The sequence below is a fragment of the Tepidisphaeraceae bacterium genome, from assembly GCA_035998445.1.
Taxonomy (GTDB): Bacteria; Planctomycetota; Phycisphaerae; order Tepidisphaerales; family Tepidisphaeraceae; genus DASYHQ01.
Map to the genome: position 1 here is coordinate 115,344 of DASYHQ010000045.1, position 57,671 is coordinate 173,014.

Here is a 57,671-nt window from a genome sequence, read left to right on the forward strand (position 1 = left end):
CCGGAGATCGCGCCAATCTTCGACTCGATGGTCGTGTTATCGACGGCCTGCACGTTCACGTGCTGGCTGGCAGCCTTGTACGAGGGCGTCTGATTGACGGCAGTGGTGCCGGTGAGCTCTTCAATCTTGGCGGTCGTCGTGTTCGACACCGAGTTCACGCTGGTCGTGCCGGCAATGCCCACGTAAAGGCCGCCCGCCGCGGCGGCGCCGTAGCTGACGACGTCGGTGAACTGGTCGGCCTTCACGGTGGTGGTGCCGCTGGCGTCGGTGCTGCTGTCGGTAATGCGGGCAATCGTGGTATTGTCGATAAGGTTAACGAGGACGGTACCGCCCACGCCGCCGCCGACTTTACCGATGCCGATCGAGCCGGCCAGGATGCCGGTGACCGTGCCATCGGCCTGCTTACCGAAGACGACCTCGTCGTCGGCCATCACGGTGAGGTTCCCGCCAGCCTTAACCGTCGACCTGTCGATGGCCGCTTCGTTGGTGGTGTCGACCTTCACGACCGACACGCTGCCGGCCAAGCCGACGGTGAGCGAGCCACCGCCGCTGACGACGATGTTGTTCAGGCGTTCGCGGGTGTTGCTGATTGCCTCGACCGTGCCGAAGGCGGTGACGGTGCTGCTGGTGATCTTGGCCGCGGTGTCGCTGGTGTCGATCACGGTGCCGGCGGTCGCGCCGATGCCCGCAATGCCACCCAAAGCCAAGCCACCGGCCTTGGAATCGAGATCGGCCTTGCTGAGGGCGCGAACGCGGGTGCCCGTGGCGGCGTTACCACCGTCGCGATTGGCGTTGACGGTCGAGCCGCTGATCTCGGCCAGGGTCGTATCATCCCGCAGCGTGACGGCCGCGGTGCCGGCGATGCCGACCTTGATGCCGCCCGAGACGTTGCCGAGCCAGACGTCCACCTCGGCGGTGTCGGTGGCGACCACGCTCAGGCCGCGCACGTTATCCGTCAGGCCGCTGCCGTCGGCACGAGGGATGGCGGTTTCGGCCAGGCCCTTGCTGTTGATGGTGCTGTCCTGAACGAGCGCCTTGGTGGTGTTGCCGATCGTGTTGATCGCCGCCGTCGCGCCGACGCCAGCCACGCCGCCACCGGCGAGCACGCCACCGTAGAAGGTGATGTCGCTGTCGGTGTTGGCCAGTACGTTGACGTTGTCCTGGGCGGTGACGGTGGTGTTCTTAATCGTCGCTTGTGTGTCGTTGGCGATCAGGTTGACCGCGACCGAGCCGGCGACGCCGACCGTACCGAAGGAGACCGAGCCGCTGACGGCGATGGTCTTGATTTCGCCGGTGGTGCCCGCCGAGACGGTGACGGAACTCGTATCGCTGGTGACGGTGCCACCATCGATGGTGGCGTAGGCCTTATCGGCGATGTCGTTGTACGCCGCTGCCGCGCCGACGGCGACGGTGCCGGCGCTGAACGCGACCTGGCCGGCGAGGGATTCGATCGTCGAATCGTCCGTGGCGGTGACGCTGATCGCGTTGCCGGCGACCAGCTTGGAACCGCCATTGACGTGGGCGTCGGCCGTCGTGCGAATCCTGTTCAGCGAGAGCGAACCGCCGTACGCCGAATTGGCGGCGGCGCTGACGCCGGCCGAGATGGACTGGATCGTCGCGTCGTTCTTCGCGGTGATGCTCGTCGCGCCCGTTGCGTTGACGTCGGCGGCCGACTCGAGGCCGGCGGTGGTCGCGCCGCTGATATCGTTCCACGCGCCCGAACCACCGACGCCGGCGTTGCCAAAGTTGACGGCAAGGTTGCCGGCGAGGCTCTTGATGACGCCGGTGTTGGTGGCGTTCAACGTCACGTCACCCGTCGCATCGACGCCGGCGGCGGTTTTCTTGCCGCTGATGACGGCGACGGTCCCCTGGCGGATTTCGTTCAGGGTAAGGGCGGCCGCGCCGGCCATGTTGCCAAGGCTGGCACCGATGGCGGCGGCGATGGCCTGGATCTCGCTATCGCTTGTCGACGTCACGTCGAGCTTGCCGGCAGAGTTCAGATCGCTGCCCTCGATCGACGCCTTCGTGTCGGTGCCGATCTCGTTATATGCGATCGACGCGCCGATGCCCGCCATGCCGCCGAACGCGATCGCGCCGGCGACGGCGACGATCTGCGAATCGTCCTTGGCGGTGATGACCGTCGCGCCGCTGGCGGTCGTGGAGACCGACGAGCTGCCGCTCACGCTGGCGGTGGTGTCGTTGTCGATCAGGTTGACCGACACCGAGCCCGCAAGCCCGACGCCGTTGCCGGCGACCGAGCCACCGACGCCGGCGCTGATGGCGAGGATATCGCTCAACTGTTCCGCGTTGACCGTCAGCGCACCGGCCGCCGATAGCCCGGAATTGTTGATGGCTGCGGTGGTGACGGAGGTCACGTCGTTCATCGAGTACGCGCCGGCGATGCCCGCCGAGTTCGCGCCCGAGGCCGCGATGGCGACGCCACCGGTGACGGTCCGCATCGTGACGTTGTCACGGGCGATGATGCGCGTTGCGCCACCGGCGGTGACTGCGGCGTCCTGAACCAGGGCCTTGGTGGTGTCGTCGATCAGGTTAACCGCAGCGGCGCCGGAGACGCCGATGCCGTACTTGCCGCCGCCCTTCTTGCCTTCCTTCTTCTCGGACTCGGTGGCGTCTTTGTTCACGAACGTGGCGGCAATCGCATGCGTATCGAACGTGCCGGTGTTGGCCGCCAGCACGCCCAGACGGCCACCGGTGGTGAGCGAGCCGGTCGCCTCGTTCGTTTCGCCGATGTTGTTGCCAACGATGGCCTTGGTCTGGCGGTCCACATCGGTGATGACGGCGGTGAAGCCGACGCCGACGCTTTCACCCTTGGCGATGCCGCCGCCAATGTTGAAGACGCTCGACGCATCCTCGGCCGCCACGATCACGTTCAAGTCCGTCTCGTATTCGGTCGCGGTGACGGCCGTAATCGACTCGTCGGCCGTGGTAACCTGCCCGTCGCCGTTGGAATCGAACGAGAGCGGGACGCGGTCTCCGTCGCGGTGCAGCTTGAGGAGCGTCGTGCCCGTGGTGACGACCGCGCCGTCGTCGATCTTTGCGATCGATTCGTTATTGATATCGACGAGCCCGAACGACCCGTAGACGGCGTAATCGCCACCTTTACCGCCGCTCTCGGCGATCGAGATATTCCGCGAGGTGGAGTACGACCGCACCAACAGTCCGCTGGCGTACAAGGTTGCGCCCGACTTAATGACGGCGGCGGCGTGGTTGTCCTGCGTCACCTGAAGGTACGACCCGCCGACGCCCGCTTTACTGCCACCGGCGTTCAAAATCTTCACGCCGAACACGCCCGACAGGTTCAGGTCCTGAATGTCATTCTTGGCCGTCACGGCAACGACCTGCGTTGGTCCGCGGTAGGCGGCCTTCTGGTTCACCTGCGCGCCGGTGTCGATGTAGGCGTCGGCGTCGTTCGTGTACTTCACGAAGTTGATCGAGCCGGCGATGCCGGTCTTATCGCCCTCGGCGTTCGACTGGGCCCACGAGGTGAAGAACCCGTTCTGCAGGCCAAGGTTCGAGTTCAGCTTGTCGAGAACATCGCCGACGCCCTTAATCTGGGCCCACTGAATCTCGTACGGCTGGACGATGCTGGCGTTCACCGCCACCCGGCCCTTGGCGTCCACAACGGCGTTGGAGCCGATGTACGCCTCGGAGTCGTTCTTGAAGATCGCGATGTTGATGGCGGCGCTGACCGAGTTTTCCTTCGTGTTGCCACTGGTGGGCTGCTTTGCCACGATGGCGGCGGAATCGACGGTGCTGGTGGCGCTGGTCTCGGGGACGAACACGAGCGTGCTGTCGACGACCACGTCGCCGTTCTTGGCAAGCACGGTGGCACCGGTGCCGACGCGGGCGACGGAGGTGTTCGTGTCTCCCGCGTACGTGAACGCGGCCGACACGGCCAGTTTCTTGGCGCCGCCAGCTTGGGGCTTCTGGTCAGGCTGCTTTTTGCTGATGAACGACGTCACGCCGGAGGAGGCGCCCTTCACGCCCAGGACGATGCGCGCGCCCAGGCCCGAGCCGGCGCCGCTGACCGAGCTAGTGTCGTTCCGCACGGTCTGGCTTTCGGCCAGCACATGAACGTTCTGCCCCGCCGTGGCGGCGCCGTCCATCTTGGCGGCGTTCTCACTCGTCGACAGGCTGACGGCCACCGCGACGCCGAACGTACCGTCCTCGTATGCGCCGGCGCTGGCGCCCGTGTTGTGATCCTTCCGGACCTTCGCCTTCACCGTGACGCTGCCGTTGTCCGAGTTCAATGATGCACCGGCGGCGACCGTCGCGGTCGACTTGATATCGGCGTCGCTGACGGCAATCGTGATGCTCTGCTCGGCGCTGCTCTTTGCCGCGCCGAGCAAGCCGCGCTTTGCGCTGACGGAGACGGTGCTGTCGGCAATCGTGTTCAGCGACAGGTTGCCGCTGGCCGTCAGCGTGGCGCCGTTCTGCACGTCGATGCGGGCGGTCGGCTTCGACTGCCCGAACGCGAACGCGAGCTGTTTCTCGCGGGCGGTCGTAAGGATGCGGGCTTCGGTCTGGGCGCCCGACTGCACGTCTATGACCGAGCCGACGATGTTCGAACCCGTCCCGATGGTGATGAGCGACGTCGACCTCGCGATCGATAGTCCGATGAACGCGCTGATGCCTTCAAGCACCTCCGGCGTTGCGAAATCGCCCGAGGGGTTCTCGGCATCAAGGTTGTACTCGTCGCTGGTGTCGTTGAAGTCGGCGTCGGTGGTCGCGGTGCTGTAGACCTTCACGACGCCGCCCTTCACGGTGGCGTTGGTGATCGTGATGCCGCTGTCGGCGACCTTGATCCACTGGCGCGCCGAGAAGTATCCATTGTCGACCGAGTCGTCGCCGACGATGTCAATCGAGCCTGCGGTGAACGTGCCGGTCGATTGCGCGAAGACGGCGCTGCCACTGGTGAGCGTGAGGTATTGGCCGCGCAGGTTGACGTTGCCGCTGTTTCCCACCGACGCACCGTTGGCGTGATCGGATCCATTGCCAATGTTTCGGGTAGAGATGAAGTGCGTGCCGGCGAGGCCGAAGTTGCCCTCTGTCGTCAGGCTGACGTTGCCGCCGTTGGATACGACGTTGCCATCGACGCTGACGTCGCCCTCGGCCTTCACGGTGAAGTTGCCCCCGCCCGTGGCGAGCGACTGGATGCGCAGCATGCCGTCGAACTTGCCGTCGATGGTTACGCCACCGGCGAGGCTGAGCGAGTTGATGCCCCCTGCTGACGCGTCCAGGTCCGCCGACCAGCTGGCGCCGTCCGTGCTGTACTCCAGCAGCCCACCGGCCGACCGCAGGTAGATGTCCGACGAAGCGCCGGAGTTGTCGAATGTGACGGTCGTGCCGCTTAACGCGGGCACCACGGACAGCAGCCGCCGCTCCTCGAGCGTCTCGAACGGGTCGCTATGGCGCGCAACGGCCAGGGCGGGGCCATGGCCCATCAGCATGCGGCACAGAGCGTCGTGCGCCCGTGCACGATCACGGCAGATGCGAAGGATGGCCTGGTGACGGAGAAACTTCCACGCAGAGGACGCGTATTCGCGCACAGATATCCTTCGCCGGCCTTGGCCCACAGTTGCCTCTGTACGGCATCACCGCAGCCATGCTGGTCGCGCTTATTTAATAGAATCAAAACGAGAACGGTTCGCCCATCCGCCGCCCGGTTAGCCCACTCCGGCACGACGCGATCACAGCACCCAGGAACAGAAAGGATGGTGGTAGTGTGAGGAACAATACAGGGTGCCAGCCCCAAAGCAAACCGACAACAGGACGCAAGGCCGCCATCGGTCCGCTCCTGTGTTAAATTCGGTAGCAGTTTTCGGAATGGGAGGCGCCTGAGGGGAGCCAACCGCTTTCGGTGCCGACGCGCCACCTTCAGACGAGTCGAGTGGGGCCCGGGTGCGACCACCCTACGGCTTAAATAAGCGGACATAGCCGACGCTCCGCATGGCGGACGGTGGTCAAGTTGCTCGATAGGCGATCCTGGTCGGTCAGCGTCAGCCGGTCGCTGCCGCAGGATTGGTTGCGGTGTCGCCGGCGTTGTTTCGCATTCCTGATGATCGGGCGTGCATCGGGACGACGACGCTGCCTTTGACTCGGTAACCTGGGCACGTTACATGGGGGCAGCCGGCCGGTGACGGTTCATTGGTGGGCGAGACATTCTTAATGGAAGCGAGGACTGAGATGGTCAAGAAGAACGTGTTAGCCCTGTGTGCCGCGGCAGCGATTGGGTTCGCCGGGGCGATCATGATGGGCACGGGCAGCGACCGCAATGTCGCGCTCGCGCAGGACGCGGGTGGGACGGCGGCCGGTTCGAACGCGATGTCGGCCCCGGCCGGCAACAATGCGCCGCTGACGACGAAGGACATCAGCCTGGAACAGGCAAACCAAATCGTGTCGGCGGCGATTCAGAAAGCGCGGGACACGAACACGAAGATGGACATCGCGGTAGTCGACGCCGGCGGTAACCTCAAGAGCTTCGCGCGGATGGACGGCGCGTGGATCGGGAGCATCGACATCGCGATCCGCAAGGCAAAGACGGCGCGGTTCTTCGACATGCCCACCGGCGAGATCGGCAAGCTGAGCCAGCCCGGTGGCCCGCTGTACAACATCGAGATCTCCAACGGCGGGCTGATCTCGTTCCCCGGCGGCATCCCGCTGAAGGACGCCGACGGCACCGTCATCGGCGCGATCGGCGTCAGTGGCTCGACCGTCGAGAACGACCACACGGTCGCCGAGGCGGGCGCCGGGGCCGTCAAGTAACCCGAACTGCGCTATCAAGGAACTGACGTGGCCGGCGGGTGGCACGGGTTGGCAATGCAACCTCTGACATCCGCCGGCTGCGGATTGGAAACGGGGAACCAGCGATTGCAATCAATCTGATGGTCTCGATCCGTGCATAGCGCATGGCGGGCGCGGCTTGAGGTACGCGTTCTTCCCCAAGAGCACCACCGGCACGGTCCAGAACAGGATCCACAGGTCCAGCCCGATCGACGCACGATCGATATACGCCAGATCCCACTCAATTCGGTCGTTCCACGGGATGGCGTTCCGCCCCATCACCTGCGCCAGCCCAGTCAACCCCGGCTTCACCAACAGCCGTTGCGCTTGCCTTGGACTACATTGTTGGATCTCCCACGCCAGCAGGGGCCGCGGGCCAACCAACGACATCTGCCCGACCAACACGTTGAAGAGTTGCGGTAATTCATCGAGGCCCGCGGCCCGCAACACACGGCCGACGCGCGTGATTCGCGGATCGTCACTGGTGGTCTCCTCGTGCAGATTCACTTCGGCTGCTATGTCGGTCATCGTGCGAAACTTGATGATCCGAAACTGCCGACCTCGCAACCCCGTGCGCGCTTGCAGAAAAAGAGCCGGACCGCCGGAATCGGCCCGCACGGACAAGGCAATCAACACCATCAACGGCGAGAGCACCACCAGAGCCAGGGCGGACACAGCTACATCCAGCGTGCGCTTGGCAATCGCGTGCGTCGTCGTTAGCCCTACGCTCCCTATCATGGCGAGGATGATAGACTGGCAAGCGGCGAAGCAGACTGCACACGCGTCCCCTTTTCAAACTTAAATGAACTTCCCGCTGCGGATACTCTTCGTCAACCAGTACTACTGGCCCGACCGTGCACCCACCGCGCAATCTCTTGCCGATTTGGCAGAGTTCCTCGCCAATCGAGGGCATGAAGTTCACATTGTTTGCTCCGCTGGCCAATACGACTCGACTTCCAGTCATGGCGAGGCGCTTTCGTCGTTCGAAGTGCATAAGGGCGTTCTCGTTCGACGCATCGGCGCGACCTCCTTCGGACGCGACGGAAAACTTGGCAATTTATCGCAACTAGTCGACTTCGCCTCGTTCCACGCGTTGTGCGCGGTTCACGTGCTGTCGTCCGCCCGGAAGTTCGACGTGGTCGTCACGCTCACTACGCCACCGCTGATCGCCATCTACGCGTCGGTTGCCGCCCGCCTGTTTCGTACGGTGCGGCACGTTCACTGGACGATGAACCTTCACCCGGACATCGGGATCGAGATGGGTCTGCTTCGTCGCACTGGCCTATTGGCCCGCGTCCTATCCGGCCTGACGGATTGGCAATTGCGTACAAGCGCCGCCTGCGTCTCGCTCGGTGACTGCATGACCAACCGGCTTCGCGCCAAGAGGGTCAGTGCGTCGCGAATATCGCGCATTCCCATGTGGGGACTTGATCTTCCGGATGGCGACGAGGAAGACGACTTCAGGACCGAATGGGATCTGGAAGGAAGGTTCGTCGTGATGCACGCCGGCAATGCGGGTGCGATTTGTACGTTCGACGTCGTCCGCGAGGCAGCGGTTCGCATGCGCAGCGATGACCGGTTCGTCTTCATGTTTGTCGGCGCGGGACGCCAGATCCGCGAGCTGAGAGCATTCGCCGAAAGTCACGATCTCACCAATGTGCGGTTCCGCCCGTACGTCCCGCGCGAGCAGCTCGCCCGCGTGCTTCGCACGGGCGACGTGCACCTCGTCAGCCTACGCGCCGAACTCACTGGCACCTCGGTGCCCTCCAAGCTCTACGGCATCATGGCTGCCCGACGACCAGCTATCTTCATCGGAGCACCGGATTCAGAATCGGCCGCCGCGATCCGCCGCTATAGCTGTGGCAAGGTTGTCTCCCCGACTGATCCCGACGCCTTCGAAGCAGCGGTTCGACAATTTGCGATGGATCCTGTGCTGCGCGCAAGTGCCGGCAGCCGTGGGCGCGAGGGCTACGAGCGCGAATTTAACCCCACCATCTGTTGTACAAGTTGGGCGACCCTCATTGAGAGCATCGGTACGCCGCCGGATAAGGGGCGTCGTTCAACTCGAGCAAAGTGCCGTGCTGGTCGCGCTTCATCAGGCTCGCAATGGCTGGCCATTTCAGCACAACAACGAGCATTCTAGTTGATTCCCGTTCGACGGTTTCCCACAAGAGCTACTTGGCCTTGTTCAATTCCTCGGCCATATTGTTGAACATGTCACCGGCGCGCGCCTCGGCGGGGTCGCCGGGCCGCGATTAGCTAATGTTGTCCGCCGGTCTGCGGCTCTGCATATAATCCATCCGTCGTGCGTTGAGCATGAAACACCGAAGTCGCGTCGAGATCGAACGAGGAGGCTGCCGTGGCGGATGAGACGATGCTAATGCTGGCGAGCGAGGTGCGAGGCAAGACGCTGCGGATCCTGGAGACGGTTAGCGACGACGAAGCCCGCTTTACCGGCCCGGGGCTGAACAACTCGATCCTGTGGCACGCGGGACACGCGGTGGTGGTCGTCGAGCACCTGAGCATCATGCCCGCAACCGGGCGGGAGCCGGCCTATCCGCAGGGATGGCACGAGAAGTTCGCCTGGAAGAGCGAGCCAGCAAAGGTGACGCAATGGCCGGCGCTGGCGGAGGTGCAAGAGGTGCTGCGGTCGCAGCTCGCGCGACTTCAGGAGACGATTGGCGGCCTCGCGCCCCAGCAGCTAGACCGGGTGATCGACCAACGCCGCAACCGCACTTTGCGCTATTCGATCCTGCACGGCTTGCATGACGAGTCGGGGCACCAAGGAGAGATGTACCTGCTGCGCAAGCTCTACGCGCGCCAGTCCGCCCCGCAGGCAAACGCCGCGCTCTGACGAATAGGTGAGCTCTCGTGGGGGCGACGCAACGCTCGCCGAAATTGCAGAGTAAGGGGATGCGGCTACACTGCCATCGCAGAGTTCCTCCGGCGTTCGCGTGGTGGCGGCAAGGACAGCGCATGGAAATGGGGTCGACATCGTTGCCGCAGCGGTTCTGCTCCAACCACCCGCAGCGCGCGGCGATCGGGGTTTGCGTCGTTACGTCGACGCCCATCTGCAGCGAGTGCTCCACACGATACGAAGGGGTCAATTACAGCAAAGAGGGCCTGCGGCTGCTCCGGGAGCGTCGCGCCGCCGCTGCGAAGGGGACCCGATCGGGGGCCACGACGCTGCTGATCATCGTGGCTTGGTGCACGGCGCCGCTCCAGCTGTACCTCGTCTACCAATCTTACGCGATGTCGGCCGAGCTGCTCGCGCAGCTCTTACATTGGAAGCCCTAAACGCATGATCGTGGCACGGACGACTGACGATGGGTTCATCGCGCGGCTGATCAACGTGCAGGGCCCCTGCACGACACCGCTCGACGCCGCCATCGAGTACATGCGGGCGCGCATCGAGCGTATTGCGCCGTGGTATGTACTTGCGATGGCACCGCACGCGATCGTCACGGTGCTGCTGATCGACGTGATCATCGCAGGGCAACGCTCGCGGATCGCCCCGCTGTGCCTTTGGCTGCTCGCAGCGACCCTGTGGCGATGGGCATGTCTCGCGCGGCTGCAGCAGGACGTGCTGCGCGACCTCGGGCAGGCGGGCGACGTACGGTTGTGGTCTCGGTTGCCGGCGATCATTTGCGTACGGATGGCCTCGAACGTTGGCATAACCTGGGGCAGCATCGCGCTGGGCGTGCCGGCGTTTTACGGACTGTTCATGGGCGGGTTCGTTGCGCCCCTGCTGTTGGAGAGCCGCGATCCGGCCGTGCCGCGCGTGCGCGCCTGCATGTCGTGGATCACGCATGCCGGCAGGCGGCTGCTGCGCGTGACGCTGGTGATGACGCTGATCATCCTTGTTGGCACGATCGCGGCGTTCGTCAGTCAGATGGTTTTGGCCAACACCGTCCTGTCGAGCTTGTTAGGGATTGACACCGCCGACCTAAACGTCACGTTGGGAAGCTGGGCGTGGCGGCTTCGCGTCTTCTACGGGCTGTTCCTGCTGTTCGACGTTTACTGGACGGTCGCGTGCGTCTTCCTGTATTACGACTCGCAATCGCGGCGCACCGCGACCGACCTGCGCGTACGGTTGACGGACCTGACCAAGGCGGGCGCGTGACCCTTGCCCGCACCACGTTGCATCTTACCCTGTCGGTCGCAGCGATGTCGTCGTGCGCGACGCTGGCCAACGCCGCCGAGGGAACTGGCCGCGCAGCGGCGCCGGTGCCTGCCGCAACGACGGACGACCCGCACCAACACCTGAACCAGATCCTCCAGCGGCCAATGTTTCGGGCATGGCGGTCTCGCCAAGAGGGACCCGACTTCCGCGTTGAATCGCCTTTATCAGAGGATTTCGACGGCTCGTGGATCCGTAAACCCTTCACCTGGATCGGGGACCTATTCGAGTGGCTCTTCCGCTCGCGCCGCAACGCCCCTAGGTTGCCGAACCTTCCGAGTGGCGATGGGCTGTCCACGGCGCTGAAGGCAGTGGCGTGGGCGGTGCTGGGGGTGGCGCTGCTGTTCCTGACCATCCTGCTGTACCGAGTCCTCCGCAGGCCCACGGCTACGTCGCCGGCGGCACGGCTGCTGAGCCGCCAGCAGGTCCGTGATGCGATGGAATCGGGTGACGCGCTGGCGCTGGGCACCGGTCAGTGGCTGGACGAGGCCGACCGCCTCGCGAGCGAACAGGACTTTCGCGCCGTCTACCGCGCGCTCTACCTAGCGCTGCTGTCGGGGCTGCACACGGTCGGCAAGATCGAACACACCCGCAACCGGACCAATTGGGCCTACGTCGAGCGGTACCGCGGGCCGGCGAACGAACGGCAGACGTTCGGCGAACTGACGACTTTGTTCGACCGCGTGTGGTACGGTCGCAAACCCGCCAGTGGCGACGATCTGGACGTCCTCCGGCACAAGGTGGCCCTGCTCACGCAGAAGGCGGCTGGCGGGGGTGCTGCATGAAGCGACGTTGGCCCTTCTGGCTCACGATGGGCGCTCTGATGATCGGCGCGCTACTGGCCTATCGCTCCGCCGTCTTCAGCAGCCGCAGCGGAGACGCGGCACCGTTGTACTCGACGCGCCGCCACGACCCGTACGGCACCGCGGCGCTCTACACGCTGGCCATCGAACGCGGCCTCGAGACGCGCCGCATCGAGCAACCCACTTTGGACCCGGACGACCGCGGAACCCTGATCCAGGTTCCGAATGGCACGCGGGGCGCGTTCGGCGGCGCCACGTATCACCTTCAGACGCGACAACTGGCGGACTGGATCGCTCAAGGCAATACCGTCGTCCAACTCAGCCGCGTCCCGACCGAACTCATGGGTCACTTCAAGATCGCCGTGGCCAAAGAAGTGCCCGCCGACCTGCTGGAGTCGATTCGAGGCGAGGAGACGCGCGGCGCCAACCCGGACGAAGTGCCCGGCACCAATTACCTGGCGCGACTTCAGGGTGAGGATAAGGGTCTGCCCGACGGACGACTGCTGTTGCGGGAACCGATGAGCTTCGCGGACCGGCCGAACGACCCGAGGTGGTCGGTACTGGCCCGCGTGCCGACGTACGGCAACGCGATCGTCGCGGCCGAATTGCGCGTCGGACGTGGCCGTCTGATCCTCGTCGGCGCGCCGACGCCGGCCATCAACGAAACGCTCGGGCAAGAGAGCAACCTCGACTTCCTGCTGTCGACGATCGGTGACGGCCCGGTCCTACTGGACGAGTGGTCGCATGGCATCGGCCATGAGGCGACGATCATCGGGTTCCTGCTGGAAGCAGGGTTGTTGCCTATCCTGTTGCAAGTTGGGTTTGTGGCAGCCCTATACGTCTGGAGCACGTCGCAACCCCACGCGTCCGACGACGAGCAAATGTCGGCGCCTGAGGCCGGAGTTGGCGCCGGACAGGTCGCGACGCTCGGCTTTCTGTACAGCCGATCGCTGGCGCCCGATGCGACGGCCGAGCGGGTGTCGGCCGAGGTGACGCGACGACTCGCCGAGGCGTTGCGTTGCCGGCCGCACGACGTGTGCGCCCGGGTCTCCTCCCTCGCGCCCGACCTGCGCCAGCGATGCGAGCAGCTGTTTCAACGCCTTGCCGCCATCCAGCCCCCGCGCGACGTGCGCTGTCCCACCTGCGGTTACGATCTGCGCGGCAACGTGACGGGCCGATGCCCGGAATGCGGCGCGTTGCTCAGCAGCGAGCTGCGCCACCACATCGCGCAGCTGGCGCCCAGCCCGCCATCGACCCGGGGTTCAATGAAGTTACAAACCAAAGCGGCGTTTGCTGACGCGCTGAGCTTGTCCTACGAACTGTCTCAGGAGATCCGCCGTGAATCACGAGTTGCCAACTGAATTGTCCGCCGTAGCCCGCTCGCTGGGCACGCTGCGAACCGAGATGTCCAAAGCGGTGCTGGGGCAGGACGAGGTGCTCGAGCAGGTGCTGGTCACGCTGCTGTGTGGCGGGCACGCGCTGCTGGAGGGCGTGCCGGGCGTGGCCAAGACGCTGACGATCCGCGCGTTGGCCCAGGCCGTGTCGTGCGTCGTGAAGCGCATCCAGTTCACGCCCGACCTGATGCCGTCAGACATCGTCGGCACCAACGTCTTCGACCTCAGCACCAACTCGTTTCGCCTGCACACCGGACCGGCCTTCACCGACCTGCTGTTGGCCGACGAGATCAACCGCGCCCCCGCCAAGACGCAGGCCGCGTTGCTGGAAGCGATGGCCGAGGGGCACGTGACGATCGACGGTGTCCGCCACCCGCTCTCGCCGGTCTTCACGGTATTCGCGACCCAGAACCCCGTGGAGTTCGAGGGCACCTATTCGCTGCCGGAAGCGCAGCAGGACCGGTTCCTGATGAAGGTGCGCGTGCCGTACCCCGACGCCCAGGCCGAGCGCTCGGTCGTGGAGATGGTTCATCGCGGCGCGCCACCGGACCGGCTGGACGACGGCACGGTGCGCCCGGTGATGACGCTGGCCGACCTGCGGGCGGTCCGAGCCGCGCTGCCGCGCGTGCAGGCGGAGGCGACCGTCATCGACTACCTGGTGAACATCGTCCGCGCCACGCGCGATCACGAGTCGGTGCTCGTGGGGGCCAGCCCGCGCGGCTCGATCTTCCTGCTGGGCGCCGCCAAGGCACGCGCGCTGCTGAGCGGGCGCGACTTCGTGACGCCCGACGACGTCGTGGCGATGATGGTGCCGGTCCTCGGTCACCGCATGACGCTGACGGCCGAAGCGGAGATCGCCGGCGAGACGCGCGCCGAGGTGCTGCGGTCGATCCTCGACAAGGTCGAGGTGCCGCGGTGACGATCCGCCCGGGCCGACTTTCGATCGCGATTGCCGCGATGCTTGCGCTGCTGCTCGTCGGGGCGGTGGTCGACCCGCGCATCGCGATCCTCGTGCTGCTCGGGGACGCGGCGCTGGTGGCGGCCGTGTTCACGGTGGGCCGCCGGCTTCGGCGACTTCCGATCGACGTGCAACGCGATGGTGACGAGCGCGCGCAGGTCGATCGCGAGCAGGCCGTATCGTTCCGCATCGCGAACCGATCGCACCGCACGGTGGTCGTGCGCATTCGCCAGCCTTGGCCGGATGGCTTCGAGGCGACCGGGGACACGCTTGAGGTCACCGTGGCGCCCGGCGAGGTCGTGCGGGGCGCGGTGGTCGCCAAGCCGCGACGCCGGGGCGGCATCAACTTGCCCCCCGCCACGTTCGAGCTGCGCTATGCCGGTGCCGACCTCGCCCACGTTGGCGGCCAACTCGCGGCGATCCGGATGCGTGTCTTCCCAAGCCTGCGCGGCATGAGCGCCTATGAGGCGCTTCGCCAACATCACGCGTCGAACCTCGCCGGCGCGCACCGGCACCGCATGATCGGCTCGGGCCGCGATTTCGACCAGCTCCGCGACTACGTGCCCGACGACGACTTCCGACAGGTGAACTGGAAGGCGACCGCCCGTCGGAACCGCCCGATTACCACGGTTTACCAGGCGGAGCGAAGCCAGGACGTGCTGCTCTGCCTCGACTGCGGGCGAATGATGGGCCACGCGATGAGCGGCGGCAGCACCGCGCTCGACCACGCGATCGACGCGTCGGTCATGCTGGCCCACGTGGCCAACCGGCAGGGTGACCGCGTGGGCCTCGTGCTGTTCCGAGACGTCGTAACGCTCGTTCGCCGGCCCGGCGCCGGGATGGCGGCGGTGAACGGAATGCTGGAAGACCTCGTGGACGCCCGCGCCGAGCCGGTCTTTCCGTCGTACGGCGCCCTGACCGGCGCGCTGCGTGCTCACCAGACCCGCCGGTCGTTCGTCTTCCTGTTCACCGACCTGAACGACCCGCAGCTCGCCGCCAACCTCGCCGAGGTGCTACCGCTGATCACGCGCCGCCATGCGGTGACCGTGGTCAGCCTGCGCGATCCGCTTTTGGACGAGATCGCCAGCGGGCCCGCGAGCGACCGCCGCGGCGTGTACGACGTGCTGGCGGCCCGGCACATGGTCGACGAGCGCGCCGCGCGCGTGCGCGAGCTGCAGCGCTACGGCGCAACGGTCATCGAGGCCGATGCCGACTCCATTACGACTGGCTCCATCAACGCCTACCTGAACGCGAAGGCGCGCCAGCTCGTTTAACGGCGGGTGCCCACCCTGGCCAACGGCCCCGCCCGCTCCTCGCGAACCGCGCGCGGCGTCACCGGCAGGTAGAACAGGTACGTGACCAGCGCACCGAACAGGCCGGCGGCGACGGCGATTTTGAACGGGTAGGGAATCGTCGGCTCGTTGATCTGGCTGAAGCCCCCTTCCACGATGCCCGCGAGCACGAGCAGGGTCGCGGTGCCCACCAACAGGTCCACCAACTGTGGCCGGGCGGCGCGCAACCGGGTTCGGAACGACCCGCGGTCGCGTCGCAGCTGCAGGGCCGCCAGCACCAGCCCCGCCCCCCCGGCGATCATGACGCAGGGAAGCTCGACCGACCCATGCGGCCCCACCCAGGCGACGAAGAACGTCGCTTGGCCGTCCATCACGTACATCGCCGCCAGGCTGCCCACCATCGCGCCGTTGTAGAACAGCACGATCAGCGTGCCGACCCCGAACGTCAGCCCGAGCGCGAACGCCAGCACCGACACGCGAATGTTGTTGTTGAACAGGTAGACGGTGAACGCGCCGTGATCGCCGGCCGACGCGATGCCGCGGGTCCCGTCGCGTTCAGATTGCTCCAGCCGGGCCACACGGTCGCTCGGCGATTCCTGCAGATGCTCGGCCGGCAAGAAGACGGTGGCAGACGAAGGCGCGGCGAACGTCGCGACGTACCCCACGACCCCGCCGGCGATCAGCGTGCCCGCGCTGACCGCCAAGGCGCGTGCATTCGCTCGCACGGCCGCCGGGAAGTCGTGCCGCAGGATTCCCCACCACGCGCGGAAGAATCCCGCCTTGCGCGGCACCTGCAGCTGCGCGTACGCGCGGGCGACGAGCCCCTCGATGTACTCGGTGACGTTCAGGTTCCCCGTGCGGGTCTGTATCAGGCTGAGGTCGCTGCTGGTAAGCCGATAGAGCGAGAAGAACTCGTCGGCCTCGTGCGGCCCAAGTGACGAAAGGCCGGCACGGTCCACGCGGTCAAGCAGGTCGGCCAACCGCTGCCAGCGAGGGCGCCGATCGCTCAGGAAGTGGTTGAAATCCATATCCCGCAATTGTGCCCACACCCGCCACGACGGGCAACGGGACGTGCCGGCGACACGCGTCGCGCGCGTCCGAACGATGGCATGATGATGGCACACGGCGTATCGTACGGGCCGGTCGTTGACGGAGCCGCCGAGCGAGGGAATGACGCGTGCGTCGATATCGGATCACCACCCCCGAACAGGTCGCGTTCCACTATGCCGTCGCCGGCGTGGTCGAGCGGTGCATGGCCTGGTTCGCCGACCAGCTGCTGATCTGGTCCGGCTACATCGTGATTATCCTCCTGTTTGCCCAACTCGGCGGAAGCGCGAGCGTCGCTCTCATCATCCTGGGCATCTTCGTGCTCGACTTCTCGTACTTCGTGCTGTTCGAGCTCTACTGGGCCGGCCAGTCGCCGGGCAAGCGGATGTTCAAGATCCGTGTGATTGCGGCCCGGGGCAACCGGCTGACGTTCAACGACGTGCTGATACGCAACGCGATGCGGCCCATCGATTCGCTGCCCTTTTCCATGGTGGTGGGTGGCACGACGGCGGTCGTCGATCGGTGGCACCGCCGGCTTGGGGATATCGTTGCCGAGACGATCGTCGTCCGCGACGCGAAGCAGTCGGCTCCGGCCGCCATCGCAAGCGAAAAGGCGCGCGTCAACTCGTTCGCCGCCGACGCCGCACTGCGCAGTCGCGTGTTGACGCGCATCAGTCGCGAGGAGCGGGACCTCGTCATCGACCTGGTCCTGCGGCGCGACCAGATTGAGCCGGCCGTGCGCGAGGACCTGTTCGGCCAAGCCGCGTCTTACTTCCGAAGCCGGCTGGCGCTGCCGGACGATGCGAACCACCTCTCGGACGAGCAGACCATCGTGAACTTGGCGCTGCTGATCCAGGATGCCAAGTTCACCATGTAGCGTCCTGCTCAAATGTTGGACAGATCCGCCAACCTTACGATAAACTTCCGCCTTCTCGTCCGTGGCCAGCCGCAGCTATTTGATTGGCCACGACAATCACATCGCGTTGAGGCACTCGCCAAACAAACGCGGATACCCGTGTAAGGGTATCGTGGCGAGGCGGTGCTAGGTGCGTGGCCGTTCGATCAAAGGGTGGACTTACCAATATGACAATGAATGACACTCAGTTACCCCCGGGAATGGCTCGATGCTCCGTGACCGGGCAAGTGCTGCCCGAAGACGAGCTCGTGACCATTCAGGGCCAACGCGTATCGGCAGAAGGAAAAGCGATCCTGCTCGACCGCCTGCGCTCCGGCGAGACAATGCCGGGCGAGTTGGAGAAGCCGACCGTCATGCGGCGGTTTGGCGCGATCTTCCTCGACGCCCTTATCATTGGCCTGCCGTTCGCGGTCATCGGGGGTGTCATGGGCGCGTCCGGAAATCTGGACCTTGTGCAGAACGGGATCCTCACGTTCATCTCCACGGCCGTGACGGTGATTTATTTCGGGGCGATGCACGCTCGGAATGGCCAGACCCTCGGCAAGATGGCGGCAAAGCTGTACGTGGTGAAGAACAGCGATGGCAGCAAGATCTCGACCGGAACCGCCTACCTGCGCTCGCTGGTCTATGGTGGCCTGAGCTTCCTCAGCGCGTTTGCCGAGATGACGGGCGCCCCCGTGATCATCGGGGTCGCAGCAATCATCGTGGGTATCTGGGGTATTGCCAACGTGCTGTTCGCGCTCTTCGATCGTGACCGCCAGCGTGCGCTGCACGACCGGATCACCGGCACGCGCGTGATCCACAAGCCGTAACGTGCGGGCAAAACGGATGACCTCGTTCACGAATCAAACCGACGCAGATGCAGACATCGCGCCCCTCGCGGGCAGTGCGCTGCCCACGGGCGCTTTGGATTCGTCGGTGCTTTGCCCCGCCTGCCGTTGGCCGTTCGTTGCGGGCATCGCCGGCCCCGTGGCCTGCGGGCACTGCAACTGGCGCGGCGAGGCGTACGAGTTTCCGGTGAAGCGCCTGCAAGTGATGACCGCCGAATCGGCGTTGCCCGAGGATTCGGTCTGCGCCCACCATCCGCGCAAGCGCGCCACGGCCGTGTGCGCCGGCACCGGCGACTACATTTGCGCGCTCTGCGCCGTCGAGATCGACGGCCAGACCTACGGCGCCGAATACCTCGCGGCCGGTGGCAAGGAAAAGGCGGCCAAGGCGTTCGACCGTACGCTCCCCCGGCCCGACAACCACGTCTACACCTACCTCATCTGCCTGTTCATCCCCTACGTGAACGTGGTGATGATCCCGTTCGCATTCATCTGGGTGCCGCACGCCGTCGTGCTCTACTTTCGAGCGCTTCGGATGCGGCGCGAGAACCCGCTCTTTGCGCGCCTGATGGGACGGGGCCGCGTGATCATGATGCCCGTGCTGCTCACGATTGTCTCGGCCCTCTGGCTGCTCGGTGTGGGCTTTGGCGCCTACGCGCTGCTGGAGAACCTTTAAGCCATGGCTGCCGACCTGCGAAGCAACACGATGTTCTCGCGCATCAGCCTCGTCGTCATGGACGACTGCCTGATTAAGCTTGAGCACGGCCGCACCGGCGACCGTGTCCGCAAGTTCACCTATGACAGCATCGAAAGCATTGTGATCTGGCGCAAGACCCCTTGGGTGCGAATCGTCGTTTGCACCACCTTCCTTGCACTGCCCGGCGCTGCCCTTCAATTCGTCGGCGATACGTTCGCCACCTACAGCGGGTTGTTCCTACTCGCGCTGGGCCTCGGGTTGGTGGCCTGGTACCTCATCTGCCGGTCGACCACCATCCGCATTATGCGCGGCGGCATTATCTACGATGTGGTCGGCATCTTCCGGCCGGGCCGTGTCCGAAAGCTGCGGGATAACGTCCTCGCCCGCATTCGTGCTGTGCAAACCAGCTGAACGTCCCACATGAGGCTCAGCCCAGGTGATGCCTCGTCGGTCGTCGACGGCCGTCCGAGTTGAGGGGGTAATGGCGGCCCGCGCGCAATACGCCGCTGCCAAGATCGATTCCATCTCGACGATGGCGGGCCGGGATGGCCGCGCAGCGCCCAAAGTGCCCATGCATGAGTTCACTTGGTAGTTTAAATCTTACGGCGTGCAAAAGGAGGGTTTGGTTCGCCCCGCCGAAGCCCGCTTAACCCACACGCAAGATGACCCCGCGTAGGTTTTAGTGTCAATCTTTCTGCGCGGGCTAAGCCATGCACTCAGCAGTCGGCTAGCATATGGGACTGCGAATTTCGTTTCGAAAACGTCTCGCTCACAACATTAGGCTCGGGACGTTCGGCAGCGTCGGCCCTGGTTGCCAGACGGGATCGATCAGCAGGACATGGCGCTCGGGCGGCTGGCCCAAACGGTTCAGGCGCAGCAGCGTGTCCAACTGCAGCACCGCTTCTGCGATAGACGTGGCGCAATGCTGAAATCCAGCGATGTCGCGATCGTCGTGGCGAAGGGATAGGGCGGCGAATGCGGCTTGGGCGGGAACACCGATGCGATGTCGTCTCAGCACGGCCAGAGCCCCCGCATCGCGCGCGATGACGACCTCAGGGCGGTAGCGAGCCACCCACTTCGCTATACGTTGCGGGAATGCTTGCGGATCCTCTACGCAAATCGGAATTCGATCGTCTTCGTCCAGCTCGCGTTGTCCGACGCAGAAGGCGCCGATCTCCTGCGGGTGCACGCGAAACGCCAGATCATCACGAAGAATCGCGCCGATCCGTCGGTAGCCCTTATGCCGCAACGTTCGCCATAATCGCAGGACGGCTTTGAAGTGGTTCGGCAACACATTGTGACACGGGAATGCCGTCATACCCGCATCGACGGCGATCGCCGCGAACTGCTGCCAGTCGAAGAGGAACGTGTCCGGGTCGTACTGGCTCGTCGTGCGGCCGATGATGATCCCATTGATGCCGCGATGGAACAGCACCTTGCTGAGCGACGCTGGGCTTTCGTGTTCGGAGATGGAGAAGATTTCGAGCGCGTACCCCATCGCCCGCGCGCGATGCTGCGCCAGTGCGATCGCGCGTTGTTCATCGGCTGGCGTTGAAGTGGATGCAGGCTGTTCCAGGATCAGCGCGATCGAGGTCAGCGAAGCCCGCTGATCCGGGCGCCAGCGGTACGAGACGAGCGATCGCAGGGACGGGTCCTGTCGATACCCCATCCGTTCCGCGGCGGCGCGGACCCGTTGCTTTGTCGCCTCAGCCGTGTTGGGGTCGTTGCACAACGCGCGACTTACGGTCGAGGGGCTCAGGCCCAGCGCGCGGGCCAGATCTTTCGTCGTAATGCGCCTGGGCTTCTCCGCCGACATCGTTTCGAGAGGGTACGGGCAAGCACGCGCGCTGCCAACTTCGATGACGTCGCGTGGGATCGTCAACCTCAACCGACGGTCTGCATATGGATGCAGTTCGACGACCAGTGAAGTTCGTTGTCCATACGTGATGCTCACAACTGGCCGCAGTGGGAATGCGGCAACGCGGCGGTGGCGCGATTGTGAACATCTCATCATTGGCGGGCAAGCGGCCCATTCACGGCCGCTGCGCCAACAACGCGAGCAAGGCGGCCGTCAACGGCCTTACCCGCAGCATGGCGCTCGAGCTGGCGCCGCACGGCATCCGCATGAACGCGATTGCTCCCGGTTACGTTCGAACCGCACGATGGGCGACGTTGAACGAAGTATCGGCGGTCCGCCGGTTGAGGAACATTCCCACCGGTGCCCCGACAGATGCCGATGAACTGGCGGCGCTGGCCATGTTTTTGGCGTCCGATCATGCCTGCTCGCTCATCGGCCAGATCATCGACCTTGACGGCGGCCTAGGCGTGCAGCAGGTTCCCCGCGACGTCGCACTATGAGCCACATCATGACCACCACTAATGAAGCCACCCCGCGACACGTAACGATCCGCATCGACGCTAAGGGGCGGCTCGGGCAACTTCACCGGTCCGAGAAGTACATCAACACGTCGCTGCGCTTCGTGCCGCCGCCCTGGCTCATGCGGCAGGCGAGCCAGACGTTCGGCCGTTTCCGCATCGCCCGGGTCTTTCTGACGCTCGATGAATTCTGGGACTACCGCGACGACACCTACCACCCGAACTATCGCATCGGCCACAACCGCTACGCCAGCGACACGACCATTCATCCGTACGATCGCGAGCGCACGAAACCGTCGGAAGTTCACTATCAGGATTACCTGGATGCCGTTGCCGCCGAGGCCGACAACTTGCTGCTATGCGTGCGACGCTACGAACATGAGGTGACCGGCGGCATCATCTGCCGAGAGAAGTACGAGCAGGTGCTGACACACGCGGTGCGGAAGAACAAGCTGCGGCACCCGAACCTTCGCTATCTCGAAGCGCTGAACGAATCAACGAACGCCCACTTCGGTGGGTTAAACGCCGAGGCGTACTACGCGTTCTACCGATCGTTCTACCGCGTGGCGAATCGTGTAAACGCCGAGCGCCTGCCCGGGCCCGCTATCGAAGTGGGCGGACCGGTAACGGACAAGAAGCGGTTCAACCTCGTCGAAGATTTCCTGAACCACTTCCGCGACGACCGCGACCCGGCCAAGCGGCTCGACTTCGTCTCCTTTCACGACTACGCCAGTGGTGATCGCCCGGCGAGGGTCGCTGAGCTTCGCAAGCAGCTCGATCGATTTCTAATCAACGCTGGCCTGCCGTTGAACCTGCAGACGTTTATGACCGAGATGGGCACGCACGAAGGAAAAGATGGCTCCAACAGCGGCATGGCCGCCGGCGTGCCGGCGCTGTTCGAGCAGGTCCGCCGCCAGCATGACATGGTGGCGTTCCCGTGGCTTTGGTCGACCCAGCACCTGACGGACGGCCGAATGACCCCGCACGGCATGCGATGACCCTGCTCTCGCTCCACCGCCGGGACGAGTTGTACGTCGAGAACGACGGAGTCAATGGCGACGGGCTCGGCGTCTATGCGCTGGCCTCCCAGGACGAGACCGGGACCTGTCTGCACGTGTGGAATTATTCGAAGCAGACGGCACGCGTGTCGATCCTGCTTCAGAATGCCCCTGCGACCACAGGCCAATCGCGCTACTACGTGTTGGACGCGCGCAACAACAACGTGCTTACCGCTCCGAACGATCCCGGCAGGCTGCGATTCACTGATGCAGCACCGTTGACGGGCAGGTCTGATCTTCGTCTCGAACTTGAGCCGTACGCCCACGCGCTGTGGCTGCAAATGGTCTCGCTGCAACCTTGACCCGTATCGAAACTCCGCTGCGCCAAAGTCACTAGTCCATTAATCCTCTCGGTGCCAAACTCGCTTCGAGAAGTTCTCTTCCAGGGGTAGATGCTACCCGACGGTGATCGCATCGAGGTTGACGCCGTTGGCGGTCATGCTCGTCAGGCGGATGACGTTGCTGCCGGCGGTCAGGTCCAGCGAGAGCGTCAGTTCCCTCCACGTGGTCCAGCTCCCGGTGCCGGTCATGGCCAGGCTGCCGTGCGCCACCACGCCGTTGACCGACACGCTGAGCGGCCGATCGCCCGCCGACCCGTTGGCGTACCGGAGCGTCACCATCGTCGGCCCCGCCGCCGTGCGGCCGACCGTCAGCTGCACGTACGAGCCGGCGCCGCCGAAGTCGGCGTAGCCGCTGCCGGCGTAGCCACCGTTGGTCGTCTGCCGCGTCACGCCGACCATCGTCGCGGACTCCGCCTGCACCGTCACCGACGGCTGAACCGGCGGCGGCGGCGTGACCGTGCCGCTGGTGATCGTCAGCGCGTCGACGTTGGCGCCCGTCGCGACGCCGGCGACGGCCCGGATGACGTTGGTGCCGGCCGCCAGCGTCGCCGCCAGCGAGCTGCTCGACCACGTCGCCCAGCCGCCGGTCGGGGCGCAGTCGACCGTGCCGACGCGGACCCCGTTGACGTAGATCGTCAGCGGGCGGCCGGTCGCGCCGCCGTTGGCGTAGCGCAGCGACAGCGTCGCGGCGCCCGCGGCCGCCCGCGTGACGGTCCACTGGGCGGCCGAGCCGTTGCCGGCGTAGTCGGCGTAGCCGCCGCCCGCGTAGCCGGCGTGCTGGGTGCCCCGGGCCGTGCCGTTGCTGAGCAGCGCGTCCTCCGCCTGCAGCGTCACGCTCGCCGGGTCGGTTGGCGGCGGCGGCGGTGGCGTGACGGGGTCGCCGTTGCTGCTGCTGGTGATCGTCAGCGCGTCGGCGTTGGCCCCGCCGGCCGACGTGCTGGCGACGAGGCGAATGGTGTTGGTGCCGGCCGCCAGCGTCGCCGTCGCCGGCAGCGAGACGGTCGACCAGGTGGCCCAGCCGCCGGTCGGGGCGCAGGCGAGCGTGCCGACCGCGACATTGTTGACGAACACCGTCAGCGGACGACTGGTCGTGCCGCCGTTGGCGTAACGCAGCGACAGGGTCGCGGCCCCGGCGGCCGCCCGCGTGACGGTCCACTGCGCGGCCGAGCCGTTGCCCGCGTAGTCGGCGTAGCCGCTGCCGGTGTAACCGGCGTGCTGGGTGGACTTGGCGGTGCCGTTGGCCAGCAGCGCGTCCTCCGCCTGCAGCGTTACCGTCGTGGTCGGTGGCGGCGGGTCGACCGACGTGACCTTCGTCACGACGAGCTGCGGCCTGTTGGCGCCGCTCTCGTCGCTGGCGAAGACCGCCGACGTCGTGCCGGCATTGGCGCCGCGTAACGCGATGGCCGCCGACTTCGCGCCGGCGGCCTTCTTGGCCCGCAGGATCGGGGCGATGTCGAACTCGTACCAATCCTGGGCCCCGACGCTCTTGGTGACGACGGCCGATCCGGTTGGCGTTGGGCGCGTCTCCCAGTTGAGGTTGAACTCGTTCCAGAACCAATCGGTGTCCGCCGCCGCGAACGCCGACACGGACATCGGCGCCTCTGCGGTTTGGCTGGTGGTCGAACCCATCGTTGCCATCTCGCCGTTCGTCATCGTCTGGCTGGCAAACGTGCCCGCCGACACCGGCGTGCCGGCCGATCCGTAGAGCCGCAGCATGGCGGTGCCGATCTGATCGGCCTGCGGCAGTGATGTCAGATCGACCTGCAGGTACGTTTCCTGCGCGCCGGTAGTAGCGGACTTGACCTGCAGCGTGCTCGCGACGCCACCGATGTTGCCCGCGCCATCTTGGGCGAACCCGTCGGCCGTTACGGCCATGGTTAGCGTGTTCGGGTCGGTCGGGGGCACGTTGATGCCAGTGTCGGACTCGTACACGCGAACGAACGTCCCGGTCCCATACCTGCCGCTGATCAGGAACAAAGCCGACCCGTTGATGGCGTCGCCGTCGGGCGTGGCGGTGAACGTCGTCGTCCGCACGGTAGAGCCGTCACCTCTCGCATAGGCGATCATCGGGTCAACGACGTTCACGTCCGGGTCTCCGCCCGGTATCTTCATGATGTTAAGCGAATCGTCTGGGTCGCGAGTTGATGGGGAAGTGTAGACGACACCTGATCCACCCTCGGAAATTCTCAGCGAACGGTGGGAGACAGGCACATTACCGTTCGAGGTCTCCGTTTGGATGACCAACCGCGGCGGGGTGGCTGACTCGCGGCTGTCTAACGCGGCGTCAACCGGACCACCGTTCAGTTCCGGATCTAGGTCCGCGAAGATGTGGATCGTCACGTCATCATGTCCGAGTCGCTTCAATTTCTGGAGAAACGTACCCATCGAAAAGTGCAACAGCCGCTTTCCCTTGTTGACGCTATTCATGCCCGTCCCGCTGTAGCCGTACAGCGGCCCGGTCGGCGCGGTGTTGTAGGTGACGCCCGACTCGGTCCAGACAGCATCGGGGATGACGAACGCCCTGAACCGGCCGTACCCGGGGTCGCTCCCGAGCCACTCGCCGTAGATTTGCAGGTCCGCCTGGCTGATGATCTCGACGCTGGACAGGTCGAAACGCAAATAGACGTCTCGGCGACCGCCCGACGACTGATCGCGGATTCGCAGCTGCATTTCAGAGCCGAAGTTTTGGCCGGCCTCAGTCCCGTTACCGACCCACGCGTCCGCCACCGGCGTAAGAACTACCGGGGTAACGACGGGGCCGTCGGTGATCGTCAGGACCAGCTCGTTCGTCAAGCGCGCAAGTCCGACCGGATTCGCCGTCAGAGGAAGAGGCTCGCTACCCTCGACCAGGTCGTCGGACGTAGGGACGATGAAGATCGTCTTCTCCGTAACGCCCGGCTCGAAGTACAGGGAGCCTAGCTGGAGATAGTCCACTTCACTGGCGAATCCATCGCGGTAATTATGGTTCAGCCAAAGCGAGGTATGCTGGGAGAGGTCACCGGTTCGTCGGGCGACGATCTCGATAGGATCGTCGCCGTTTTCGGACCCGACAGGATCCGTCGTTTCAAGCGTAATCGACTGGGCACCAGCGCCGTCGGCGATCATGAATGACGGCCGAACCAAGGGCGTGTCGAACGTGTACGCGGGTGAACCGACCGAGGCCTCAGTTATTTGCAACTCGACCCGTTCGCTTCCCTCAGTGAAGAGGTCAGCAAGCGGCGTTATGACGAGTTCAAGCGATGCAATCCCGGATGGAAACGTAAGGGCCCCCACGATGTACGGCGAGGTGCCGGAGGCGGTCCGGACGCTCATCGTATGATCACGGTCGGGCGCGGTATAACTGGAGTTGCCGCTGGGATAGACACGCACCGTCAACGGCTGGTCGGTCGCCCCGGTCCGGCTGACGAGAAAGACGCCGGGATCGGCACCGATTTCCGACGCCTGTCCATCGAGGATCTCGTAGGAGATATGCGGCAGGTCTGCTGCTAACAGCCGGCGGTCCTCGAGCGTCTCAACGGTCGCGCGAACGGCTGTGGCGATCACGTTTCGACGTGATGCATGGCGAGCGGGCCGCGCAGACGCAGCGGGAGCGGGTCGGTACATCAAGAGAACTCCGAGTTCGAGGCGGGCCGTCGTCGAGCAGGGCCGCCGGGTAGTGAATACGTTCAGGTGAGAATTTCCCCCGCGGGAATCGCACCCCCATAATCGCGACGACCCGCGACGAAACGAACGAGGCCGGGTCGACGCGCAGCGATGTGGGAGAAGACTACCGACAGTTCGGCTGATGTTCAAGATGAATCTGTGAACCGATCCGCGATCGGATGGCGTGGGCGCGATCGCGAGCCGATCGGGACAGAAACCGCAAGATCCCGGAGGCGTCGAGCGACGACTCGGCAAACCAAACAACGTGTGCGGCTTATTCCGCCTTTGACATGGTATGACTCGACAGCAGCATGCCGACTTGAGGGTGAGATACATTACTGCGAAACGAACACAGTAGCGCGATCGATCGCGCCGGCCGGCCCGCGTCGGTTCGCAGCCGTCGCACTTTGTAAGCGCGGTGCCAATCCGCGCCGGCCGGAGCCGGCGGTTCGTTATTCGACGTTCCGGGTTGGAGGGAGCGGCCCGCCGTCGTTGGGCTTGGGGCCGTCGGACTCGGACGCCAGGTCCTGCCGTTGCCAGACGCGGACGTAGTCGAAGATGAGGTCGGACGGGAGCTGGCTGTCATCGACGCCCTCGGTCTCCCACCCGCCGGTGATGTGCTGCAGGATAAGATACGACTGCAGGGAACCGATGCGCGAGGTCTCCCAGCGGGCGCGCTCCTGGCCCTGCTGGTACAGGATCGCACTGCCGGGCGTCCAGAGCAAGCCGACGGTCAGGTAGCCCTCAGCGTCGGGCTGATAGTAGCTCGTCATGCTGCCGGTCGCCTTCTTGAACTTGAAGTAACCGTCCCAGAAGAAGCCGTAGTTGTGGCGCAACGGGCCCCAGGCCGACAGGTGTTCCATGATGTCGAACTCCATCCCTTCGCCCTTCGTGTCGTTGCGGGTCAGCAGTTGACCGTTGACGCGACCGGCAGCCTTGGGGTCGAAGTCGATGCCGCGATCGGGCATTAGCCAGAAGGCGGTGAAGGCGTTGGGGGCGGTCGGGAGCTTCAGGCGCGCCTCGAAGTAGCCGTATCGCTGGGTCCACTTTCCGTAGCTGTCGGCCCAGCCGGTGGCGTACTCGTGCAGTGGGTACGCCGGGTTGTCGTTGTGGTGCGCGCGTCGTTTCTCCACGCGCAACGTCAACTTGCCGTCCTTCACGATCACGCCGTCCTTCGTGTAGGCGGTGGCCTTGCCAAGGTGCCACGGGCCCTCGGTGTAGATATTCCACTTCGTCAGGTCGATCGCGTCACCGTCGAAGTTGTCCTCGAACGTCTTGGTCCAGTTCCCGTCCACCGGCGGGCGTTTGCCGAGCCACGCCGGTAGCGGTTGGCGAGGGGGCATGCCGGCGACGACGTCCGTCACCTGCAGGCGACCGGCGGGCGCCTTCGGGTCGGGCAGGATCACGATCTCCGTGGTCGTGTTGCTCGCGTACTTTGTGCCGGTGCCCTCCTGCCCATGAAAGTCCTTCGCGATCGCGTCCGCGTCGGCCATCGCCGGAACGTCTTGCCCGCGCCAGGGCGTCGCGGCGACGAACGGCAGGATGATCTCCGCCTCCTTGCCGGGCGCGATGGGCTTGGCAGGCGTCGCGACGTCCGACGGTCCGCCGCGGCTGACCAACTGTACGCGTGGCGAGATGGGCGACGAGCCGCTGTTCTTCACGCGCAGGCGCACCTGCAGGTGTTCGCCAAGATTCCACAGCCCCACCTTGGGGCGCAGCGCGAGCTTTCCATTGGCGCCGGTGAAGGCCACCTCGAACGCGGTTCCGTTGGCCATCGTCACCTTGGCCCCACCCGTTGCCACCAGTTGCGTTGCCGGGTCGAAGCTGGCGCGACCACCAAGCAACTCGCCGTTTGCCGGCTTCACCGAGACCTTGGTCGGATCAACGATGGGCTGCTCCCCCACCGGCCCGGCCGCTCGGATGTCGGTGATGCGGAACGACTGTTCGACGTCCGACTTGCCGATGAACATCAGCGCCGCCGCCACGGCGTTCGCATCGACCGGGTAGGTGGGTTTGCCGTTGGTGAACCCGAAGATCGTGGAGACGGTTTTCGTCTCGCCCGGCTTGATCCCGGCGACGCTCGCGTTGCTCTGTTCACCGGCCGAGGCCTTGTCGCCATCGACGCGCAGGGTGAAGCGTATCGGCTTGGTGCCGCTGTTCGTCACGGTCGCCTCGATGTGCCCGTACCCGCTGGCATCCCACATCGGCGACGGCTTAATCTTCACGCCCGGGAAGCCCGCCTTCCCGCCTGCGACCACGGTCACGTCGATGCCGCCATCGCGCACTTCGAAGCTGGTATCACCCAGCGTGTCGTTCGCCGATAACTGCGATGCCGCCGTCGCATCGGCGGGGTCAAACAGCAACCGTGGGGCCGGATCGGCGGCATGGCAGAACGAAACGGTTAGCGCGGTGATGGCAAGGAACGTGCGAAGGACGGACATCATACGAGATCTCGTTGAACTGCTTTGGTGGGACAAACTTGGGCACCGCTTTGCCCGCGGCTGCTACTTGGCGATGAAGCGGACCTGATTGCGGTCGATGGCGTCGTCCAAGCCGACGTCGCGATGCGTGTTCAGCAAGTTATTGTCGCGATCACGTGCGGCGAACGTCTCCACGTGACCATCGGCGAAGCCGACGTTGCCGCGCAGGCCGTGACGGTACGACATGGCTTCGAATGCCGGGTTGGTTGCGTACGTTGTGCTGAGCGTCGCGGCGCCCGAACCGTTGTAGGACTGCACCCAACGGTTATTGTTGGCCGTGCCCAAGGTCGTGCCTGCCCCCACGTCGGCCAGCACCAACATCTGCGACGGCTCGCGAATCGTGCCCAGCTTTGCCGGAGGCCTCCCTGGAGAAGATCGATCTGGCTTCCACAGGCGCGCGTCGGGGTGGCAGTTGTAGCCGATGCCGAGATTGCCACCGTACAGCCGCGGTTGCGTCGCCGAGGTTGTGAAATCGGTTGCGGGGCAGAAGAAGATCTTCGACGTAGTGTAGTGCGGCAGGTCAGTCTGGGTGGCCATGTATTTGCCCACGAACGGCTTCGTGAACCACTCGAAGTTCGCGGTGGTCGCAAGGTTGTTCGGATTGGGCAGCAGGACGCGATCGGCCGGATAATTCCCCTTGTCGTCGTTGGCGTACATCTGGATTGCGAGCAGGATCTGCCGCTGGTTGGACATGCATGCCGTCGTGTAGGCCGCAATGCGGGCCTTGTTGAGCGCCGGCAGCAGGATCGAAATCAGCAGCGCGATGATGCCGATCACCACGAGCAGTTCGACCAACGTAAATCCGTTCTTGTTTCGCTTCAACATGCTCGTCTCCACTGCGCTCGTTTGATGAGCGCACGTTCGATTCGGTTAGTGCGTGCCGGCCGTTTGCATCGCCTTTGCTTTGCCATTGTTCGGCGCTGTTGGCGCTGGGGGCCATTGCAGCACCTGGCCAGCGGCCAGCAGTTCGCTCTGCAGTTGTTCGTAGGGCACGTCAACGACATCGCACCGCCGCTCGATCGCCAGGTGGGCCAGGTGGGCCGACGACTGGGCGAGCACCATGAAGACCGGCTCCATGCGGATCGAGCCGAACGCGATGTGGCTGGCCGACAGGCAGACGGGGACGACCAGGTTACTGCACTGCTCGGCGTGCGGCGTGATCGCGCGCACCGAGATCGAGTACGGCTGTTCCGGTGGCACCTCGACGTTGCCCTCGTTCAACACGCGCCCGCCGACCACCAGTCGCCGGCAGTTGTGCGAGTCCATCATGTAGGTCGCCAGGCCGACGGCATCGGTGTCCTTCTGCATGTGGCGGCAATGGTGCTCGGTGACCACCGTCCGGCCGATCATGCGGCGGGCCTCGCGCACGTACAGTTGCGACGGGAAGCCACCGCTCGCCTCGAACTCGTCGAGCGGCAGGCCCCACTTGCCCATCTCGTGCCGCACGTGGTCGGGCACAGATTCATCGTTCTGCAGGTAGTAGAACAGGCCTGCGATGTAACTCACGTGGTCCTGGAAGATCGCCTCGCGCTCGGCGTAGCTACCGTCGGGCCAGCGGTAGTTGGCGCCGATGTGGTCGCTGGCGATGCCGCCCCAGTTGTTCGTGTCGGTCTTACCGTTGGGCATGCGGCTGGTCAGCCACATCACGTCCCACATGCCCGCCGCGAGGTAGCGGCGCATCAGCTCGTAGCGGCCGGCGTCGTAGTTGGCGGGCTTTGGGAATGGCCGGCGGTTGGCGGGGACGTCGCTCAGGCACATGCGGAAGTTGTACGCCTGCACGCAGGCGTCACCGGCGCCCTGCTCGCCGGGGGCGGCGTCCTGCACGAGCGGGATCAGGCCGCTGGCCGGGTCGCCTTCGACGCGATACGGGTCGATGAACGCGCGGAAGTTGTGGTTCGGGTGACCGAAGTGAATGCCGTTCAGCGTCTCGCGATACACGGTGTTCGCCTCGCGCCCGACGTGGTACGAGACGCCCGCCATCGCCAGCAAGTCGCCTTCGTAGGTGGCGTCGATGAAGACGCTGGCGCGGTAAACCGTGCCGTCGCTCATCTCGATCGCGTCGATGCGGCTGCCGGTCTTACGCACGGCCACCAGGTGCTGGTCGACGCGCGGCTGCACGTCGGCCTCGTCCAGCATGTCGCGGAAGATGCGTTCGGCGACCTTCGGTTCGAAGGCCCAGGCCTCGCCCTCGGGGTGCTCGTAGTAGGCGCCCAGGCGCTTGTAGAACTCGCGCGAGATGCCGCCGATGCAGTCCTTCTTGCCGTAGTCGGTCGATCCCAACCCCCCGCTGCTCAGCCCCCCGACGTGCCCGTCCCACGCCACCAGCGCCACCGTTCGCCCCAACCGCCGCGCCGCAACTGCCGCCACCACACCGGCGGCGGTGGCGCCGTACACGCACACGTCCACGTGAATCACCGGCGGCGCTGCAAGGCGCGGCACGGGGTTGAAGTAACGCAGGTTCGGCAACTGGGTTAGGCTTGTCATCGGACGTACACCAGGAAAAGAAGACGTCAGGCCATTTCGTAAGTCGATCGTTGCGCGTTAGTGGCGCCGGCGGCGCAGCGCCAGCAGGCCGAGCGCCGCAACGCCCAGCGCCGTCGGTTCCGGCACCGCCGTCACCCGTGCGAAGCCGTCGGCGTCGTTGCTGATGCGGATCGCGTCGAACTGCGACCCCGCGCCCTCGAACGCCACACCGATCGCGTCGAACGTGGCCCCGTAAAGATCACCCAGCCTGCTGAAGCTCGGCGTGGCCGGCAACGCGGCCTCGGACGACGGCAGGCTGGGGATGGTCAGCGTGGTGGCGTCGTCATCGAAGATCCAGAAGTCGATCTGGTCCTGGGTGTCGGACACGTTCATCTGGATGCGAACCAGGAACAGGTACGTGTTGTTGACCCCGTAGACGTTGTCCGTCCCGGCGCCGAACTCGTTCGTGTCGGTAAGGGTGCTCCCGCCGGCGGTCGAGCGCATGACGGCGTCGCGATCGCGCAGCGCGACGAAGTGGGAGCCGGGCCCATTGGTCGAGTCGAGGATGAGGAGCGTATCGCCGTTGGTGGCACTGTAGCGCGATAGCGCGCTGATCCAGACGGTGCCGTCCATGCCCGTCTGCAGCGATCGAGCCGCATAGTGGGCCGCGGTGGCGCCGGTGCCGAAGGTTGCCACGCCGTCGTTCGAGCCGGTCTCGTTGGCCGAATTGTCGTAGTTGGGCGAGTTAAAGACGAGCGAAGCATTGGCGTCGTACTGCGGCGCCTGCACGTTGACCGTCGAGGACGGTTCGGTGCCCACCCAAGCGCCAGCCCACCCGTTCCCGGCGCTGCCGAGACCCTTCAACGTGGCATCGTCACCGTAGTTGTTGAAGAACTCCGTAACCGTCGCGGCGTCCGCGCGGTTCACCATACCCATCAATCCCAAGGCCGCGATTCCCAATACCACTGCATGGCTGCGACGTACGTTCATACCGTTTTCTCCACCTGAATGAGTGAGACGCTCTCCATCGAACGTGATAAACCAATTATGACCGCCCCACCCCCACGCGATTGGCGCATTTGACATTTGTTTTTACAATTTGCGCAACGCCGGCCCGTAAGGCTGCCGATGGATATGCCAGATGCCACGAACACCCCGCCAACCGATCCTGATCGATCCCCCAAAGCGCGTCCTGGTGGCCATCAACGCCGAGCACGTCGTCGGCCGGCGCATCTTGGAGGGAATTGCGGACTATGCGGACCAGCACCGCCGTTGGCAGCTGTACCTCGAGTTGACGTCACAGCACGAGATGGCCCTGCTCGATCACGTGGACGGGATGATCGTATCGCTTGAGCTTGAGTCGATCCGCCAACTGGCACGCCGATCCACGGTCCCGCGGGTGCAGGTGACCGGTCCGCTGGAGCCCGACAGCCCCGTCGCCGTCGTCGCCGACAATCACGCCGTCGGGGCGATGGGGGCACATTACCTGGCTGACCTGGGGTTGAAGCACCTGTACTTCGTGTTGGCCCAAGGTGGCGTGTACTCGGAACACCGTGCGGCGGGGTTCATGGAGGCGGCCCGCCTGAGGCGCGTGACGGCAGAGGTGGTCAACGCCAAACGGTCGGCCAACTCGCGCCTGCTGCGCCAGGACCTGTCGGCCCTGCCCACCCCGGCCGGTGTGATGGTGGCGACCGACCGCATGGCACTCGAGGTGTCGCGCGCCTGTCGGTTGATCGGCAAGCGCATCCCGGAACAGGTCGCGCTGCTCGGCGTGGATAACGAGACCGAGATCTGCCGCCTCGTCGACCCGCCGCTAACCAGCATTGACCACGGCCCGCGGCGCATCGGTTACGAGGCGGCCCGCCTGCTCGACGAGTGGATGATGACGGACAGGCCGCCCGAACGCCTGGTGACCGTTCGGCCGATCGGCGTGGTGCCGCGGCAATCGACCGACCTGCTCGCGATCGACGACCCCGACGTCGTGGCCGCGATCCGCTTCATCCGTTCGAACTTTCGGGAGGGCATCAAGGTCAAGGATGTCCTCAACCATGTGGCCGTGTCGCGCCGCTCGCTGGAGATGCGGATTCGCGCCGCGCTCGACCGCACGATCCATGACGAGATCATGCGTGTCCGGATCGACCGTGCCAAGCAGTTGCTCGCCACGAGCGAGTGGGAGATGCCGCACATCGCCGCCGAGTGCGGCTTTTCACTTCCGTCGCAGTTCAGTTTCGTCTTCAAGCGCGAAACTGCTGAGACGCCCCAGGCGTTTCGTCGGCGGCACCGCTATGCGGCCCGGCGAAATTGAAGATCGGCCGTCGCAGGCCGGTCGCCGTCGTTAGCGTCACACGTGATGCGAATCGCGGCCGATGGGCACGAGCGTACCGTCGATGCTCAGCTTCCCATTCTTGCCACCGTCGTAAGTTCGGTACAGCGCGTACCAGTCAGTGAGAACCAATGGCTCGGGTCGCGCGCGGAAGGCGGCGTCGTGATGGTCGCTACCATCGGGTGTACCGATAGGGATTATCCGCGATGAACCAGCGTTCGTAGTTTGACTTCCAGCCAGCCTCGTCGGTCGATTCATCGACTTGGTCAGAGAGGTAATCGGCGTGGTACAGGCCGGGGTCGGCCGCCATGGATCGAAGGAGGATCGCGCTGGCGGCGCCGCACATGCCGCCGTGGATGCCTTCGTCCCAGTTGCGGACGACGATCACGTTCTTGCCCGGCTTCAGCAGGTGGCCCGGCACCTTGTGCCCGCGGGGGAAGAGCCAGCTCTTGCTCGAGCCGATGCTGGTGCCGTTCACGAACGTCTCCTCGGTCTCGTCGACGCGGCCGACGGACAGGAACATATCTTGTCCCGCCATGTAATCGGGCAGATCGATCACCTTGCGGAAGAGCGTCTCGCCATCGGTCCACTTCCATTTCGGGCCGTAGCTTTCGCGATAGGCTGGAACTGACACCCGTTGCCAACCGTCGGTTGACGTGTCGTCGTTGGCTGATTTCGCTATCAACAACTTGGCACGGTCGCTGATGGGTTGGACCGAGTGCCACTGGCGGTACAGGCTTTCGGGCAGCACAACCGTCTGCTGCGCGTCCCACTCGCCGGCGAGCGCATAACCCTGTTGCGGCCGTTGCAGTAGCGCGACAAACTTGGCGTCTTGGGCGAACGTGGCGCCCAAGTTGGCCAGCAGTTGCGACAGCGCTCGCGTCTGGCGCCAGCGCGTGAAACGGAAGTAGTGCTTCTCGTCAGCGGGGAGGTAGGTCGGGTCGACCTGCGCGTAGATCGCGACGCCGCCCTTGGCTCCCGGTTGACGGGCGAGCATACCGTCAGCGGCGATCTCGATGCCTTCAGGCGCGGCGATGATCGGTCGACCATCGTGCACGGTCTTCCAGTGCAGATCGGCGGGGCTGATGCCGGCCGCCTCGGGCCAGGTGGGGACGGTGATCGAACCCTGGTAGTCGTTCGTCGCCTCGATCGTCATGCCCGGCGGCGCGTTGTCGGCATCACGCGGCAGAACCAGCGCCTTGCCGCCGTTGTTGATGAAGGCCTTCAACCCAGAGAGATCTGCCCCCTCGCCCAGCACGTTCAACCCGGCGGCCGAATCGATCGCGTCGGCCTTGTCGTATCGAACGCCAAGATCGTCCAGGAGGTTCGCGCCGGCGTCGTTGCCGACGTAGACGACGCGATCGGCCTTGGGCGCGATCGCGCCGGCGCGCACGTGTTCCATCACCTGGTGCGCCAGCTTGTTCGCTGCGGCATCGGAACCGTTCGCACGCGCTTCCAGGTCGAGCGTGCAAAGCGTGATGCGGCCACGGCCGTAGTCCATCTCGATTAACGGCGTGTAGGCGAGGTCGAACTCGCACTCGAGGATCGGCCGGAAGCTGCCGTGGTGCGGCTTCTCGATCGGGGTGCTGCTCACGCTGCCGCGGTTGCCCCAGCGCCAACCGTAGGAATCAAGCCATTCGGTGCCAGGCCGGTGCGGGTAACCGTTGACGAGCGTGCCCTCGCCGGCCCAGTCGCGTAGATCGTCGTTCTCCAAACCAGCCGTCACGGGGTGGTCAGCGTTCACTTTGAAGACGCGGCGCGACACGTGGGGCGCCGTGCGCAGCCCCAGCGACAGGCGCGTCCAATCGTTGTCCTGCCCGAACACGATCAACCGGCCACCGGCCTTCACGAACTGGTCAAGATCGCCCGGCGGCACGTTGCGGTTCGAAAGCGTGTGACGACCAATGACCGCGACGTCGCCCTCAGGCTGGCCTGTCGTCCAGGGCACTACTTCATAACCCAAATCGGTCAGGAGCTTGGTCGTGTCACCCGCCGGATCGAACACGGCCAACCTGCCCGACGCCTTCGGCTGTGGCGCGAAGACAGTGAACGGGAACGAGTCGGTGTGCTTGGCGTCGCTAATCGTCGCGTTCAGCGTGATCGTGCCAGCCGAACGCGCATCGGCGATAATCGGAACGTCGAACTCGACCGGCAGAAACAGCTTCTCACCCACCACCAGCTCGCCGGCCTTCTCGCCGACGGCCACTTGCTTGTCGTCGATCGTAACCGTCCATGTCGCGTTGTAATTCGACGGCGTGCGGGCGTCGTTGATCAGCACGATTTGCTTGGCCACGCGTTGGCCCGGCGCGAAGTTGTGGTCCTTCCGCGTGAAGTTTGGCACCTCGGGATCGGTCGGCGTGCCAGCGCCGGTCTCACCGGGTGGGCCGGCGATCCAGGCGAGCGTGTCGTTGTTGTTGGCCGGCAGTTCCGGGTACGCGTTGGGATCGGTCTGGTGCCAGGGAATGCCCATGCCGCTCACGCCCATCGTGCGCCAGCTGCGCCACGTGTTGCGGTAGAACAGGTTCTGGAGCTTCTTGAAGGACTCGCTCTTGGTCAGAATCTGGTCGTAACCGTTGTGGCGCAAGTGAGGGTCGTACTCGCTACGGTGGTTGTCGCTGCCGCGATAGCGCTCGAGGAAGATCTTGCGCATCTCGGTCGGTTCCAATTGGTATGCCTCGTGGCCGAGGTAGACGGCCATCCACTCGGTCAGACTTGGCTCGGAATGGCCCTGTGGCGTGTAGCCGTCCTTGTCGCGGTTCAGGCTGGAATAGAGCGGCGTGCCGAACTCGATCGCGATGAACGGCATCTTGCCGTGCTTGGCCCAGTGCGCCATCCACTCCTCGCGCTCCTGCAGCGGAATGAAGTTCAAGTAGAAGTTGGACGTGTAGACCTCGCCCGCATCGGCGCCGTGATGGGCGTAGATCGGCCGGATGGGGTCGAGCTCCTTCGCCATTGCAATCGCCTGCAGCGCGTTGTCGCGGCGGCGTTCCCACTCCTGGTGATTGCTGACGTTCGGCTGGCCCAGCAGGCGCGGCTCGCCGTCGCCGGTCCACTGGAAGACGTTGGAACTGTGCGCCCACATCACCACCGATGGGTTGTTGCGCCAGCGGCGCAGGTCAATTTCCATCAGCCGGCGGTACTCGGCGCGGGCCTCGGGCGACTCCCATTTTTTGATGTCCGACGCCCAGTCGCCCATGTGCATCAGCTTGGCGGCGATCGGCATGCCGACGCGGTCGGCCTCGTCGATCGCGCGGTCGTCGTACCCCGCCCCACTTCCACGGCGGCCGCGGTCGTCGGGCCAGAGTTCGGCGAAGTTGTACCCCGCGCGCAACATGCCGGCAGGCATCGAACCGTACTGCAGGTTGTTCGGCCGCAGGTTGTAGAGCGTCCCGTTCAGGTAGAAGTCGCGCCCGTCGATCCAGAACTCGCGGAAGCCGAACGCCTGCACGTACTCGTCCGTCACCGGCGCGCCGGTGAGCGAAAGCTTCATCGTATAGCGGTTGGGCTGACGGTAGTCCCACAGGCGCGGGTCGGCCCAGGGCCAGGACACCGTCACGGTCTGCCGCGGGGCCGCCTGTACGTTCGCGGTCGTCTCGAAGGTCTTTTCGACCTTGCCGGATTCGTCCAGCATGGTGGCGATGAACGTCACCGGCCCGGCGGTGGTGACGTCGGTCAGCTCCACGTCAACGTCGACCTTGTCCAGCCGCGTGCTCGGGCGCACGTAGACGTCGGCGACGTGCCCACCGCGCGGCCGGCTGAGCAATTTGACGCCGTCACCGATCAACCCGCGGTTGTCGAGCTTGGCGGCGGCCTTGGGTTCGTTCAGATAGCCCATGTACGACACGACCTCGGTCTTGTCGTCCACCGCCAGCACGCGGATGCGCAGCGTCTGCTCGACGCCCGGCTCGATCGCCGGCGTCAGATCGACCTGACCGGCCGGCCACGTCACCTGACCCATCTCCTGGCCATCCAGGTACACCACCGCATCGGTACTGACGCGGTCGAGATCGAGCACCACGGCCCGGCCGTCCCAGTTGGCCGGGATGTTGATCGGCCGTTCGTACCAGGCCTGCGCGACCTCGCTTCCCTTGAACAGCAGCCAGCTCTTGCCGATGCCGCGCTGCACGACGGCGTCGCCGTTCCACGCGCCCGGCACCTTGGCGTACCCGAACCCCTTCGGCTCCTTCAGCGTCACCCCGCTGGCGGGCACGAACTTCCAGAGGCCGTTCAGCGAGATCTCACTCCTGAACGCGCCGATGTCGACCGCGGGCTTCTGGGCGAAATCGCTGGCCAACTCGGGCGACAGCGTCGCGTCGACCAGGCGCAGTTCCGTCGAGGGCACGATGGTCAGGTTGTCGATGTAGATCGTTCCGGCCGACCAGAACAGCCCCACCTGCACCCGGGCCGCGACGGCACCATCGGGCACGCCGACGCTTGTGGTGAACGCGTTCCAATCGCGCGGGTGTTGAAGGAAGTACCCGCCACCCTCGGTCAGCTCCTTGCCATCGGCCCCGATGAAAGCCACGTGCAGGCCGGCCTGCCGCCAGCGCATCGGCTGGGGCGAGCGGATCTCCGGCCCCAGCTTCATCGATTCCGGCTTCATCTTGAACGCGATCGCCAGTTCCTGCCAATCCGAATCGACGGCGAACGTCGTCGTCGCCAGCGTGTCGGAGTCCCACTTGTCGCTGAAGATCTTCAACACCTTGCCCGCTGGCGACGCGGGCACGTCCGGCCCCTGGCTGTCGGGGTGACGGTCGGTCTGCACACGCGTCGACTGCACCGCCGGCACGATCGACACGCCGCTGGGACCTTCCCAGCCGTTCGGCACACCATTGGCACCGGCACCTTCGAACTGGCCGATCGGGAAGCCGTCCTTGAACGGCGCTACCTTGCTTCTCACGTGATCCAAACGGCTCGCGTGCGCTTCAACCGAGACGTCATCCAAATCGAGCGTGCCAGCCGTCAGCCAGAGGCCGGGCTGCAGCACGAGTTGCGTCGCGCCAGCGGGCACGTCCAACTCGACGGTCTTCTGCGTCCAGTCAGCATCGGTCCGCTGGGCCGGCATGTTCGGGTAATCGCCCACCTGGTTGCCGGCATCGTCGGCGAAGCGCATCGCGATGCGCGGCTCGTGCCAACCCTCGGCGCCCAGCTTGATGCCCTCCGTACGCATGCGTGCCGAGACGATGACGAACCTCATGCCCGCCGGCAGCGGAAACGACCGCTCCATGCCGGCCACCTTGGTGATGTCGTCGTTGGTGAAGCGCACGAACCGATTGCCGTTTTCGACGATCGACGCCGACTTGTCCGGCGACATAAAATTCGGGAACGCCCAGCCCGGCGCCTTGTCCTTATCGGTGGCCTGATTGAAGCTCGATTCGCTGGCGGAAGTGGGGGCGCTCAGCCCGTAACTTGGCGCAAGCACAACGGTGGCAAGCAGGGCCAGTCGAGCGAGGAATCGCTGTTGGGGTGAATCCATGGTGGGTCTCTTTGTTGTTGGTCGGATTGCCGGTCGCAGGCTCGTCGCCGTGTATAGGATTTCCATAGGGCATGCTCCCCTGCGGACTGGCTCTCCGCCCAATCCCGGGCACGATCTTCGACGGCGGCTGGAAGATGCACGGAGGCGGATCCCCGCCGAAAGATCGTCAGGCGGACCATTGAAGTTGTCTGATTAGTCGTTTGGGTCTCGCGTCCACTTCCGCTTGCCGGACAGCCCGAAGTTACTGGGATTCGTCAACCCGTTTACCTGATTGCCGTCGTTGCGGTCGATCGTGTCGATCGGTTCCTGCGATTCGACGTGCCCATCAGCAAACAGGTAATTCCATCGCTTGTTGGGATGCGCGAAGTAGCCGTGCGCGTACTGGCTACCGTCGTCCCTGCTCTTCTGCCTGGCTGCCCGGTCGCACGAGACGGCCGAACTGCTCCCCACGCGGTTGTCGCTCGAGTGCTTCTCGACGAGCATGATGACCTCAGCCGAGTTGCGGATCCGCGACAACTTTGGCGGGCTGGTGATGGCGTACGGACTTGCCGCCGATCCGGTGCCGCTGTTCATCGTGGTCCCCGCGGCGATGCCACTTGGGTTACTGGCGGCGTTCACATTCCCACCGTTGGTGTAAAGTCGCTTTCCCACATCGTCCGCCATCGCGTACGAACGCGGGTTGTTCGTCCGCGCGATGCCGTCGGCCGGGCACGCGTAAACTTTGGCTGTGGGCGTGACGCCCGATCCACCGATGTTCGCGCCAACTCGATAGTCTTCAGGCTTGCCCTTGCCGCCCAGGTAGCGGTCGATCAGCGCGTCCCACTTTACGTAGCCGTAGCTGGGCTGGGGCAGCGAGAAGAGATGGCGGTTGTCATCGGTCATCGCCGGGGTTACCGAATCGCCGTTGGCGTTCGCATACATGCGCATTGCGAAGCCGATCTGGCGCATGTTCGAGGCGCATGCGACGACGTTTGCCGCCGCCCGGGCCTTGTTCAGCGCCGGCAGCAGCATGCTGATCAGTAGCGCGATGATGCCGATGACGACCAGAAGCTCAACGAGCGTGAATCCGCGTTGGTTTCGCATGACGGGCTCTCCAGGCTCTTGTTCCGCCGACACCCGATCACGGGCGGCCGATGGACCGGACGTGCGCGCCTCGTTGAAGGGGCGCACGTTGTGAAGCGGTCAACTGCGCTACGACCGACGCTGGCGACGCGCCAGCAGCCCGGCGCCCACCATGGCGACGATGGCCAACGATGCGGGCTCGGGGACGGCGGCGGTGTGCGGCGTGACGTCCGCGTAGGTCAGGCCGACGCGGTACTCGTCGGTCAGCGACGACTTGCCGCCGTCCTGCCGCGGGTTGAATCGTTCGAGGCCGGTTGCCCCGAACTGGTAGGTCTTGCTCGCCTGTGGCGTGCCCAGCGCTGCCACGATCTGGGCGTCGGCGCCGGAAAGGTCCAGGCTCGGGTTCATCCAGAGCTCCAGCTTGCCCAGCACCAGGTCCAGTCGGTACAGGAAGAAGTTGGCGTTACGACCGTCGACGCCCGTGTCGGCAGGCGAGCCGCCGAACATCTTGATGTTGCTGCTACCCGAGCGATCGGTGCCTACGATGAACCTGTCGTTATTGCTGTTGACGCCGATCGCGACGACGCTTTCCCCACCGTCGGCCGTGTTCTGCTGAAGGTAGCTGAGCCACTCCACTGCCACCTGACCGTTCCCCGTCCCCGGGTTGCGATAGGGGAAGTTGGTCGTGGCGTTCTGTGCGGTCTGCGAGAGCTTGCCGCCGGAGGTGTCCAACGTGTTGCCCTGCCCATCGGTGTAGGCGAGGCTCCCGCTCACGACCGTGCCGGACCCGGACCACCCGCCTTTTCCGGCGATGGCGCCCGCGGTGTAGTCCAACCCGTCGTAGAACAGCGGCGCCGCCGACGCCGACGACGACACAAATTGCAAGGCCCCCGCTGCGACGAACAGCGGCAACGCCATAATGGTGACGCGATTCTTCATGATTTCCTCCCGAATGGATCGAACGTCCGGACACAGGGCGATGTGAAGACCCGCCGGTCCGGGCGGAAGGGTCTGGAACGTGAGTTTCGATGCGCGACACACATCATCGGTCGCGCGTGCCGCGTCTTGACGCCCGCGGTGCTGCCGTTTCAGGGTCGATCGCTAACCGGCACGGGCCCAACGGTATCTCCCTTCACGAAACAGGGGGCCACTGCCCGGGGCGGGATCGGCGTGGCCGGATCCAACAGCTTCTCCGCCAGCAGGTCGACCGCGGCCTGTCCCAGCGATTCACCTGGCAGGCGCAGGTGCGTCAGGTCGAGGATGCCCATGCTGTCGCTGTTGGACACGCAGATGATCGAGAGGTCGCGCGGAACCTCCAATCCCATCTTCCACGCGAGCGACACAAGCGACTCGGTGTCGTCCGTCGCGTAGGTGACGAACGCGGTCGGGCGGTCCGGGCGGTCCAGCAACCGCTGGAAGTATGCACGCTTGCCCGCCGACCGCAGGCAACCCGGCGCTGGGGTCAGTTCCGGCGCGATCATGAACATGCGCAGGTCCATCGGCGGCAGACCGGCGCCCTTCATGGCGGCTGCGTAGCCAGCGAATCGGTCGGCGAAGCTGTAATGGCGGAAGTGGTCGAACGTCGCGAACGCGATCCGGCGATGCCCGAGTCGCAACAGGTGCTCCGTAGCCAACTGACCCGCCGCCAGGTCGTCGGGATGCACGCAGTCGTGCGGCAGCTTTGTGTTTACCCACACCGACGGTATGCGGTACCGCTCGATCGTCTCGATCATGGCAGGGGGATAGTCGGACGTGTAGCTGATCAGCAACCCGTCGACGCTCCACTCGCGCAGGATGCGCGGCATCTCCGCTTCTGGCGCGCCGTGGGCGGGCAATTGGCCAACACTAAGGTGCAGGTCGTGATCCTGAAGCGCTCGCTGCATGCCGAACTGCACGTCGAACGGCATCGTCGCCTCGCGGACATTGCGGCTGGTCAACAAGCCCACCGCCCCGAACCGCCCGGTCTTCACCGCCCGCGCCGCGCCGTTCCGCCGATACCCTAACTCTTCCGCCGCCAGAAAAATGCGTGCCCGCGTCTGTTCGCGGTACAGGTGGGCTCGATTACCCAATACCTGCTTGACCGTCGGCTTCGACAGGCCCGTGCGCTGCGCGATCTGGTCGAGAATAGTATCCATAACGCCCGAGACATCGCTGAATTCATATCGAGATGAAGTGGGTTCCTATCGAGATGAATATGCATCAAGATTGTGGGGCCGTCAAGCAGATTGCTCAACTTTGTACAGGGGCGTATTCATCCAGCGAGAGCGCCGAACGATGGAGCCGGTCTTCGTCTGGGTGCTAACTCGGTCAAAGCTTCGAGCTGTCGGGAGCTATGCCGTGTCGGGCCGCCGTAGGCGGCCGGGTGCATGCCGCCGAGCAACCGCTCATCCTGCGAACTTCAACCCGATCACCGAGGTGATGAGCATCGCGAGGAAGAAGAGGCGCAGCGGCGTGGCGGGTTCGCCGAGGAAGACCATGCCGAGGATCACGGCACCAACCGTGCCGATCCCGACCCAGACCGCGTAGGCCGTTCCGATCGGCAGCGTGCGGGCGGCGACCGAAAGCAGGTACATGCTGGCGGCAATCCCCAGGATCGTCAGCACGCTCGGCAAGGGCTTGGTGAACACTTGCGTGTACTTCAGCCCGATCGCCCACAGGGCCTCGAAGATGCCGGCAATGACGATGAAGACCCAAGGCATGCGCTCTTCCGGTCCAGCACGGCACGCGTACCACGGCCGCTCGATGGGGATAGGCAAACGCTAGACCAACCCAAGCGCGACCATCGCGCGGGCCACCTTGAAGAAGCCGGCGACGTTGGCGCCCACCACGTAATTGCCGGGCGTGCCGTACTCGGCGGCGGTCTCGTAGCAGTTGCGGTGGATGTCGGTCATGATCTTCTGCAGGCGCTGCTCGGTGAAGTCGAACGTCCAGGCGTCGCGCGAGGCGTTCTGCTGCATCTCCAGCGCGCTCGTCGCCACGCCACCGGCGTTGGCGGCCTTGCCGGGGCCGTAGGCGATCTTTGCGTCGAGGAACATGTGCACGGCCTCGGGCGTGGTCGGCATGTTGGCCCCCTCGGCGACGGTCGTGCAACCGCTCTCCAAAAGGCGCTTGGCGTCGGCCGCGGTCAGCTCGTTCTGCGTGGCGCAGGGCAACGCGACGTCGCAGGGGATGTCCCAGATGTTGCCACCCTCGCGGTAATGCGCGTGGGCGCGCACGTCGGCATAGTCCTTGATGCGCCGCCGTTCGACCGACTTCAGTTGCTTCAGCAGGTCTAGGTCGATGCCTTCCTTGTCGTAGATCACGCCGTTGGAATCGGAACAGGCCACCACCTTGCCGCCCAGCTGGTGGACCTTCTCGATCGTGTAGATCGCGACGTTGCCTGAGCCGCTGACGATGCACGTCTTACCGTCGAGCGTCTCGTTGCGGGCCTTGAGCATCTCCTGCGTGAAGAAGACCAGGCCGTAGCCCGTGGCCTCGGTGCGCACGAGTGCGCCGCCGTAGTCCAAGCCCTTGCCGGTAAGGACGCCGGACTCGTAGCGATTGGTGATGCGCTTGTACTGCCCGAAGAGGTACCCGATCTCGCGGCCGCCCACGCCGATGTCGCCAGCGGGGACGTCGGTATACTCGCCGATGTGTCGGTACAGCTCGGTCATGAAGCTCTGACAGAAGCGCATGATCTCGCGGTCGCTGCGGCCCTTGGGGTCGAAGTCGCTGCCGCCCTTGCCCCCGCCGATCGGCATGCCGGTCAGCGCGTTCTTGAAGATCTGCTCGAACCCCAGGAACTTCACGATGCTGAGGTTCACGCTCGGGTGGAAGCGCAGCCCACCCTTGTACGGGCCCAGCGCGCTGTTGAACTCGACGCGGAACCCGCGGTTGATGTGCACCTCGCCGTTGTCGTCCTGCCACGGCACGCGGAAGATGATCTGCCGTTCCGGCTCGCAGATGCGCTCGATGATCTTCTGGTCCGCGAAGACCGGGTGCTTCGCCAGCACCGGTCCGAGCGATTCGAGCACCTCGCGGGCGGCCTGCTGGAATTCACGCTCGCCGGGGTTGCGCTTGGCGATGTTCTGTAAGATCAGTTGCGAATGTTCGTCCATGTCCATGGGCCCCTGCCACTGCTGCCGTGTCCGTACGCTGATATCGACGCGCGTCGATGCGACCGGCCTACTCTCCCCTACATCGGTGGATCAGGCAACGTCCTTTTCTGCAACGCGGGCAGAGGCGTTGGAGTGCTGCCCCAGTGACTCCCGGACCGCAAACGGGCACATCGACCTCGTCCGAACCGTGCGACCCGAATTGAACGGCCGGTTCGAAGGTTGCGGCAAGGCGGTTGTGTGCTGCATATGGGTACCCCCCGGCAGACTTACAGCTTGGTTCGTGTACATCGTCGCAGCGAGCCGAGAAGGCTTCGTCCCTGCCGGCCGAGCCAGTACGATGCTGAACGACCGGCGAGGGGCCGGCGGGTGGACGTTAACAGGAGAAGTGAGATGGCCAAGTCAGCGAAGAACACGATCTGCCTGTGGTACAACGGCGACGCCGAGGACGCGGCGCGGTTCTACGCCGCGACCTTTCCCGACTCGTCCGTCGATGCGGTGCACCGGGCCCCCGGCGACTACCCGTCGGGCAAACAAGGGGACGTGCTGACGGTCCAGTTCACCGTGCTGGGCATCCCGTGTCTCGGGCTTAACGGTGGGTCGGCGTTCAAGCACACCGAGGCGTTCTCGTTCCAGGTCGCCACCGCCGACCAGGCCGAGACCGACCGCTACTGGAACGCGATCGTCGGCAACGGTGGCGCCGAGAGCGCCTGCGGCTGGTGCAGGGACCGGTGGGGCCTGTCGTGGCAGATCACTCCGATCGCCCTGACCGAAGCGATCGCCGATCCCGACCGAGATGCTGCCAAGCGCGCGTTCGACGCGATGATGACGATGCGGAAGATCGACGTCGGCGCCATCGAGGCGGCGCGCCGCGGTTGAGGTCGCGTTTGCCGGCGGGTGTCCCGTGCCCGCGCGGCGCAATTCGGGCGACAGGTTACCATCGCGGGCCCGATCCGACGCGTGCCAGCGGATGTCACTGATGCCCGTGTATTGGCGTTGCCGGTGGCCAGGTCGATGCGATCCCACCCGACCTGGCCGGGGCAAGTCAGTGCCTGCACCTCGTTTTAGCCCAAACGCTCGATCGCGGCAGGCTTGTTCTGCGCAGATCGGATGCGGTCGACGTTAAACTTAGGGCGTCGGTCGAACCGGTAGATGCCGTTCTGCTCCTGGTACACGTCGGTCAGCTGCGTGTAGCAATACCCGAACATCCGCTCGTTGCCGAGCAGCACCTGGCACTGGCCCTCGAAGCGAGCGTGGAACTCGTCCAGCGTCTGCGGTCCAGGGCCATAGCCCCACGAGTCGTCGCCAGGCTTGGCATCCGGGTTCCAGCGAATGCCGCCAAACTCGCTCACGAAGAACGGTTGGCCGCGATAGGCGATCGACATCGGCGTCTGGCCCGGCTTGCCGCCGTTGATCATCGGTTGGCCGTCCGCCAGCCCGACATGGTTGGCCGCGAGGATCGCGGGGTCTTGGGCGTAGTCGTGCACGTCGTAGACGTCCGATTCGGGCACGCGATGCGCGTAGCCTGACGTATCCAGAACGGGCCGGATGGGGTCGAACGCCTTCGTGGCCAGGAACATCGCGCGCGTCACGTCGTCGAGCACCGTGATGCGGTCGTGCAGCCGTTGATGCGTCTCGTTGAGCGGGCACCAGCCGATGATGCAGGGGTGGGAGTAGTCGCGTTCCAGCGCTTCGAGCCACTGCGTAACGTAGGTCGCGGTCGTCTGCTGGTTGTCGGTATCGGGCCCGCCGACGTTGCAACCCCAATCGCCGAACTCGCCCCAGACGAGGTAACCGGCGCGGTCGGCATGGTAGAGGAACCGTTCTTCGAAAACCTTCTGGTGCAAGCGAGCCCCATTGAAGCCGGCGGCCATCGAGATCTCGATGTCGCGCTTCAGGTCGTCGTCGGTGGGTGCGGTCAGGATGCCGTCGGGATAGTAGCCCTGATCGAGCACGAGCCGCTGGAAGACAGACTTGCCGTTGATGCGAATCGCCATTCCGTCGATCGCGATCGACCGCAACCCGCAATAGCTGTCGGCGGCGTCCAACACGGCGCCGTCACCGTCGAGCAGTTCCAGCTTTATGTCGTATAGGAATGGGTCCTCGATCGACCAGAGGCGCCGATCGGCTTGGGGCACGGGCAGGTCGAGCATCGTCGCGATGCCTGTATCGGTGCGCCGGGTGACGGTGGCGACCGTGCGCCCTCCGACGATCAGGGATGCGCGCACGCGCTTGCTCGCTCGAGCGCCGAAGATCGGTTGCACGAGCATGAACCGGTCGTTCGCCACGTCCGGCGTGATGCGCGGCCGCTGAAGGTGGCAGTCTGGCACTGGTTCCATCCACACGGTCTGCCAGATGCCGGTCGTGCGCGTGTACAGGCACCCGGCGTTCGCGTACTCGGGCGACTGCTTACCCAACGGCATCGGGCGGCGATGCGGATCGCGAGCACGCACGACGATCGTCACCGCATCGCCCGGTTGGGCCACGATCGACAAATCGGCCGAGAACGGCGTAAAACCCCCGCGGTGACGGGCCACCTCGACCCCGTTGGCCCACACGGTAGCGTCGTAATCGACCGCACCAAAGTGCAGCAACGCGCGCCGCCCCGCCCATGCCGCTGGTATCGTCACTGTGCGCCGGTACCAGACGGCCTGAAGAAAATCTGTGTTGCCAATGCCCGACAGTGGCGATTCCGGACAGAACGGCACGGTTATTTGGCCCGCCAGATCGCTCGTCACTAGGCCGCGTTCAATGCCGCTGTCACCTTGATCGATCTCGAACTGCCATGGGCCGTTCAGGCAGAGCCAGTCGGCCCGAACGAACTGGGGACGCGGGTATTCGGCACGAATGGTCGACATCTTCAGCTCGCTCCGGCAATTAACATGTTCTGGCAAGTACACCGATCATTCGGCGGACATCTCTGAACGGGCCTGCCGCTCCCGTGATCGCCGATCGTAAACGGTTGCGCGGCATTGTCATCTCGAAATGCCGCTCGTCGTACACAAGATCGAAGGCGGCTTGGAGATCCAAGCCGCCTTCTCGGTCTTTTCCGTGCTCGTCCGCCTCAAGCGGTCCGCGTTCGCTTGCGAACCATGGCGATCGCAGCGCCCAGGCCGAGGACCGCCATTGCGGTCGGCTCAGGAACGGCGGCGGCCGTGTAATCGATGGTCACCGTGGGGCCGGAACCCGTCTCCGAACTAGCGAAGACGCCGCCGCTGACGCCACCCCCGTTGGCGATCAACAGGAGGCCGGCCGCAGCGAGATTGGGATCGCTCATCCAGTTGGTGACGACGTTGTTGTTCAACGTCAAGCTGAACGTAGTGCCCGCCGCGTACGTGCCAGTGGTGCCGTTGAAGGTGTAGACCGTTGCGGCGTTGCCCTGGAACTGGTCGGCGGCGTAAAAGTTCACCAGCGGTCCCCCAGCGCTACTGCTGGCCCAAGCCGTGCCCGTGCCGCCCGGATTGCCTTCATAACCGGTACCGGCCGTGCGATTAGCAAGGTAGAGCGTGGCACCGGACGAGCTGAAGCTACCCTGGCCCCCACCGTTGCCCTGCTGCCATCCCGAGTTTGCGGCCGTCAGTTGGGCCAGCTTCAGGTTGGCATTGTTGAACGTCGCGGTGTTGCCCGTGGCCACGGTGAAGTTCAGCGTCACCGAATTAATGGTAGCGCCGGTGAGCGCAGCCAGACCCGCCGTGTCAAAACGCTGCAGCGTGTTGTACTCGGCGTAGCTGTTGATCTGAAGGTCGTTGCGCGCGCCATAGTTGGCCGCGTTGAAGTAATCCTGGTTTGGCCGGCTAACGATTGTCACGTCCGCGTTGGAATTCAGCGTGAGAACCGCCGCGTGCGTGGCGCCGGTCGTCGTTGCGACCGAAAGCAGGCCGAACGTCGCGATATTGAACCATTTTCCGAGAAACATTCATCCTCCGAGAGACAAAAAAACTCATCAAGTGCCGCTGTACCAACAGCAGCGCCCCCTCAGGTCGGCCGGGTACGTCCGGCATCGTTTTCGGTCGATCTGCCCAGCGATCTCCGCGGGCGTAATCACAGTGCGCGTCAATCAGTACTCCGACAGCGCGAACCGCGCGCTTTGCGGAGCCATCCAGCTATCGTTACCAACGCCGGTCCACTGATGAACGGTCCGGCCGTCGGGAAAGGTGGTCCGCGCATTGTTGATGGCGCCGTTCAGGTTCGGGTCCTTATCACGGCCCATGTAAAACGACTTCCGCAACACCGCGACGTGACCGTCCAGGAAGACCGTGGGCCGTCCATCGGCCCCGTGATAACCTTGCTCGGCCGGGTTGTTCGTGAAGGCGATGCGTGAGCAGAACTGGATCGGCGTCTGCGTCTGGTACGGGCGGAAGAACGTCGATCGCCACGACGCGTAGAACGCGCTGGGATCGTTGTTCAGCGTCGAGCCGTTGTCGTAGATCATCGACGTCGTCGAGTACCAGAAATGCCACGCGAGCCCGCTGTAGGCGTTGTTAGCAAACGCGCCGGGATTGGCGTCGGTCGCGTAGCCCCAACCGGGCGGATTGATGAACAGCCCACTGGCCGATGGGCACAGCCAGATGCCGCCTGCGACGCGGGCATCGGTCGATTTGGCGCCCGTGATCGGCGCCAGCGCCTGCTCGAGATTGGGACCTGCGAACATCGGGTTGCGGTGCTGCTTGACGCCGTTGAAGATCCGGTCGTCGCGCACCAGCACGGGGAGGTTGTTGCGGTTGTTCTGCGCGTAGATGACGAACCCCATCCCGATCTGCCGCAGGTTGCTGGAGCAGGCGATAAGCTGCGCCGACCTGCGCGCCTTGTTCAGCGCCGGCAGCAGCATCGAGATCAACAGGGCGATGATCCCGATGACTACCAGTAGTTCGACCAGCGTGAAGGCCGCCCTGCCACTGTTGTTGCCTGGAAGGGTTCGCATTGATCCGCGCGTGACCTTACCGATCATGACCGCCTCCACCCTGCAAAAGGTCGCTCGCCAGCAGACAATGCCGGCAGAAAACCGATCCTACGCAATCGCGTCGCAGATTTAGCCAACAAACTCCTCAACCGAGCTGATCAGGTCGTCGGCAAGCAGCATAGCGACTTGGTCCCGATTCTGATTTTTCGTTGAAATTCACGTATAAAGATAATGCACCACGTTTGGTGGATCGCCCATATACCCCTGCGACATAATCGATACGTTTTTGCGACAAAGCCAGCGCGATGAGTAACCCGCCCCATATCGCCGTTGCCGTGGAGACACTGATCGGTCGGGAACTGCTGATCGGTTGTGCCGACTACGCGCACACGGCACGCTGGGGCAGCGTGTCGGTCATCCCATGGAGTTCAGCCCGCGAGGGCTTCGTGCCAAACAGGGGGTACGATGGCGCTGTCTTCATGATCTGGGACGCGGCACTGCTCAAGGTGGCACGCGGCTTGGGCTGCCCGATCATCAACGTTTCCAACACCGCTCATGCCGCCGACGTCACCACGATTCAGACCGACGACCGCGCGATCGGGCGACTGGCGGCCGACCACCTGATCGAACGGGGCCTGCGCCAGTTCGGCGCGGTGAAGAGCGCCGACGATCAGCCCGGCGAACGCGTGGAAGGGTTTCTCGAACGCCTGGCCGAACTTGGGTTTCCCGTTGGTAACATGCCGCTCCTCAACGCCGCCGAACTGTGGCAACCGGCCGCCGTGCTCGGGCGATTGCGCGATCTGCCCAAGCCGATCGGCTTCTTCTGCTTCGACGACGACTCAGCGCTCTGGCTCATTCGCGCCTGTGACCGCGCCGGCCTCAGCGTCCCCAATGCGGTTGCGGTCCTGGGATGTGACGACATCGACAGCATCGTCGCACAGGCGTCCCCGTCCCTCAGCAGCATCGCGTTACCGTGGCGCCAGATCGGCAATCTGGCGGCGGCGTCGCTTCACGCGTTGATCGACGGACGGCCGGTGGCGCCACTGACGCGCGTGCCGCCGTCGAGCGTCATGCGCCGGGGGTCGACGCAGATCAACGTGGTCGACGATCCGGAGGTCACCCACGCGCTGCAGGTGATGCGCACCGCCGAGGGCATGCGCATGACCGTCGGCGAACTGGCCGACGGGCTATCGATGACTCGCCGCACGCTCGAGCGCCGTTTTCGTGACCTCGTCGGGACCTCCCCGGCGAGCGAGCAGCGCCGCCTGCGCATCGAGCGCGCGTGCGTGCTCCTGACCGAGGGCGACCTGCCAATCCATGCAATCGCTCGCGAGTTGGGCTTCGCGTACGCCAACCACTTCAGCACCGCCTTCATCGCGACGATGAGGATCTCCCCTACCGCCTATCGTGCCGCGCGGTCGCGACGGCCCTGATGCAGCGTTTGTGCAGCGGCACGCCGTTTCAGTTACGGGTATAGTACATCGAGTGTGACCGCCGATCGCATTTCGCCCGCATCTAAGGGAGCCTGCATGATTGAGCTTGATACTGACTTCCCCGGGGGAAACATCACGGTCGAATCCTTGGATGGCGAGGCGGTGCGGCTGCAGCAGGACCTGCGCTCCACCACGGAGTGGTGGTTCCACTGGCACTTTCGCATCCGCGGCGCCGCCGGACGGACCGTGCGCTTCACCTTCACGAACGGCGACGTCTTCACGGCCGACGGACCGTGCTACAGCGTGGACGGCGCGAACTGGCGGTGGCTCGGACGCGAGGTCGTCGAGGACAACGGGTTCACCTTCACGTTCCCCGACGACGTGAACGAGGCGTTCTTCGCGATGGGCGTCCCGTACGTGCAGAGCCACCTGCGGTCGTTCCTCGCCGGCCGCCCGGCGATCGAGCAGTCGGTGCTCACGCGCACCGAAGCCGGCCGCGATGCGGAGCTATTGCGGCTACGCTCAAGGACGGGCCAGCACGTCGTCCTGCTGACGGCGCGGACGCACGCGTGCGAATCGATGGCGAGCTACGTGCTGGAAGGCATCCTCGACTTCTGGCTTGCCGACGGTTCGCCCGAGGCGGCCCGCCTGCGAGAGGCGGTGGACGTGCTGGCGATCCCGTTCGTCGACAAGGACGGCGTGGAGGCCGGAGACCAGGGCAAGTTGCGCGCGCCGCACGACCACAACCGCGACTATATCGATGAGCCACTGTACGCAACAACGCGGGCGGTGATCGCCGTGGTCGCCCGGGAACGCGACCGTCTGCGCGTGGGCCTCGACCTGCATTGCCCGTGGATCCGCGGCGAGCGGAACGAGGATTTCTACGTCGTCGGCCCGCCACCACCGTGGGACGCGGCCGCGCTCGAACTGGCCCAGGTCATCGAGCGATCGCGCCGCGGTGAGGTGCCGCTGTGGGCGGCGGCGTACCTTCCCTTCGGTGTCGAGTGGAACAACAACGCGCAAGCGCGCACCCTCTCCCGGCACATCTGCGTGACAGCACCGGCCTGCCAGGCGGCGGTGTCCGTCGAGATCCCCTACTCCCGTGCCACCGGCGTGCAGATGACGCCCGGCCGCGCCCGCGCCCTCGGCGCCGATCTTGCCCGCGCGATGGGCCGGTTCATCCAATAGCGGTGGGCCCGGCGCGTTCAAGATCTAGGACATCGATCCGCTCCTCCGCCTTCTCTGCTTCTACATGTCGATCTGGACGTTCTGGGAAACGAGCTGCCCGAACCGCTTGTGGATCGCCAGCGCCGGATCGAGCGGCACCTCGACTGGCCGCACATCGGCGGGGATGCTGATCGTCGGCGCGGAGCGAATCGAGCGGCCGGCAAATTGCGGCAACCACGACCGCTGGGCCTCGAGCATTTCGCTGGCCATGTCGCGGATCTCCTTCAACGTACAGACGGCGGCCGTCAGCGGGTCGAGCGCCAGCGCGTGGACGATGTGCTCCGGGTCACCACTCAGCGCCGCCTCCGCGATCAGCTGCTGCACGAGCACGTTCGTCGTGCAGGCCGCGGCGCACTGCGGCGGGAGCTTGCCGACGCGCGTCGGCCGCAGGCCGGTGTCGTCGGCATAGGTGGGCACCTCCACGCAGCTGTCCGCCGGCAGGTTGTCGATGTAGTCCCCACCACTGCCCCCGCCGTTGTAGACGTTGCCCATGAACCGGAATGGCTTCCCGGTGACCACCGCTTCCAGAATCCAACTGCAGTACTCGGAGCTACGGCCCTCGATCGCGGTCGTCTCGAACTGCAACGGGTCGACTTTCGCGTACTTTTCGGCCATCGTCTTGCCCCACTTGTAGTACGCGCCGCTCTCGCCGCCGAATGCTGGCTCGTCGCAGTAGAGCCCCAGCGCCTCGGCGCTCTTGCGGAACCACGGCACGTACTCAGACAGGTGCCCTGTGCTCTCGGTCATGAAGTAGCCGAAGTGACGGAAGACCTCACCGCGAACCTTCTCGTTCTTGTAGTACTCCGGCCGCTCGAATTTCTCGCGCAGCTCGGGATACAAATCACGCCCCTGATGTTCGAGGCGCAGGAACCAGTCCATGTGGTTGATGCCGCCGCAGGTGTAGGTGATCTCGCTCTTGTCGGCGATGCCGCAATAGCCGGCGAACAGGTCGAGCGTCGTCTGCACGCCGTGGCACAAGCCGACGAACGGCACCTGCGTCGACCGCCCCAGCGCCAGGCAGTTGGCGGCCATCGGGTTGGCGTACTGCAGCATGATTGCGCCGGGACGGGCCACCTCGGCCATGTCTTTGGCGATGTCGACGAGCACGGGAATATGCCGCAGCCCGCGAAACGCGCCGCCCGGCCCTAGCGTGTCGCCGATGCATTGGTCGACGCCGTAGCGCAGCGGCACCTCGTAGTCGACGCCGAAGGCCTCGAAGCCGCCGACCTGAATCATCACGACGACGAAGTCAGCATCTTTGATCGCCTCGCGTCGGTTGGTCGTGGCCGACACGGTCGCGGGCAGGCGGTTGTCCTTGATCATCCGGCCGACGAACGCCTCCATCCGCCGCAGCTTCGTCTCCGTCGGGCTCATCAACGCGAACTGGCTGTCGTGCAGCCCGGGCGTCGCGAGGATGTCGCTCACCAGCGTCTTGCAGAACACCACCGAACCGGCACCGATCATCGCGATCTTCTTCGACATGAGATTTCTCCGCTTGTTCGATCAGAGGGATCAGACGCCCTCGTTGTACAACACGTGCAGACCCTCTTTGCCCGGCGCGACGACGTCGAGCCGGCCGGTGCCGCGAAGGTCGGCCATCGCGAACTGGATGCCGCAGCCGCATCCGAAGCCCGGCGGGCCGTGGCTAATGACCTGCTTGGCAAAGCCGCTACCGGTCCACTTGAAGTAGTAGACGCCAATGTCATCGTACTCGCCGGGGTCGTGCCCGCAGTGGGCAAGGTAGCGCTTGCCCGTGACAAGCTCGGGCAAACCGTCGTCGTCGATGTCGGCCCAGTGCAGGTCGTGGTACTGGCTGTTGAACGGGTCGATCGGTTGCTTGTCCCACTTCCCGGCGGGCGTTCGTTTCCACCAGCTCAGGCCGTAGCTGTGAGAGTTGCCGACGATCAGCTCGGCTTGTCCGTCGCCATCGACGTCGGCGACGATGACCGGAATGCTGGCGTCGCGGCCGATGTCGGGTCCAGGTGTGAGTTCCCACACGTCCCCCAGCGGCCGGCCGGTCTGCTTCAGAATGCCCTTCGGCGTGACGAACTCCGGCCGGCCGTCGCCATCGACGTCGCCAAACCCCAATCCGTGGCCAAGGCCCGATGGGTAGAGCACGTGCTTCGCGAACTTGCCAGGCCCGACGAGCTTGTACGCGCACAGCGGGTGGCCTGGCGTGTTCGGGACGATCTCCAGTTGGCCGTCACCATCGACGTCCCAGGCCCGCGTCGTCTCGACGTTTCCAATGCCATCGGCGATTACGTGCTCGGCCCATGGCTTCATCTCCCAGCCGAACGTGTGGTTGCCGGGGTTCTGTCGCCAGCGGAGGTTGTTGCCCCACCAGCCGCCGGTGACGAAGTCCAGCCGTCCGTCGCCGGCGATGTCCATCGGGATGACGCTGAACTCGTCGTAGTAGTCGCGGTAGCGCCGCAGATCGTCGGCGATGATGAACTTCTCGCGAAAGTCCGGGCCCTTGTACCAGAACCCGCCCGTGACGATGTCCGGCACACCGTCGCCATCGACGTCAAACACGGCCACGGCCTCGAATGCCTCGGCGGAAATTAGCTGTTTGGTCCACTTCACTGTAGGCATAAGTATGCTCACTTGGGCTGCTGCGCCACGAATTCTCGGTAGATGTCCTCGAACAGCCGCACGTCGTGCAGCGTGTCCTGGGCACTCGACGGGAACGGTTCGCCGCTGCGCACGCATCGCAGGAAGGCTGCGGCCTCCTCGCGGTAGCTCCACTGCGGGTCTGCGAACTCCTTGACCAACTGCGGTGCCTGACCCGGCTTGGCCGGCCGATACAGTTCGACCGTCGCCGGCACGTTCTTCTGCATGAGCGGCGGCGCCTCGGTCCGCAGCCAACCGTTCTTGAAGTAGATCTGAGTGTGCTCTTCCCACCCGTGATAGCCGGTGTAGGCGCTCTCGACCGTGCAGCGGGTGCCGTTGATCTCAAGCACCACGACGCCGGTCATCCCATCCGTATCGAGCTGCACAGTTTTGACCACCGGTGCGGAACTCTCGCCCGGCTTGGAGAGGAAGAACCGCAGCAAGTTGACGTTATGCGTCCACTGCTGCAGGTAACCAAGGTAGCTGTTGTGCCACTCGCTCGGCAGCCATTCAGGGCACTCGGCGGGCGCGGGCGGCGGCGTTTCGGGCGATCGGTCCATCACCACGTTCGGGTCGGCCGCGTACGTCCAGTTGCCGCCGAAGCCATGATTGCGAGCGAACAGGATCGGTCCCGCCTCGCCGCTGGCGCGCCACGCGTCCAGGTGCCGCTTGAGCAACAGGTTGCCCGGGTCGTACCGCTTCATGTACGCCACGAACACGCGGGCGTCCGGCTTCTGCGCCGCGACGATGCGTTCGGCCCGCGCGGCGTTGACGGCCATCGGCTTCTCCATGAAAACGTGCTTGCCCGCCCGCACCAGTTCCTCGGCGATCTTCCCCTGCAGCGCGTACGGCGCACTGACGCCGACCGCCTCGATGTCCGCGTCGATCGCGATCTCCTCGTGGCTGCGGTACAGCTTGCGGATGCCGAAGCGGTCGGCCACGCGCTTGCCGAGGTCCTGCCGCACCTCGGCAAGGCCGACGAACTCGCAGTCCTTCAGACTTCGAAAGTTGGGGATGTGGATCGTTTGCGCGACGAAGCCGCAGCCGACGTACGCGAATCGCACGGGCCGTGATGGATTGGTGTCTGCCATGGTCTTCAACATGCCACACCCCACGGTGACGTCCATGTCGAAGGTTGCTTTGCTTTTGGCATTTCGTGCGGTAGCTTCGATGCACATGGTGCGGCTGCTCGCGGCGTCTCAGCTCGTTTTCCTGCCCGATTGGACGATGGGACGTCACGTGCACGAGCGTTTTCATGAGCTGATCGTGCTCACCAGTGGGGCAGTTGAGGCCCGCGTGGAGCCCATGGCGGATGACGGCGCCGGCCGCGCCGCGCAGACGGTGACCGCCCGGGCCGGTGAGTCCCTGCTGTACGCCCGTCGGGCGTCGCATGCCGAGCGGTCGGTCGACCACCGACCGGTCAACATGGTCTGCATCTCGTTCGAGGCCGACGACGACGCGTTCGCGGCCGACGGGCCCGGCCCCGTGTGGTCGGCGGACGCCGCTGGGCGCGTCGCGGTGCTGGCCAGATGGATGACGGAACTGACACCGGCGGCGTGCGACGCCGACCAGCGGACGCTCGACGCGCTGCTGACGGCCCTGCTGGCCGAGCGGTCGGCCCGGGCCCGGGAGGAGGACCAGCTCGTGCAACTTGTCCGCCAACACGTCCGCGACCACCTGGCTGAGCGCATCTCGCTTGGCGACCTTGCCGACGCCGCCTGTTTGTCGCGATTTCATTTCGCCCGCCGGTTCCGGGTGGCGGCGGGCATGTCGCCAATGGCGTTCGTGCGCAGCCAGCGTGTCGACGCCGCCCGCGCACTACTGATGACGCGCAGCGTGCCACTGCGGGCCGTCGCCCGCACGGTTGGCCTCGGTAACGAGTTTCACCTGTCGCGCGTCTACAAGCGCGTCACCGGCCAGACGCCTCGCCGCAATACGCCGGGCGGCTGACGACTTATCTCCTGAAAATTCTTCTGCCCCACTCCCCGTGCGCGGGGCAAGGGTGGGAAGCAATTCGGCCCAGTTCAAGCACCTGAGGCTCACCGCGATCAAGAAGCTTGATGATGGTGGAAGGCAACGTTGCTTGCAGGCGCGTGTACAGAGTTTGTGTGCGGCCGCAGCATCTCCTACATCGAATGCGATCGACCTGCGTCCTGATCGGCGTGTTCCGTTTACTTGAGGACATTGAACCATGACGAGAATTGGAATCATCGGCGCTGGCGGCAACGCGACGGGACATGCCCAATATTACACGGCCAACCCGCGAACGCGCGTCGTGGCGATCGCTGATCCGGATCGCGGTCGGGGCGACGCGCTGGCCACCGAGTGCGGCGCCCGTTGGGTAAGCGACTACCGCGAGTTGCTGGATGAGGTCGACGCGGTCGTCGTGTCTTCGCCGAACTGGTTGCATGTGGAACACGCGACTGCGGTCGCGCGGGCGGGGCTGCACGTTTTCTGTGAGAAGCCGATGGGCCTGAACCTCGCCGAGGCACAGCAGATCGCCGGGGCCGTGGCCGAGGCCAAGGTTGTGTCGGCCGTCGGCTTCGCAGTGCGGTTCGATCCACCCATTCAGACGATGGCTCGCCTGGCGCGTGAGGGGACGCTGGGCCAACTGCGCTCGCTTTGGTCGCGGCGCGTGTTCTCGATCGGTACCGGTGGCGCGCCCTGGCGCACGGACCCGAGCCGCAGCGGCGGCGTGCTGTACGAGATCAACCTGCACGAGCTCGACTGGCTACTGGCCATTGCCGAGGAGACGGGGGGCCGATTGAACAGCGTCTACGCGCGCGTTTGGGCCGCCGACCGGTCGCATCCGCGGGCCAACGACCACAATTGGATCACGCTTGGCTTCGCCGGGGGCGTCACCGCGACCCACGAGGGCTCATGGTCATCGCCCACCGTCAACTTCTACCGCGGCGTCGAGGGATCGACCGCCAGCGCCGTCACAAACGAGTGGGGCAACGACCTGTTCCTGACGCTCCTGGGCCAGTCCCGCACGCCTTACGCCTGTGACGAAGCGTTCGACCTGCGCGGACACTTTCTCGATTGCATCGAACGCAAATTGGAGACGGTCGCGAGCGTCGCCCGCAGCCTTCGCGTGATGGCCGTGGCCGAGGCGGTGCTCGAATCGAGCCGGACCGGGAAAGCGATCGATTTTGCCTAGAGCGTGTTATGCACCTTCCAGTTCAGAAACTGGCTTGGGTGCCACGGTTTGGTACTCCAAGCCGTGCCGGATGCGGGGGTGCAGGTCGACGACACGACCGTGATGGTC

43 protein-coding genes (1 of these 43 only partly in view) are annotated in these 57,671 nt (G+C 65.0%); 22 read left to right on the top strand and 21 right to left on the bottom strand.

Annotated features, from left to right (window positions below):
* Nucleotides 1-5,471: the beginning of a hypothetical protein gene (locus VGN72_17295; GenBank protein ID HEV7301125.1), read on the bottom strand. 8,953 nt of this gene lie to the left of the window's left edge; 5,471 of the gene's 14,424 nt are visible here — the first part of the coding sequence; the start codon lies at nucleotides 5,469-5,471; the stop codon falls past the left edge of the window.
* Nucleotides 5,472-6,207: 736 nt separating this feature from the next.
* Here VGN72_17295 and VGN72_17300 point away from each other — a divergent pair.
* Nucleotides 6,208-6,786 (top strand): heme-binding protein, encoded by a 579-nt coding sequence (locus tag VGN72_17300; GenBank protein HEV7301126.1) that lies wholly within the window; start codon nucleotides 6,208-6,210, stop codon nucleotides 6,784-6,786.
* A 111-nt stretch (nucleotides 6,787-6,897) separates the two neighbouring features.
* Here the strand turns inward: VGN72_17300 and VGN72_17305 are convergent, their stop codons facing one another.
* Nucleotides 6,898-7,542, bottom strand: a complete 645-nt coding sequence (locus tag VGN72_17305; protein HEV7301127.1) for a sugar transferase — start codon at nucleotides 7,540-7,542, stop codon at nucleotides 6,898-6,900.
* A gap of 64 nt (nucleotides 7,543-7,606) precedes the next feature.
* Between VGN72_17305 and VGN72_17310 the strand changes: the two genes are divergently transcribed.
* The 8 genes from VGN72_17310 to VGN72_17345 all read left to right on the top strand — a co-directional run bounded on the left by VGN72_17310 (nucleotide 7,607) and on the right by VGN72_17345 (nucleotide 15,413).
* Nucleotides 7,607-8,947, top strand: a complete 1,341-nt coding sequence (locus tag VGN72_17310; protein HEV7301128.1) for a glycosyltransferase family 4 protein — start codon at nucleotides 7,607-7,609, stop codon at nucleotides 8,945-8,947.
* A gap of 216 nt (nucleotides 8,948-9,163) precedes the next feature.
* A complete protein-coding gene (locus VGN72_17315) occupies nucleotides 9,164-9,658 on the top strand; it encodes a DinB family protein (protein ID HEV7301129.1) in 495 nt (164 codons plus the stop codon).
* A gap of 128 nt (nucleotides 9,659-9,786) precedes the next feature.
* On the top strand, nucleotides 9,787-10,101 hold the full coding sequence (locus tag VGN72_17320; GenBank protein ID HEV7301130.1) for a hypothetical protein: 315 nt from the start codon (nucleotides 9,787-9,789) through the stop codon (nucleotides 10,099-10,101).
* A 10-nt stretch (nucleotides 10,102-10,111) separates the two neighbouring features.
* Nucleotides 10,112-10,927, top strand: coding sequence for a hypothetical protein (locus VGN72_17325; protein ID HEV7301131.1), 816 nt, complete (start codon nucleotides 10,112-10,114; stop codon nucleotides 10,925-10,927).
* Nucleotides 10,924-11,769 carry a DUF4129 domain-containing protein gene (locus VGN72_17330; protein HEV7301132.1) on the top strand — a complete coding sequence of 282 codons (846 nt, stop codon included), beginning with the start codon at nucleotides 10,924-10,926 and terminating at the stop codon, nucleotides 11,767-11,769. The genes VGN72_17325 and VGN72_17330 overlap by 4 nt, the downstream gene beginning before the upstream one ends.
* On the top strand, nucleotides 11,766-13,148 hold the full coding sequence (locus VGN72_17335) for a DUF4350 domain-containing protein (GenBank protein HEV7301133.1): 1,383 nt from the start codon (nucleotides 11,766-11,768) through the stop codon (nucleotides 13,146-13,148). Before VGN72_17330 ends, VGN72_17335 begins: the two co-directional genes overlap by 4 nt.
* The gene (locus VGN72_17340) at nucleotides 13,126-14,100 is read left to right on the top strand and encodes a MoxR family ATPase (GenBank protein HEV7301134.1); all 975 of its coding nucleotides are present in this window, start codon (nucleotides 13,126-13,128) and stop codon (nucleotides 14,098-14,100) included. The genes VGN72_17335 and VGN72_17340 overlap by 23 nt, the downstream gene beginning before the upstream one ends.
* Nucleotides 14,097-15,413, top strand: a complete 1,317-nt coding sequence (locus VGN72_17345; protein HEV7301135.1) for a DUF58 domain-containing protein — start codon at nucleotides 14,097-14,099, stop codon at nucleotides 15,411-15,413. The genes VGN72_17340 and VGN72_17345 overlap by 4 nt, the downstream gene beginning before the upstream one ends.
* Here VGN72_17345 and VGN72_17350 read toward each other — a convergent pair.
* Nucleotides 15,410-16,459 carry a stage II sporulation protein M gene (locus tag VGN72_17350; protein HEV7301136.1) on the bottom strand — a complete coding sequence of 350 codons (1,050 nt, stop codon included), beginning with the start codon at nucleotides 16,457-16,459 and terminating at the stop codon, nucleotides 15,410-15,412. The genes VGN72_17345 and VGN72_17350 overlap by 4 nt on opposite strands.
* A gap of 149 nt (nucleotides 16,460-16,608) precedes the next feature.
* Here VGN72_17350 and VGN72_17355 point away from each other — a divergent pair, with 149 nt between their 5' ends.
* The 4 genes from VGN72_17355 to VGN72_17370 all read left to right on the top strand — a co-directional run bounded on the left by VGN72_17355 (nucleotide 16,609) and on the right by VGN72_17370 (nucleotide 19,329).
* The gene (locus tag VGN72_17355; GenBank protein HEV7301137.1) at nucleotides 16,609-17,355 is read left to right on the top strand and encodes an RDD family protein; all 747 of its coding nucleotides are present in this window, start codon (nucleotides 16,609-16,611) and stop codon (nucleotides 17,353-17,355) included.
* Between the two features lie 254 nt (nucleotides 17,356-17,609).
* Nucleotides 17,610-18,206: an RDD family protein gene (locus VGN72_17360; protein HEV7301138.1), complete on the top strand. Its 597-nt coding sequence runs from the start codon at nucleotides 17,610-17,612 to the stop codon at nucleotides 18,204-18,206.
* Nucleotides 18,207-18,222: 16 nt separating this feature from the next.
* Nucleotides 18,223-18,897: a hypothetical protein gene (locus tag VGN72_17365; GenBank protein ID HEV7301139.1), complete on the top strand. Its 675-nt coding sequence runs from the start codon at nucleotides 18,223-18,225 to the stop codon at nucleotides 18,895-18,897.
* Between the two features lie 3 nt (nucleotides 18,898-18,900).
* The gene (locus tag VGN72_17370) at nucleotides 18,901-19,329 is read left to right on the top strand and encodes a hypothetical protein (protein ID HEV7301140.1); all 429 of its coding nucleotides are present in this window, start codon (nucleotides 18,901-18,903) and stop codon (nucleotides 19,327-19,329) included.
* A 358-nt stretch (nucleotides 19,330-19,687) separates the two neighbouring features.
* On the opposite strand, the gene VGN72_17375 is transcribed toward VGN72_17370, so the two are convergent.
* Complete coding sequence (locus tag VGN72_17375; protein ID HEV7301141.1) at nucleotides 19,688-20,416, bottom strand: hypothetical protein; 729 nt, start codon at nucleotides 20,414-20,416, stop codon at nucleotides 19,688-19,690.
* A gap of 458 nt (nucleotides 20,417-20,874) precedes the next feature.
* Between VGN72_17375 and VGN72_17380 the strand changes: the two genes are divergently transcribed.
* From VGN72_17380 to VGN72_17390, 3 genes are read left to right on the top strand one after another with little or no spacing between them, the layout of a single operon-like run.
* Entirely contained in the window at nucleotides 20,875-21,276 is a 402-nt protein-coding gene (locus VGN72_17380; GenBank protein HEV7301142.1) for an SDR family oxidoreductase, read from the top strand.
* Nucleotides 21,277-21,284: 8 nt separating this feature from the next.
* Entirely contained in the window at nucleotides 21,285-22,292 is a 1,008-nt protein-coding gene (locus VGN72_17385; protein ID HEV7301143.1) for a hypothetical protein, read from the top strand.
* Nucleotides 22,289-22,654, top strand: a complete 366-nt coding sequence (locus tag VGN72_17390; GenBank protein HEV7301144.1) for a hypothetical protein — start codon at nucleotides 22,289-22,291, stop codon at nucleotides 22,652-22,654. The genes VGN72_17385 and VGN72_17390 overlap by 4 nt, the downstream gene beginning before the upstream one ends.
* 93 nt (nucleotides 22,655-22,747) lie before the next feature.
* On the opposite strand, the gene VGN72_17395 is transcribed toward VGN72_17390, so the two are convergent.
* The 5 genes from VGN72_17395 to VGN72_17415 all read right to left on the bottom strand — a co-directional run bounded on the left by VGN72_17395 (nucleotide 22,748) and on the right by VGN72_17415 (nucleotide 32,208).
* Nucleotides 22,748-26,236 (bottom strand): DNRLRE domain-containing protein, encoded by a 3,489-nt coding sequence (locus VGN72_17395; GenBank protein HEV7301145.1) that lies wholly within the window; start codon nucleotides 26,234-26,236, stop codon nucleotides 22,748-22,750.
* 551 nt (nucleotides 26,237-26,787) lie between these two features.
* Nucleotides 26,788-28,779, bottom strand: a complete 1,992-nt coding sequence (locus VGN72_17400; protein ID HEV7301146.1) for a glycoside hydrolase family 16 protein — start codon at nucleotides 28,777-28,779, stop codon at nucleotides 26,788-26,790.
* A 60-nt stretch (nucleotides 28,780-28,839) separates the two neighbouring features.
* The gene (locus tag VGN72_17405; GenBank protein ID HEV7301147.1) at nucleotides 28,840-29,640 is read right to left on the bottom strand and encodes a prepilin-type N-terminal cleavage/methylation domain-containing protein; all 801 of its coding nucleotides are present in this window, start codon (nucleotides 29,638-29,640) and stop codon (nucleotides 28,840-28,842) included.
* 45 nt (nucleotides 29,641-29,685) lie between these two features.
* A complete protein-coding gene (locus VGN72_17410; GenBank protein ID HEV7301148.1) occupies nucleotides 29,686-31,299 on the bottom strand; it encodes an FAD-dependent oxidoreductase in 1,614 nt (537 codons plus the stop codon).
* 57 nt (nucleotides 31,300-31,356) lie between these two features.
* Nucleotides 31,357-32,208 carry a hypothetical protein gene (locus VGN72_17415; GenBank protein ID HEV7301149.1) on the bottom strand — a complete coding sequence of 284 codons (852 nt, stop codon included), beginning with the start codon at nucleotides 32,206-32,208 and terminating at the stop codon, nucleotides 31,357-31,359.
* A 211-nt stretch (nucleotides 32,209-32,419) separates the two neighbouring features.
* On the opposite strand from VGN72_17415, the gene VGN72_17420 reads away from it, so the two are divergent.
* Entirely contained in the window at nucleotides 32,420-33,583 is a 1,164-nt protein-coding gene (locus VGN72_17420) for a substrate-binding domain-containing protein (GenBank protein ID HEV7301150.1), read from the top strand.
* 190 nt (nucleotides 33,584-33,773) lie between these two features.
* On the opposite strand, the gene VGN72_17425 is transcribed toward VGN72_17420, so the two are convergent.
* The 6 genes from VGN72_17425 to gdhA form a co-directional block, all read right to left on the bottom strand.
* Nucleotides 33,774-39,077, bottom strand: coding sequence for a hypothetical protein (locus VGN72_17425; GenBank protein HEV7301151.1), 5,304 nt, complete (start codon nucleotides 39,075-39,077; stop codon nucleotides 33,774-33,776).
* 192 nt (nucleotides 39,078-39,269) lie between these two features.
* A complete protein-coding gene (locus VGN72_17430; GenBank protein ID HEV7301152.1) occupies nucleotides 39,270-40,160 on the bottom strand; it encodes a type II secretion system protein in 891 nt (296 codons plus the stop codon).
* Nucleotides 40,161-40,268: 108 nt separating this feature from the next.
* Nucleotides 40,269-41,078: a PEP-CTERM sorting domain-containing protein gene (locus tag VGN72_17435; GenBank protein HEV7301153.1), complete on the bottom strand. Its 810-nt coding sequence runs from the start codon at nucleotides 41,076-41,078 to the stop codon at nucleotides 40,269-40,271.
* Nucleotides 41,079-41,227: 149 nt separating this feature from the next.
* Complete coding sequence (locus VGN72_17440; GenBank protein HEV7301154.1) at nucleotides 41,228-42,274, bottom strand: LacI family DNA-binding transcriptional regulator; 1,047 nt, start codon at nucleotides 42,272-42,274, stop codon at nucleotides 41,228-41,230.
* 249 nt (nucleotides 42,275-42,523) lie between these two features.
* Nucleotides 42,524-42,838 (bottom strand): multidrug efflux SMR transporter, encoded by a 315-nt coding sequence (locus tag VGN72_17445; GenBank protein ID HEV7301155.1) that lies wholly within the window; start codon nucleotides 42,836-42,838, stop codon nucleotides 42,524-42,526.
* Between the two features lie 60 nt (nucleotides 42,839-42,898).
* Nucleotides 42,899-44,236 carry an NADP-specific glutamate dehydrogenase gene (gene gdhA, locus VGN72_17450; GenBank protein ID HEV7301156.1) on the bottom strand — a complete coding sequence of 446 codons (1,338 nt, stop codon included), beginning with the start codon at nucleotides 44,234-44,236 and terminating at the stop codon, nucleotides 42,899-42,901.
* A gap of 390 nt (nucleotides 44,237-44,626) precedes the next feature.
* On the opposite strand from gdhA, the gene VGN72_17455 reads away from it, so the two are divergent.
* Complete coding sequence (locus tag VGN72_17455; GenBank protein ID HEV7301157.1) at nucleotides 44,627-45,112, top strand: VOC family protein; 486 nt, start codon at nucleotides 44,627-44,629, stop codon at nucleotides 45,110-45,112.
* Between the two features lie 185 nt (nucleotides 45,113-45,297).
* On the opposite strand, the gene VGN72_17460 is transcribed toward VGN72_17455, so the two are convergent.
* From VGN72_17460 to VGN72_17470, 3 genes are all read right to left on the bottom strand, one after another.
* The gene (locus tag VGN72_17460; protein ID HEV7301158.1) at nucleotides 45,298-47,091 is read right to left on the bottom strand and encodes a glycoside hydrolase family 2 TIM barrel-domain containing protein; all 1,794 of its coding nucleotides are present in this window, start codon (nucleotides 47,089-47,091) and stop codon (nucleotides 45,298-45,300) included.
* Between the two features lie 206 nt (nucleotides 47,092-47,297).
* Nucleotides 47,298-48,149 carry a PEP-CTERM sorting domain-containing protein gene (locus tag VGN72_17465; GenBank protein HEV7301159.1) on the bottom strand — a complete coding sequence of 284 codons (852 nt, stop codon included), beginning with the start codon at nucleotides 48,147-48,149 and terminating at the stop codon, nucleotides 47,298-47,300.
* 141 nt (nucleotides 48,150-48,290) lie between these two features.
* Nucleotides 48,291-49,154 (bottom strand): prepilin-type N-terminal cleavage/methylation domain-containing protein, encoded by an 864-nt coding sequence (locus VGN72_17470; GenBank protein ID HEV7301160.1) that lies wholly within the window; start codon nucleotides 49,152-49,154, stop codon nucleotides 48,291-48,293.
* Between the two features lie 284 nt (nucleotides 49,155-49,438).
* On the opposite strand from VGN72_17470, the gene VGN72_17475 reads away from it, so the two are divergent.
* Nucleotides 49,439-50,566 carry a substrate-binding domain-containing protein gene (locus VGN72_17475; GenBank protein ID HEV7301161.1) on the top strand — a complete coding sequence of 376 codons (1,128 nt, stop codon included), beginning with the start codon at nucleotides 49,439-49,441 and terminating at the stop codon, nucleotides 50,564-50,566.
* A 96-nt stretch (nucleotides 50,567-50,662) separates the two neighbouring features.
* Nucleotides 50,663-51,754, top strand: a complete 1,092-nt coding sequence (locus tag VGN72_17480) for a M14-type cytosolic carboxypeptidase (GenBank protein ID HEV7301162.1) — start codon at nucleotides 50,663-50,665, stop codon at nucleotides 51,752-51,754.
* A 60-nt stretch (nucleotides 51,755-51,814) separates the two neighbouring features.
* Here VGN72_17480 and melA read toward each other — a convergent pair whose 3' ends face one another.
* From melA to VGN72_17495, 3 genes are read right to left on the bottom strand one after another with little or no spacing between them, the layout of a single operon-like run.
* Nucleotides 51,815-53,275 carry an alpha-galactosidase gene (gene melA / locus VGN72_17485; protein HEV7301163.1) on the bottom strand — a complete coding sequence of 487 codons (1,461 nt, stop codon included), beginning with the start codon at nucleotides 53,273-53,275 and terminating at the stop codon, nucleotides 51,815-51,817.
* A 30-nt stretch (nucleotides 53,276-53,305) separates the two neighbouring features.
* On the bottom strand, nucleotides 53,306-54,385 hold the full coding sequence (locus VGN72_17490) for a VCBS repeat-containing protein (GenBank protein ID HEV7301164.1): 1,080 nt from the start codon (nucleotides 54,383-54,385) through the stop codon (nucleotides 53,306-53,308).
* An 8-nt stretch (nucleotides 54,386-54,393) separates the two neighbouring features.
* On the bottom strand, nucleotides 54,394-55,494 hold the full coding sequence (locus tag VGN72_17495) for a Gfo/Idh/MocA family oxidoreductase (GenBank protein HEV7301165.1): 1,101 nt from the start codon (nucleotides 55,492-55,494) through the stop codon (nucleotides 54,394-54,396).
* Nucleotides 55,495-55,579: 85 nt separating this feature from the next.
* Here VGN72_17495 and VGN72_17500 point away from each other — a divergent pair, with 85 nt between their 5' ends.
* Together VGN72_17500 and VGN72_17505 are read left to right on the top strand one after the other, a co-directional pair.
* A complete protein-coding gene (locus VGN72_17500) occupies nucleotides 55,580-56,353 on the top strand; it encodes an AraC family transcriptional regulator (GenBank protein ID HEV7301166.1) in 774 nt (257 codons plus the stop codon).
* A 241-nt stretch (nucleotides 56,354-56,594) separates the two neighbouring features.
* On the top strand, nucleotides 56,595-57,563 hold the full coding sequence (locus tag VGN72_17505) for a Gfo/Idh/MocA family oxidoreductase (GenBank protein HEV7301167.1): 969 nt from the start codon (nucleotides 56,595-56,597) through the stop codon (nucleotides 57,561-57,563).
* Nucleotides 57,564-57,671: the final 108 nt, after the last annotated feature.

What these genes read in the sequence shown, in the direction of transcription:
- VGN72_17415 (HEV7301149.1), bottom strand. Translation starts at nt 32,208, where the DNA reads ATGGTGAACCGCGCGGACGCCGCGACGGTTACGGAGTTCTTCAACAAC.
- VGN72_17505 (HEV7301167.1), top strand. Translation starts at nt 56,595, where the DNA reads ATGACGAGAATTGGAATCATCGGCGCTGGCGGCAACGCGACGGGACAT.
- VGN72_17365 (HEV7301139.1), top strand. Translation starts at nt 18,223, where the DNA reads ATGACCTCGTTCACGAATCAAACCGACGCAGATGCAGACATCGCGCCC.
- VGN72_17375 (HEV7301141.1), bottom strand. Translation starts at nt 20,416, where the DNA reads ATGGGGTACGCGCTCGAAATCTTCTCCATCTCCGAACACGAAAGCCCA.
- VGN72_17460 (HEV7301158.1), bottom strand. Translation starts at nt 47,091, where the DNA reads ATGTCGACCATTCGTGCCGAATACCCGCGTCCCCAGTTCGTTCGGGCC.
- VGN72_17405 (HEV7301147.1), bottom strand. Translation starts at nt 29,640, where the DNA reads ATGTTGAAGCGAAACAAGAACGGATTTACGTTGGTCGAACTGCTCGTG.
- VGN72_17490 (HEV7301164.1), bottom strand. Translation starts at nt 54,385, where the DNA reads ATGCCTACAGTGAAGTGGACCAAACAGCTAATTTCCGCCGAGGCATTC.
- VGN72_17300 (HEV7301126.1), top strand. Translation starts at nt 6,208, where the DNA reads ATGGTCAAGAAGAACGTGTTAGCCCTGTGTGCCGCGGCAGCGATTGGG.
- melA (HEV7301163.1), bottom strand. Translation starts at nt 53,275, where the DNA reads ATGTCGAAGAAGATCGCGATGATCGGTGCCGGTTCGGTGGTGTTCTGC.
- VGN72_17310 (HEV7301128.1), top strand. Translation starts at nt 7,607, where the DNA reads ATGAACTTCCCGCTGCGGATACTCTTCGTCAACCAGTACTACTGGCCC.
- VGN72_17385 (HEV7301143.1), top strand. Translation starts at nt 21,285, where the DNA reads ATGACCACCACTAATGAAGCCACCCCGCGACACGTAACGATCCGCATC.
- VGN72_17470 (HEV7301160.1), bottom strand. Translation starts at nt 49,154, where the DNA reads ATGCGAACCCTTCCAGGCAACAACAGTGGCAGGGCGGCCTTCACGCTG.
- VGN72_17430 (HEV7301152.1), bottom strand. Translation starts at nt 40,160, where the DNA reads ATGCGAAACCAACGCGGATTCACGCTCGTTGAGCTTCTGGTCGTCATC.
- VGN72_17350 (HEV7301136.1), bottom strand. Translation starts at nt 16,459, where the DNA reads ATGGATTTCAACCACTTCCTGAGCGATCGGCGCCCTCGCTGGCAGCGG.
- VGN72_17475 (HEV7301161.1), top strand. Translation starts at nt 49,439, where the DNA reads ATGAGTAACCCGCCCCATATCGCCGTTGCCGTGGAGACACTGATCGGT.
- VGN72_17410 (HEV7301148.1), bottom strand. Translation starts at nt 31,299, where the DNA reads ATGACAAGCCTAACCCAGTTGCCGAACCTGCGTTACTTCAACCCCGTG.
- VGN72_17320 (HEV7301130.1), top strand. Translation starts at nt 9,787, where the DNA reads ATGGGGTCGACATCGTTGCCGCAGCGGTTCTGCTCCAACCACCCGCAG.
- VGN72_17390 (HEV7301144.1), top strand. Translation starts at nt 22,289, where the DNA reads ATGACCCTGCTCTCGCTCCACCGCCGGGACGAGTTGTACGTCGAGAAC.
- VGN72_17400 (HEV7301146.1), bottom strand. Translation starts at nt 28,779, where the DNA reads ATGATGTCCGTCCTTCGCACGTTCCTTGCCATCACCGCGCTAACCGTT.
- VGN72_17455 (HEV7301157.1), top strand. Translation starts at nt 44,627, where the DNA reads ATGGCCAAGTCAGCGAAGAACACGATCTGCCTGTGGTACAACGGCGAC.
- VGN72_17500 (HEV7301166.1), top strand. Translation starts at nt 55,580, where the DNA reads ATGGTGCGGCTGCTCGCGGCGTCTCAGCTCGTTTTCCTGCCCGATTGG.
- VGN72_17465 (HEV7301159.1), bottom strand. Translation starts at nt 48,149, where the DNA reads ATGTTTCTCGGAAAATGGTTCAATATCGCGACGTTCGGCCTGCTTTCG.
- VGN72_17425 (HEV7301151.1), bottom strand. Translation starts at nt 39,077, where the DNA reads ATGGATTCACCCCAACAGCGATTCCTCGCTCGACTGGCCCTGCTTGCC.
- VGN72_17445 (HEV7301155.1), bottom strand. Translation starts at nt 42,838, where the DNA reads ATGCCTTGGGTCTTCATCGTCATTGCCGGCATCTTCGAGGCCCTGTGG.
- VGN72_17420 (HEV7301150.1), top strand. Translation starts at nt 32,420, where the DNA reads ATGCCACGAACACCCCGCCAACCGATCCTGATCGATCCCCCAAAGCGC.
- VGN72_17305 (HEV7301127.1), bottom strand. Translation starts at nt 7,542, where the DNA reads ATGATAGGGAGCGTAGGGCTAACGACGACGCACGCGATTGCCAAGCGC.
- gdhA (HEV7301156.1), bottom strand. Translation starts at nt 44,236, where the DNA reads ATGGACGAACATTCGCAACTGATCTTACAGAACATCGCCAAGCGCAAC.
- VGN72_17480 (HEV7301162.1), top strand. Translation starts at nt 50,663, where the DNA reads ATGATTGAGCTTGATACTGACTTCCCCGGGGGAAACATCACGGTCGAA.
- VGN72_17370 (HEV7301140.1), top strand. Translation starts at nt 18,901, where the DNA reads ATGGCTGCCGACCTGCGAAGCAACACGATGTTCTCGCGCATCAGCCTC.
- VGN72_17435 (HEV7301153.1), bottom strand. Translation starts at nt 41,078, where the DNA reads ATGAAGAATCGCGTCACCATTATGGCGTTGCCGCTGTTCGTCGCAGCG.
- VGN72_17495 (HEV7301165.1), bottom strand. Translation starts at nt 55,494, where the DNA reads ATGGCAGACACCAATCCATCACGGCCCGTGCGATTCGCGTACGTCGGC.
- VGN72_17335 (HEV7301133.1), top strand. Translation starts at nt 11,766, where the DNA reads ATGAAGCGACGTTGGCCCTTCTGGCTCACGATGGGCGCTCTGATGATC.
- VGN72_17440 (HEV7301154.1), bottom strand. Translation starts at nt 42,274, where the DNA reads ATGGATACTATTCTCGACCAGATCGCGCAGCGCACGGGCCTGTCGAAG.